Origin of the sequence: Treponema bryantii (genome assembly GCF_900113965.1) — a bacterium.
Lineage (GTDB): Bacteria > Spirochaetota > Spirochaetia > Treponematales > Treponemataceae > Treponema_D > Treponema_D bryantii_A.
This window is the reverse complement of the sequence record NZ_FORI01000002.1, coordinates 1-57,671: the sequence shown is the minus strand read 5'-3', so window position 1 is coordinate 57,671 and position 57,671 is coordinate 1. Positions and strand designations below refer to the sequence as shown.

The 57,671-nt window shown below is 39.2% G+C and carries 54 protein-coding genes, 7 tRNA genes and 1 rRNA gene (1 of these 62 running past the window's edge); 28 read left to right on the top strand and 34 right to left on the bottom strand.

Translation table 11 applies throughout. The annotated features are described in order from the left end of the window. The 4 genes from BM161_RS03010 to tsaB all read left to right on the top strand — a co-directional run. Positions 1 to 434: the 3' end of a PilZ domain-containing protein gene (locus BM161_RS03010; RefSeq protein WP_074930384.1), read on the top strand. 667 nt of this gene lie to the left of the window's left edge; only the last 434 of its 1,101 coding nucleotides appear in the window; the start codon falls outside the window, past its left edge; its stop codon occupies positions 432 to 434. A 102-nt stretch (positions 435 to 536) separates the two neighbouring features. Further along, the gene (locus BM161_RS03005; protein WP_074644814.1) at positions 537 to 800 is read left to right on the top strand and encodes a hypothetical protein; all 264 of its coding nucleotides are present in this window, start codon (positions 537 to 539) and stop codon (positions 798 to 800) included. Beyond that, a complete protein-coding gene (tsaE, locus tag BM161_RS03000; RefSeq protein WP_074930381.1) occupies positions 794 to 1,225 on the top strand; it encodes a tRNA (adenosine(37)-N6)-threonylcarbamoyltransferase complex ATPase subunit type 1 TsaE in 432 nt (143 codons plus the stop codon). Before BM161_RS03005 ends, tsaE begins: the two co-directional genes overlap by 7 nt. Next, positions 1,225 to 1,905, top strand: a complete 681-nt coding sequence (gene tsaB / locus BM161_RS02995; protein ID WP_074930379.1) for a tRNA (adenosine(37)-N6)-threonylcarbamoyltransferase complex dimerization subunit type 1 TsaB — start codon at positions 1,225 to 1,227, stop codon at positions 1,903 to 1,905. The genes tsaE and tsaB overlap by 1 nt, the downstream gene beginning before the upstream one ends. On the opposite strand, the gene csrA is transcribed toward tsaB, so the two are convergent. The 5 genes from csrA to BM161_RS02970 form a co-directional block, all read right to left on the bottom strand. Continuing rightward, positions 1,895 to 2,146, bottom strand: a complete 252-nt coding sequence (gene csrA, locus BM161_RS02990; protein ID WP_074930377.1) for a carbon storage regulator CsrA — start codon at positions 2,144 to 2,146, stop codon at positions 1,895 to 1,897. The two genes, tsaB and csrA, sit on opposite strands and share 11 nt — an antisense overlap. After that, on the bottom strand, positions 2,146 to 2,589 hold the full coding sequence (gene fliW, locus BM161_RS02985) for a flagellar assembly protein FliW (protein ID WP_074930374.1): 444 nt from the start codon (positions 2,587 to 2,589) through the stop codon (positions 2,146 to 2,148). The genes csrA and fliW overlap by 1 nt, the downstream gene beginning before the upstream one ends. Positions 2,590 to 2,617: 28 nt before the next feature. Further along, complete coding sequence (locus BM161_RS02980; RefSeq protein ID WP_074930373.1) at positions 2,618 to 3,862, bottom strand: flagellar hook-associated protein 3; 1,245 nt, start codon at positions 3,860 to 3,862, stop codon at positions 2,618 to 2,620. An 85-nt stretch (positions 3,863 to 3,947) separates the two neighbouring features. Continuing rightward, positions 3,948 to 5,822, bottom strand: coding sequence for a flagellar hook-associated protein FlgK (flgK, locus tag BM161_RS02975; RefSeq protein ID WP_074930371.1), 1,875 nt, complete (start codon positions 5,820 to 5,822; stop codon positions 3,948 to 3,950). A 3-nt stretch (positions 5,823 to 5,825) separates the two neighbouring features. Beyond that, positions 5,826 to 6,263: a hypothetical protein gene (locus BM161_RS02970; RefSeq protein ID WP_074930369.1), complete on the bottom strand. Its 438-nt coding sequence runs from the start codon at positions 6,261 to 6,263 to the stop codon at positions 5,826 to 5,828. 208 nt (positions 6,264 to 6,471) lie between these two features. Between BM161_RS02970 and BM161_RS02965 the strand changes: the two genes are divergently transcribed. The 3 genes from BM161_RS02965 (at position 6,472) to BM161_RS02955 (ending at position 6,790) form a co-directional block, all read left to right on the top strand. Then, positions 6,472 to 6,544 (top strand) — tRNA-Lys (locus tag BM161_RS02965). 42 nt (positions 6,545 to 6,586) lie between these two features. Continuing rightward, a tRNA-His gene (locus tag BM161_RS02960) sits at positions 6,587 to 6,658 on the top strand. Between the two features lie 56 nt (positions 6,659 to 6,714). Continuing rightward, positions 6,715 to 6,790: transfer RNA gene (locus BM161_RS02955), tRNA-Arg, on the top strand. A gap of 48 nt (positions 6,791 to 6,838) precedes the next feature. Here BM161_RS02955 and BM161_RS02950 read toward each other — a convergent pair. Together BM161_RS02950 and BM161_RS02945 are read right to left on the bottom strand one after the other, a co-directional pair. Next, positions 6,839 to 7,453 (bottom strand): hypothetical protein, encoded by a 615-nt coding sequence (locus BM161_RS02950; RefSeq protein WP_074930367.1) that lies wholly within the window; start codon positions 7,451 to 7,453, stop codon positions 6,839 to 6,841. Between the two features lie 23 nt (positions 7,454 to 7,476). Then, the gene (locus tag BM161_RS02945) at positions 7,477 to 7,869 is read right to left on the bottom strand and encodes a hypothetical protein (RefSeq protein WP_143090489.1); all 393 of its coding nucleotides are present in this window, start codon (positions 7,867 to 7,869) and stop codon (positions 7,477 to 7,479) included. A gap of 327 nt (positions 7,870 to 8,196) precedes the next feature. Between BM161_RS02945 and BM161_RS02940 the strand changes: the two genes are divergently transcribed. Then, positions 8,197 to 8,928 (top strand): ABC transporter ATP-binding protein, encoded by a 732-nt coding sequence (locus BM161_RS02940; RefSeq protein ID WP_074930363.1) that lies wholly within the window; start codon positions 8,197 to 8,199, stop codon positions 8,926 to 8,928. Here the strand turns inward: BM161_RS02940 and BM161_RS02935 are convergent. From BM161_RS02935 to BM161_RS02910, 6 genes are all read right to left on the bottom strand, one after another. Further along, positions 8,925 to 10,154 carry a hypothetical protein gene (locus tag BM161_RS02935; RefSeq protein ID WP_074930361.1) on the bottom strand — a complete coding sequence of 410 codons (1,230 nt, stop codon included), beginning with the start codon at positions 10,152 to 10,154 and terminating at the stop codon, positions 8,925 to 8,927. The two genes, BM161_RS02940 and BM161_RS02935, sit on opposite strands and share 4 nt — an antisense overlap. After that, positions 10,155 to 10,955 carry an outer membrane lipoprotein-sorting protein gene (locus tag BM161_RS02930; RefSeq protein ID WP_074930359.1) on the bottom strand — a complete coding sequence of 267 codons (801 nt, stop codon included), beginning with the start codon at positions 10,953 to 10,955 and terminating at the stop codon, positions 10,155 to 10,157. 21 nt (positions 10,956 to 10,976) lie between these two features. Further along, positions 10,977 to 12,254, bottom strand: coding sequence for an ABC transporter permease (locus BM161_RS02925; protein ID WP_074930357.1), 1,278 nt, complete (start codon positions 12,252 to 12,254; stop codon positions 10,977 to 10,979). Further along, positions 12,251 to 13,705, bottom strand: a complete 1,455-nt coding sequence (locus BM161_RS02920; protein ID WP_074930355.1) for an ABC transporter permease — start codon at positions 13,703 to 13,705, stop codon at positions 12,251 to 12,253. Before BM161_RS02920 ends, BM161_RS02925 begins: the two co-directional genes overlap by 4 nt. Positions 13,706 to 13,717: 12 nt before the next feature. Beyond that, the gene (locus tag BM161_RS02915) at positions 13,718 to 14,614 is read right to left on the bottom strand and encodes a Wzz/FepE/Etk N-terminal domain-containing protein (protein WP_074930353.1); all 897 of its coding nucleotides are present in this window, start codon (positions 14,612 to 14,614) and stop codon (positions 13,718 to 13,720) included. A 66-nt stretch (positions 14,615 to 14,680) separates the two neighbouring features. Further along, positions 14,681 to 16,204 carry an adenylate/guanylate cyclase domain-containing protein gene (locus BM161_RS02910; RefSeq protein ID WP_074930351.1) on the bottom strand — a complete coding sequence of 508 codons (1,524 nt, stop codon included), beginning with the start codon at positions 16,202 to 16,204 and terminating at the stop codon, positions 14,681 to 14,683. Between the two features lie 143 nt (positions 16,205 to 16,347). Between BM161_RS02910 and BM161_RS02905 the strand changes: the two genes are divergently transcribed. The 14 genes from BM161_RS02905 (at position 16,348) to BM161_RS02840 (ending at position 30,763) form a co-directional block, all read left to right on the top strand. Then, positions 16,348 to 16,427 (top strand) — tRNA-Leu (locus tag BM161_RS02905). A gap of 25 nt (positions 16,428 to 16,452) precedes the next feature. Further along, a tRNA-Gly gene (locus BM161_RS02900) sits at positions 16,453 to 16,524 on the top strand. 34 nt (positions 16,525 to 16,558) lie between these two features. Next, positions 16,559 to 16,630, top strand: a tRNA-Gly gene (locus tag BM161_RS02895). 84 nt (positions 16,631 to 16,714) lie between these two features. After that, on the top strand, positions 16,715 to 18,070 hold the full coding sequence (tig, locus tag BM161_RS02890) for a trigger factor (protein ID WP_074930350.1): 1,356 nt from the start codon (positions 16,715 to 16,717) through the stop codon (positions 18,068 to 18,070). Positions 18,071 to 18,288: 218 nt separating this feature from the next. Beyond that, the gene (clpP, locus tag BM161_RS02885) at positions 18,289 to 18,888 is read left to right on the top strand and encodes an ATP-dependent Clp endopeptidase proteolytic subunit ClpP (RefSeq protein ID WP_074930348.1); all 600 of its coding nucleotides are present in this window, start codon (positions 18,289 to 18,291) and stop codon (positions 18,886 to 18,888) included. Between the two features lie 9 nt (positions 18,889 to 18,897). Then, positions 18,898 to 20,172: an ATP-dependent Clp protease ATP-binding subunit ClpX gene (gene clpX, locus BM161_RS02880; protein WP_074930346.1), complete on the top strand. Its 1,275-nt coding sequence runs from the start codon at positions 18,898 to 18,900 to the stop codon at positions 20,170 to 20,172. A gap of 2 nt (positions 20,173 to 20,174) precedes the next feature. Continuing rightward, positions 20,175 to 21,293, top strand: coding sequence for a DEAD/DEAH box helicase (locus BM161_RS02875; protein WP_074930344.1), 1,119 nt, complete (start codon positions 20,175 to 20,177; stop codon positions 21,291 to 21,293). Next, complete coding sequence (locus BM161_RS02870; RefSeq protein ID WP_074930342.1) at positions 21,284 to 22,393, top strand: glycosyltransferase family 4 protein; 1,110 nt, start codon at positions 21,284 to 21,286, stop codon at positions 22,391 to 22,393. The genes BM161_RS02875 and BM161_RS02870 overlap by 10 nt, the downstream gene beginning before the upstream one ends. Before the next feature lie 415 nt (positions 22,394 to 22,808). Then, positions 22,809 to 25,694 (top strand): chromosome segregation SMC family protein, encoded by a 2,886-nt coding sequence (locus tag BM161_RS02865; protein WP_074930340.1) that lies wholly within the window; start codon positions 22,809 to 22,811, stop codon positions 25,692 to 25,694. A gap of 9 nt (positions 25,695 to 25,703) precedes the next feature. After that, on the top strand, positions 25,704 to 26,099 hold the full coding sequence (locus BM161_RS02860; protein ID WP_074930338.1) for a hypothetical protein: 396 nt from the start codon (positions 25,704 to 25,706) through the stop codon (positions 26,097 to 26,099). Continuing rightward, positions 26,096 to 27,535: an outer membrane protein assembly factor BamD gene (locus BM161_RS02855; RefSeq protein WP_074930336.1), complete on the top strand. Its 1,440-nt coding sequence runs from the start codon at positions 26,096 to 26,098 to the stop codon at positions 27,533 to 27,535. The genes BM161_RS02860 and BM161_RS02855 overlap by 4 nt, the downstream gene beginning before the upstream one ends. A 5-nt stretch (positions 27,536 to 27,540) precedes the next feature. Continuing rightward, positions 27,541 to 28,257 carry an SIMPL domain-containing protein gene (locus BM161_RS02850; RefSeq protein ID WP_074930335.1) on the top strand — a complete coding sequence of 239 codons (717 nt, stop codon included), beginning with the start codon at positions 27,541 to 27,543 and terminating at the stop codon, positions 28,255 to 28,257. 60 nt (positions 28,258 to 28,317) lie between these two features. After that, on the top strand, positions 28,318 to 29,595 hold the full coding sequence (gene serS / locus BM161_RS02845) for a serine--tRNA ligase (protein WP_074930333.1): 1,278 nt from the start codon (positions 28,318 to 28,320) through the stop codon (positions 29,593 to 29,595). A gap of 52 nt (positions 29,596 to 29,647) precedes the next feature. Then, positions 29,648 to 30,763 (top strand): AI-2E family transporter, encoded by a 1,116-nt coding sequence (locus tag BM161_RS02840; RefSeq protein ID WP_074930330.1) that lies wholly within the window; start codon positions 29,648 to 29,650, stop codon positions 30,761 to 30,763. On the opposite strand, the gene BM161_RS02835 is transcribed toward BM161_RS02840, so the two are convergent. The 7 genes from BM161_RS02835 to BM161_RS02805 all read right to left on the bottom strand — a co-directional run bounded on the left by BM161_RS02835 (position 30,760) and on the right by BM161_RS02805 (position 37,929). Next, positions 30,760 to 31,707 (bottom strand): hypothetical protein, encoded by a 948-nt coding sequence (locus BM161_RS02835; RefSeq protein ID WP_244882639.1) that lies wholly within the window; start codon positions 31,705 to 31,707, stop codon positions 30,760 to 30,762. The two genes, BM161_RS02840 and BM161_RS02835, sit on opposite strands and share 4 nt — an antisense overlap. After that, positions 31,704 to 32,372: a hypothetical protein gene (locus BM161_RS02830; RefSeq protein WP_074930328.1), complete on the bottom strand. Its 669-nt coding sequence runs from the start codon at positions 32,370 to 32,372 to the stop codon at positions 31,704 to 31,706. Before BM161_RS02830 ends, BM161_RS02835 begins: the two co-directional genes overlap by 4 nt. 353 nt (positions 32,373 to 32,725) lie before the next feature. After that, positions 32,726 to 32,799 (bottom strand) — tRNA-Val (locus BM161_RS02825). 89 nt (positions 32,800 to 32,888) lie between these two features. Then, complete coding sequence (rbfA, locus tag BM161_RS02820; protein WP_074930326.1) at positions 32,889 to 33,281, bottom strand: 30S ribosome-binding factor RbfA; 393 nt, start codon at positions 33,279 to 33,281, stop codon at positions 32,889 to 32,891. Next, a complete protein-coding gene (infB, locus tag BM161_RS02815) occupies positions 33,281 to 35,914 on the bottom strand; it encodes a translation initiation factor IF-2 (protein WP_074930323.1) in 2,634 nt (877 codons plus the stop codon). Before infB ends, rbfA begins: the two co-directional genes overlap by 1 nt. Before the next feature lie 18 nt (positions 35,915 to 35,932). Beyond that, on the bottom strand, positions 35,933 to 37,420 hold the full coding sequence (nusA, locus tag BM161_RS02810; protein ID WP_074930321.1) for a transcription termination factor NusA: 1,488 nt from the start codon (positions 37,418 to 37,420) through the stop codon (positions 35,933 to 35,935). Between the two features lie 47 nt (positions 37,421 to 37,467). Beyond that, positions 37,468 to 37,929 (bottom strand): LSm family protein, encoded by a 462-nt coding sequence (locus tag BM161_RS02805; RefSeq protein WP_074930319.1) that lies wholly within the window; start codon positions 37,927 to 37,929, stop codon positions 37,468 to 37,470. Positions 37,930 to 38,129: 200 nt separating this feature from the next. Between BM161_RS02805 and hisS the strand changes: the two genes are divergently transcribed. Together hisS and BM161_RS02795 are read left to right on the top strand one after the other, a co-directional pair. Continuing rightward, complete coding sequence (gene hisS, locus BM161_RS02800) at positions 38,130 to 39,377, top strand: histidine--tRNA ligase (protein WP_074930317.1); 1,248 nt, start codon at positions 38,130 to 38,132, stop codon at positions 39,375 to 39,377. Beyond that, positions 39,374 to 40,165 carry a type III pantothenate kinase gene (locus BM161_RS02795; protein ID WP_074930315.1) on the top strand — a complete coding sequence of 264 codons (792 nt, stop codon included), beginning with the start codon at positions 39,374 to 39,376 and terminating at the stop codon, positions 40,163 to 40,165. Before hisS ends, BM161_RS02795 begins: the two co-directional genes overlap by 4 nt. Here the strand turns inward: BM161_RS02795 and BM161_RS02790 are convergent. The 5 genes from BM161_RS02790 to BM161_RS02770 are packed head-to-tail and all read right to left on the bottom strand — an operon-like array spanning position 40,155 to position 43,819. After that, on the bottom strand, positions 40,155 to 41,276 hold the full coding sequence (locus BM161_RS02790; protein ID WP_074930313.1) for an N-acetylneuraminate synthase family protein: 1,122 nt from the start codon (positions 41,274 to 41,276) through the stop codon (positions 40,155 to 40,157). The genes BM161_RS02795 and BM161_RS02790 overlap by 11 nt on opposite strands. Beyond that, a complete protein-coding gene (locus tag BM161_RS02785) occupies positions 41,269 to 41,634 on the bottom strand; it encodes a hypothetical protein (RefSeq protein WP_074930311.1) in 366 nt (121 codons plus the stop codon). Before BM161_RS02785 ends, BM161_RS02790 begins: the two co-directional genes overlap by 8 nt. Beyond that, positions 41,624 to 42,043 carry a (deoxy)nucleoside triphosphate pyrophosphohydrolase gene (locus BM161_RS02780; protein WP_074930310.1) on the bottom strand — a complete coding sequence of 140 codons (420 nt, stop codon included), beginning with the start codon at positions 42,041 to 42,043 and terminating at the stop codon, positions 41,624 to 41,626. The genes BM161_RS02785 and BM161_RS02780 overlap by 11 nt, the downstream gene beginning before the upstream one ends. 3 nt (positions 42,044 to 42,046) lie before the next feature. Further along, positions 42,047 to 42,598 carry a hypothetical protein gene (locus BM161_RS02775; protein ID WP_074930308.1) on the bottom strand — a complete coding sequence of 184 codons (552 nt, stop codon included), beginning with the start codon at positions 42,596 to 42,598 and terminating at the stop codon, positions 42,047 to 42,049. Between the two features lie 3 nt (positions 42,599 to 42,601). After that, positions 42,602 to 43,819 (bottom strand): LIC_12708 family protein, encoded by a 1,218-nt coding sequence (locus BM161_RS02770; RefSeq protein WP_074930307.1) that lies wholly within the window; start codon positions 43,817 to 43,819, stop codon positions 42,602 to 42,604. Positions 43,820 to 43,921: 102 nt separating this feature from the next. Here BM161_RS02770 and secA point away from each other — a divergent pair, with 102 nt between their 5' ends. Beyond that, the gene (gene secA / locus BM161_RS02765) at positions 43,922 to 46,744 is read left to right on the top strand and encodes a preprotein translocase subunit SecA (RefSeq protein ID WP_074930306.1); all 2,823 of its coding nucleotides are present in this window, start codon (positions 43,922 to 43,924) and stop codon (positions 46,742 to 46,744) included. Between the two features lie 35 nt (positions 46,745 to 46,779). Here secA and lepB read toward each other — a convergent pair whose 3' ends face one another. Continuing rightward, a complete protein-coding gene (lepB, locus tag BM161_RS02760) occupies positions 46,780 to 48,528 on the bottom strand; it encodes a signal peptidase I (RefSeq protein WP_074930304.1) in 1,749 nt (582 codons plus the stop codon). Between the two features lie 36 nt (positions 48,529 to 48,564). Next, positions 48,565 to 49,293 (bottom strand): TatD family hydrolase, encoded by a 729-nt coding sequence (locus BM161_RS02755; protein ID WP_074930302.1) that lies wholly within the window; start codon positions 49,291 to 49,293, stop codon positions 48,565 to 48,567. 87 nt (positions 49,294 to 49,380) lie between these two features. Between BM161_RS02755 and BM161_RS02750 the strand changes: the two genes are divergently transcribed. Further along, entirely contained in the window at positions 49,381 to 49,599 is a 219-nt protein-coding gene (locus tag BM161_RS02750; protein ID WP_074930301.1) for a hypothetical protein, read from the top strand. 87 nt (positions 49,600 to 49,686) lie between these two features. Here BM161_RS02750 and miaA read toward each other — a convergent pair whose 3' ends face one another. Both miaA and BM161_RS02740 read right to left on the bottom strand, forming a co-directional pair. Further along, positions 49,687 to 50,640, bottom strand: coding sequence for a tRNA (adenosine(37)-N6)-dimethylallyltransferase MiaA (gene miaA / locus BM161_RS02745; protein WP_074930299.1), 954 nt, complete (start codon positions 50,638 to 50,640; stop codon positions 49,687 to 49,689). Further along, positions 50,630 to 51,892, bottom strand: a complete 1,263-nt coding sequence (locus BM161_RS02740) for a class I SAM-dependent rRNA methyltransferase (protein WP_342351352.1) — start codon at positions 51,890 to 51,892, stop codon at positions 50,630 to 50,632. The genes miaA and BM161_RS02740 overlap by 11 nt, the downstream gene beginning before the upstream one ends. A gap of 54 nt (positions 51,893 to 51,946) precedes the next feature. Here BM161_RS02740 and BM161_RS02735 point away from each other — a divergent pair, with 54 nt between their 5' ends. After that, positions 51,947 to 52,552, top strand: coding sequence for an HAD family hydrolase (locus BM161_RS02735; protein WP_074930295.1), 606 nt, complete (start codon positions 51,947 to 51,949; stop codon positions 52,550 to 52,552). A 4-nt stretch (positions 52,553 to 52,556) separates the two neighbouring features. Here the strand turns inward: BM161_RS02735 and BM161_RS02730 are convergent, their stop codons facing one another. Next, positions 52,557 to 53,648 (bottom strand): hypothetical protein, encoded by a 1,092-nt coding sequence (locus BM161_RS02730; RefSeq protein ID WP_074930293.1) that lies wholly within the window; start codon positions 53,646 to 53,648, stop codon positions 52,557 to 52,559. Positions 53,649 to 53,759: 111 nt separating this feature from the next. On the opposite strand from BM161_RS02730, the gene BM161_RS02725 reads away from it, so the two are divergent. Continuing rightward, on the top strand, positions 53,760 to 55,013 hold the full coding sequence (locus tag BM161_RS02725; RefSeq protein ID WP_074930292.1) for a cation:proton antiporter: 1,254 nt from the start codon (positions 53,760 to 53,762) through the stop codon (positions 55,011 to 55,013). Here the strand turns inward: BM161_RS02725 and BM161_RS02720 are convergent. The 4 genes from BM161_RS02720 to rrf all read right to left on the bottom strand — a co-directional run bounded on the left by BM161_RS02720 (position 54,970) and on the right by rrf (position 57,493). Further along, complete coding sequence (locus BM161_RS02720) at positions 54,970 to 55,605, bottom strand: HAD family hydrolase (protein WP_074930290.1); 636 nt, start codon at positions 55,603 to 55,605, stop codon at positions 54,970 to 54,972. The two genes, BM161_RS02725 and BM161_RS02720, sit on opposite strands and share 44 nt — an antisense overlap. 15 nt (positions 55,606 to 55,620) lie before the next feature. Next, the gene (locus BM161_RS02715; RefSeq protein WP_074930288.1) at positions 55,621 to 56,478 is read right to left on the bottom strand and encodes a diacylglycerol/lipid kinase family protein; all 858 of its coding nucleotides are present in this window, start codon (positions 56,476 to 56,478) and stop codon (positions 55,621 to 55,623) included. Positions 56,479 to 56,509: 31 nt separating this feature from the next. After that, the gene (locus tag BM161_RS02710; RefSeq protein ID WP_074930286.1) at positions 56,510 to 57,262 is read right to left on the bottom strand and encodes a lysophospholipid acyltransferase family protein; all 753 of its coding nucleotides are present in this window, start codon (positions 57,260 to 57,262) and stop codon (positions 56,510 to 56,512) included. Between the two features lie 119 nt (positions 57,263 to 57,381). Beyond that, positions 57,382 to 57,493: ribosomal RNA gene (gene rrf, locus BM161_RS02705) — 5S ribosomal RNA — on the bottom strand. Between the last annotated feature and the right edge of the window lie 178 nt (positions 57,494 to 57,671).

Here is a 57,671-nt window from a genome sequence, read left to right as displayed (position 1 = left end):
TTATCCGTTACAACGAAGGAAATGATGGAAAATTCTATATGGTACTCTCTCATTCAGAACAGCTTGAATGTCAGGCACAGCGTCATTACAAACGAGACTTCTTTGAAAAGGAATGCCACTTTAAGGCTGTTAAATACGATGCAAATGCAAAGAACAAAGAAGACATGTATTCCTTCTCTGAAAAATCTTACAACGGAAAAATTACAAACATCTCTGCTGGTGGTTGCTGTATTCAGACTGAACTTCCTATCAAAGAAAAGCAGTATATTGGCATAATACTTCCGGATACTGGAATTGAAGAGACTATTGTTGGAATTATACGAAGAACAAGAAGACTCCCCACAGGCCGTCTTGCCCTTCATATTCAGTTTGTACAGATTTCCCTTGCATCTAAAAACAAGATTCATACCCTTGTTTATAAATATGAACTTTAATGGTCATGCTGAACTTGTTTCAGCATCCGTTTTTGTAGACACCATAACAACCCATTAAAAAAGACTTGATAACACAACATTTTTGGAGTATTCTATAAGAATATGAGAGTCATTGAGCTACAGAATATTCAGCGTGAAGAAGGTCAAATTTTCTATCTCAGAAAATACACTTGTGATGCTGTAATGGAATTTCCTACAAGCACAGACACAGTTCAGATTTTTTTCAGCATTGAAACAAGCCCTATGGGAAAAAAGATTATTGAGCTCTCATTCCCACAGCCTATTAATTACCCGCTCATACCGGTAAAAAAGGCATTGCTTGAATATATATTTACAGAAGAGCTTGAAGGCAGACTGCCTTGTTAACATTCACAACTAAATCTCCAGAAGAAACAATTGCGCTTGGCGTAAGAATTGGAAATAAACTCAAAAAGGGCGATGTTATTGCCATGCAGGGAACTCTTGCAGCAGGTAAAACAACAATCACTAAAGGTATTGCACAGGCACTTGGAATTACAGATACCATTACAAGTCCTACCTTCTGTCTCATAAGCGAATACTACGGAAAAATGCCGCTTTATCATATGGACGTATATCGTCTTGAAGGCGGAGAAGATTTCGTAAACCTTGGTACAGATGATATGATTTATGGTGATGGTGTAAGCATTATTGAATGGTCTGAAAAGATTATGGAAGAACTTCCTAAAAGAACTATAATTCTTCGCCTTACACCACAGGACGACGGCAGCCGCCTTATTGAAATTGAAAACTGGAATAATGGGGAAATATAATGAACATTTTAGCTTTAGATTGCGCAGTAACCAGAATCTCACTTGCAGTAAAAACAGAATCAAAATTCATTTCTGCAACTTATGACATTGGAATGCGTCAGTCTGAAATTCTTGTTCCTTCTATCGATGAACTTTTAAAGAAGGCTGAAATCTCCCCTTCTGAATTAAATACTACAGCCCTTACACTTGGACCTGGAAGTTTTACAGGACTTCGTCTTGGTATTTCTGCATTAAAAGCAATTGAGCTTGCATATAATGTTCCTGTATACGGAATCTCAAGCCTTGAGGCGTATGCATACCCATATCTTGATTTTAACTATCCTGTAATCAGCTGTATTGATGCAAACAAAGATAAGTTTTACTGCCGCATTACTGATGGTGAAAAAACTGTTCTTGAAGACGGTGACTATGAAATTGAAAAGATTGTGAGTGCAGCTCAGAACTTTGATACAATGCTTATCTGCGGTCCGGACTGTAATAAACTTGCTGAACAGCTTCGTACTGCGCTTCCACAAAAAAAATTTCTGCTGCCTGCAACACCTGCAATGACAGCAGAATCTTTAATTTCTATTACTGAAAAGCTGATTGAAAAAGGGGCGGAGCCTCTTAAAGACTACGATGGCCCTGTTTACTTAAGAGCCAGCGAAGCCGAAATTAAACTCAACAGTTCTATTTCTTAAGAAGCTTACTCAAGGCGCTCATTGCACTGATTGCCTTTTCATTTCCAGAATCCTGGTCCTGTACAACAGCGGCCTTATTTTCTTTCTGGATGGCATCAAAGACTTCCTGACGGAATACCTTTACATCTTTTGGAGCTTCAACACCAATCTTTACCTGATCTCCGTGTACGTCAATCAGAGTGATTGTAATGTCTGTTCCAATTTTAATTTTCTCATCGATTTTTCTTGAAAGGATAAGCATCAGCACCCTCCTTTCATATTCATTGCCTGAACGATATCAACTTTTGTAGACCATCTGTTATCTGTGAGAATAGCCTGCATACATTCATGGTTTTTCTTGTTGATTACAAGAGGGCCCTGAAAGTTTGCAGTAATTGCAGACCCGTCATGTGGCACAGTCACAATTGTCATGATAATAATGTCTTCAGGTTTTGTAATTCCAATCTTCTTTAATGAAGCATCATCAATATCAGTTTCATAATCATTGCAGATTAAGAAAGGATCAACAATTAAAAATGCAAGATTTGGATCTTCGCAAGACTGAAGCCAGATAAACGGCTCGTAGTCTGAATCTACAAGTGCATATTTTTTAAACTGTTCAAAACCAAAAAGTCCTTCTGGAATTGTAATAAGTCTGTCATCAGATACACTAATTTTTCCACGGGCTTTAGTTATAATTTCCATCTAAATCTCCTGTTTGCTTTTATTTATCTTAGCGCATGTAGTTGAGCAAAGTTGATGAATACATTTTACCGGCCTGGCTCAAGGTTGCCTGGTTTGTATAGTCGAGCATCTTGAGGTCTGTGATAGCCTTTGTAAAATCAAGATCACCTTCGCGGCTTACCATTGATGTAACATCGAGTGCAAGCTTGCTGTTTCTTGTTGCATTGAGCTGAGCACGTTCATATTCTGCACCAGACTTTGCGATACGTGTTACAAGGCTGTCGATTCCTTTATCAAGAGCACCGAGGACGCGGCCGCCAATACTTTCCTGGTCACCGGCGAGTAATGCGTTTCTGAAAGCGATTACTGTATCGAACATACTTCCACCGCTTACTCTAGCACCATTTGCAAGATTGTATGGAGGAAGCTGAGATGAATCTTTAATGATTCCGAGTTCTTCAAGTGTACCGCCATTAATATCCTGAAGCCAGAGCTGGCGTGCATCTGTTGTTTCAAAATTAAGTGCATTACGAACAGGATCAATTGTTGCCTTTACAGCAGCACCGCTATTGTTGATTTTTGCAGCAACTGCGTAAACATTGTCGCCCTGCTTAATTTCTACCTGAACACCATCAACAGAAATTACAGAGTCTTTACTTGCCTGCCACTGAGAAGCATCACGTGAACCAAATACCTGCTGGTTTTCTGCCCAGAAAGTTTTGATTCCTGCATTATCATTTACAAGATATTTTCCTTCATCAATTTCAACACGATTTACATCAATATTTCCGTTGTAGCGGACATTCTGAATAAGAGGAACTCCACTGCCCTCTACATTGCCCATTTCAACATCAAAAGCAGTTGCCTTTGTATTTGTTCCGGCAAAAATTGAGTTACCATCTGCACTTACTGCATTGGCATTCTGAACAAGCGCCTTAAGAAGTTCATCGACTTCTGTTGCCATATTTGCCATATCTTCTTTTGTGTAAATACCGTTGGCACCTGTTACGGCAAGTTCACGAACTCTCTGCATAATATCCAGCGAATCTGTCATATATCCTTCACGAACTGTAAACTGGTCAGAAAGAGTTAAAGCATTTTTTTCAAACTGATTTACGCGTCCAAGATAAGACTGGTAGCGTACAAGGTGTCCTGCAGCAATAGGATCATCACGAAGCTGCTGGATTCTGTGCTGTGAACCAATCTGATTGTTGGCACGGTTCAGGCGGCTCTCCTGAAGGCGGAGGCTGCTCTGTGTATTGTTATTGTTCATCTGACTAGATATTCTCTGCATATTGTTCTTCCTCTCATCAATTGTGATTTCGATACGCCCTACGGGCTACTCAATCACCGGTGGTTGAGCCTGTCGAAACTACCGGTTAAACGCCTAATCTGTTGATAACTGTATCAATCAGACTATCCCAAACTGTAATGAACTTAGCCGCAGCATTATAGCCATGCTGGAACTTCATGATTTCGGCAAGTTCCTCATCAATATTTACACCACTTATTGAGTCACGAAGATTACGGAGATCATCCATAATTGCATTCTGGCTCAAAAGATTTGTTTCTGCCTGTTCACCCTTAAGACCTACATTTGTAACTGTATCAGCAAAGTAGTCATCAAAAGTCTTCATACCGCCTACCATAACACTTGTATTGCGGATAGCGGCAATTTCTACTGCGGCACGGCCATCACCTGTAGGAGCTGTTCCTGCAGCATCCATATAGCCTGCTGCAACACTCATTACATCATTTCTGATAGCCTGGTTTACTTCGATATAAGCAGATGGATTATAAACCGGAGAAACTGCAAACTGACTGCCTGCAACCAGAGCATTTACAGCATCTGCCTGAGCATAATCATAAGCACCTTCTGCTCCAGTTCCTGCTAAGATTCCAGAATAACCAGCGAGGAAGTAACCTGAATCTTCAACATGGCGGATTACAAAGTCCGGATTATTTACATTCTGTGCTGTTGTAGCCTTAAGAACAAGTTTATTATTCTTATCAAGATAAGCCTTTACTTCACTTGTAGAGTCGTTGATGCGTGCAATTACAGTTTCAACTGTATCTGTGTGGAAGTAAGGTACCTGTACATCGCCTGTAGAACCGCTGAAAGTCATTACACCTTCAATACCTACCTGCTGCTGTTTATCAAGGGCATTTGTACCTGTGAATCTGAATACATAAGATGTATCGAGTTCACCGTCTCCATTGCGGTCAAAGTTACCATTTGCATTTTCTACAAAGCTGTGCTGAACAAAGAAATCAAGACCTGTTACCTTATTTGCACCAACTGCATTACGGTGAACATCGTTTACAAGGTCTGCAAAGTTCATTGTCATTGTATTTAATGTCTGAATTTCGTTACGTACATCTACATCGCGGAGTTCTACAAGTGCACCGAGTGTACCACCGGTAAACACAGCATCATTTCCTGTATCTTTCCATACAAGCTTGCTGTAACCTGTATCATCAAAACGTGGTACAAGGTCAATTTCACGTGCAATATTTCCCTGAACAATAACGCGGCCACCAACATGAACCATAAACTCATCGCTGTCTCTCTGATCTGTTGAAATATTGATGAGCTTTGAAAGTTTATCTACAAGAAGATCGCGGCGGTCAAGAAGATCATTTGGATTGTCGCCCATAGCACGGCTGCGGACGATTTCTGCGTTACAGTCTGCAATCTGACGTGCATAGCTGTTTACCTGCTTTACAGTAGCTTCAATATCACCATCTATGAGTTTTCCAACGCCTGTGAGAGCTTCCCAGCGCTGTTTAATTGAATCTGTAAGATTTTCTGCTCTTGTTACAACTGCCTGACGTGCTGCCTTGCTTTCAGGATTAATTGAAAGCTCCTGCCATGATTCCCAGAACTTATCCATATTTGAACGTACTGAAATATCATCAGGCTCGTTATAAATCTGTTCGAGCATTGTATAATATTTTGAACGGGTATCCCAGTAAGATTCCTGGTTTGCCTGTCCTACAATTCTTTCATCAAGAAGTTCATCACGAATACGGTTGATTGACTGAACATCTACACCCTGTCCAATGAGGCCTGGGCGTTCAAGGCGTTCAAGATCCGGTTTGTACAAAGGATCAAACTCTTTAATCTGAACTCTCTGGCGGCTGTAACCTTCTGTATTTGCGTTTGAAATGTTATGACCTGCAGTTGTGATGGCATCTGTATTTGCCATGATACTGCGTTTACCTAATTCAATTCCAGAAAATGTTGAACCCATAGTTTACCCCCTCACATCCACCAGTACGCTGGCTGTCTGTGGCTGTGTGATAGTACCGTACTTCGTATAATTCTTATTGCGTGTCTGTGGAAGAGCTTTTTCCACTACTTCTGCAATGAATTCTCTAGTTACATTTACGTAGTTTGAAATGACCTGATTTTCTACCTTACACTTAAGAAGTTTTGTGCGCAGACGGCTGAGACGCTCGAAATAAGGTTTGATTTCATCTGTTTTAAGCTGTTCCTGAATTTCATCTCTTCTAACGTCGAATTTCTGAAAGCTTTCTGAAATCAGGTTTACTTCATTAATATGACCTGTAAGACTCTCCCAGTCCTTATTTGTGATTGCAAGGCGAAGCATCTTCTGCTTTTCTGCAAGGCGATCAAGAAGATTTTCTTCTTCTGCCAGAACTGTAGAATATTCTTTAATTAACTCGTCCATCTTTAAAACCTCTTATGAAATTATGGTCATTCCCTTTGAATATCGGAGTTTGAGAAAATTTGTTTAGATTTTTTTTCAGATTTTTGATTAATAATAAGAAGAAAAATATTAAAAAAAATTTAAAAAAAATGCAAAAATTCGCACTAAAGCACTTGATTAAAAAATGCGTTTGGTATATATTCATTATCACTAAGTCAGTTAAGACTTCGGGCCATTAGCTCAGCTGGTAGAGCAACAGACTCTTAATCTGTGGGTCGCAGGTTCGATCCCTGCATGGCTCATTAAAGCTTCTTGCCAAAAACAAGGAGCTTTTTTTTAATACGGTGCCTATAGTTCAGCGGTAGAGCGCCAGATTGTGGATCTGGTTGTCGTCGGTTCGATCCCGACTAGGCACCCTGGGTGCAGGAAATAAACTTCTTGCACCTTTTTTTTTGATGGCAATTTGCCAGAATGCGCCTGTAGCTCATCTGGATAGAGCAACGGACTTCGAATCCGTAGGTAGCACGTTCGAATCGTGTCAGACGCAACAAAAAAGCCGGTATTATTGAAGTGCACTTCATAATTACCGGCTCTTTTTATTTATTTACCTTTACTGATTTTATAGTTATTTCGTTATTTACCTGCTTGCCCTTTATTTCCTTAAACTCTTCTTCAGTCATATCACCTTTAAAATTTACAGAACTATAGGTTGAAGGATAGTATTTGTAAGCCCTGATACATAAAATTACGGCTTTTACATCTTTTTGAACATTAACTGTAATATCATTTTCAAACACACCACTGCTTTTTGAATAAAGAGAATATTCCTTATCTTCATCATCAGTATAATAAACTTTTACCAAAGAAAGCCCCTGAAGCTTCAGTACATCAAGGGAAGTTTCAAAAGTATCCACATTGCCGTTTACTTCAAAAGAAAGATATATCTCATTATAGGATGAATTATTGTCATCTGCAGAACTAGAACGGATTACCATAGGACTTCCATTCATAAGACCACTGATAGTACCGGTTTTATACTTTTCAATCATCTGGCCATAAACACCATACCCCTTCCCTTTAAGGGTGATTTTCATTCCGTCAATAACTTCTGTTTCTTCATAATAATAGTCATCTTCAATCTTTACGTTTTTACAGGAAACAAGAGCGATAATGCTGATAAAAATACTGATAATTCTTGTTATTTTTTTCATCCGGAACCTTCGTAGTTTATTTATTAATTTTGATAGAAGATTACACCCTGATTGTTACTTGTTGTAATCCAGTAATATTCACCGCTACAGACTTGTTTGTTGTCTACTTTAAGTGATTTTTTATTTCTTACTGCATATAAGCATTTATTTTCAGTCAGAATCTTATAATCATCTTCATTGGAAATGATATTGCCAAAATACTGTTCATATTTTTTATCAAACTCATCGCCATTCCAATGCCAGGTAGTAAACGAAGCATTAATCTTTGGAATTACAACTGCCTTCATAGTCTCATAATCCTCAAAATACAGCACCCCGTCTATTTCCATATAATTCTTATAATCCGGATAAATCCAACAGGATGTAAAAATCAGAGTTATGCAAAATAATAAAGTATAAAGGATTTTTTTAATCATATAGTGGAATTTATTATATCTCTAATATTCTGTCAAAGACAAGGGCTCTGGTATCTTAAAGAATACAACGTAAACCTTAGCTCCCAGTCGCGTATTTGCATATCAAAAACGCGCAATAATGCGCTTGACGTTGTGTGTGGTAAAGTAACTATATTACCTGCCGCTCACGCGGCAGCCACACACAAAGTCATTTTGACACGCAACTCCGCTCCTTCGCGCTAAATTATACTTAAATCTTTCTTAAATACCGTTGCCTTTTTCTTTGACAAGTTTTCAGCCGTTCTAACAATATTCCCTTTTTCAAAAAAATCCTTTATACTTTTTGACATGGCTATTGTTGAACTTAAGAATGTAAGTAAGATTTATCAGATGGATAAGGTTTCTGTAAAAGCTGTTGATGACGTTTCTTTTTCCATAGATCAGGGAAGCTTTTGTGCAATTTCTGGTCCTTCCGGCTCTGGTAAATCAACTCTTCTGAACATTATTGGACTTACAGACCTTCCTTCAGCAGGCTCAGTTATTATTAACAATATTGATATTTATAAGGGAATTGATTTAAGTAAAACACACAGAATCCCTCTTTCAATTGATTCAAAACTCACAGATTTCCGAAGAAACCTTCTTGGCTTTGTTTTTCAGACCTTTAATTTAATTCCGGTTCTTAACGTTTATGAAAACATTGTAATTCCACTTCACCTTGGAGACTCCCCTGCCTTACAGTCTATGAACAAAGCAGAACAGAATAAATGGGTTGATTATCTGATTGATACTGTAGGACTTACAAACTGGAAAAAACATAAGCCAAGCGAGCTCAGCGGCGGCCAGAGACAGCGTGTTGCAATTGCACGTGCGCTTGTTACAAAATGCCCTATAATTCTTGCAGATGAGCCTACAGCAAACCTTGACTCTACAAACGGAGATCAGATTCTTGAGCTCATGCAGAAATTAAATCGTGAATTAAAAACTACCTTTATCTTTTCCACACATGACCAGAAAATTGTTAATATGGCCACTCAGGTAATTAAGATTCGAGACGGAAAGATTTTTCAGCAGGATTAATAATCCAAAGCAAGTGAAATTGAAGAACTTACAAGGAAAGATGGAATTTCGTATTTAGAACCATAGCCAACGGCAACTTTATTAGACCAGTCTGCATATGGCAGCACTCCTGATACAATAAAATTCAAGCCTGAATAGCCATGATTTTCTGTAAAATTATAATGGCTTAATACGCCAATCTTCATGTTCTTTCTGCGTCCTATGCGTTTTAAGCCACCTTCAAAGGCAATTCTGTTGCTATGAACATCTGGAGCAGAAGGATTAAACTCATACTGATATTCGATATTAAAGCCAATATTTGGTTCAAAAGAATCAAAGAGACGGTATAAGCCTGCAGTTGCAACTACATAATCATAACCTTCGGTTTTATTAAGCTCTTTTATATTTTTTACACGAACAATTCCCTGTGCGTATGTATCAAAGCCAAGTATAGTTCTTTTGATTTCAAGACCGGCAAGATTTGTCCTTACAGGATCTGTATTTTTAGCAGGACGCTTTGCATAAAGATTAAAATTGGTATTTAAGACAGAAAACTCAAGCGAACCGTAATAATTAAAATTATTAGGATGCACATCTTTTGAAGCAGCGCCAGTTGCAGCAAAAGTTAAAGTTCCCCAAGACCATGGATATCTTATATCAAGAGCTAGAGGAACTCCGTCTTCAACAAAAATATTTGCATGACGTGGACCAGTACTGTAAAGACAGATAGAATGCTTTTCACAGCCATAATAATCAGAATTAAAGAGTCTTACATTTCCCCATGAAATAGATTTTTTTCCGGCAGAAATATAAAAACGATTCAAAAGTAAATAATTAAAATATAAAGAAGAGACATTTAATGAAAAACCGTTATCTACGCTAGTTTCAACGCTTCCACGTACAACAAAACTGTTTACGGGAGTAACAGACATGTTCAAAACATTCTTTAATGAAAAGAAGCCGCTGCCAGTGTCATCACCTTCTTCTTCATCTCTCATATGAACATAAGCCGCGCCAACTTCTCCGGTAAAACTTCCTGAGAAATGGACCATTGAAGAAAAGGCAGAAGTGAATATCTGAACTGGTGTCTCAGGCTTTGCAGGTTCAACTACAATAGCTTCTTCAACATCTTCTGCATCAGCAAAAATCAAATCAAAATCATCTGTAATATCAGTTTCATTATCCTGGGCAAAAAGAGAAAAAGTAAACAACGATAAAATAATTAATATAACAGATGTTTTTTTCATTTATTTGGCACTCATCATTTCAAGATAAGGTTTTGTATAAACTGTATCAGGAACCTTTGCAAACTCTACATTACGGATGGTAATCTGTGTCTGCTCATACTGAACCTTACCGCTTATTTTTTTACCTTTAAGATTATCCTGAATCAGCATTGAAACTGGAATTGAATAATTCTTTTCAACAGCCTTTACAAGCTGGTAGGAAGGAATTGCAGTTGTACGAAGCTTCTGTCCGCTTAAAGAATAATCTTCCTTTTTGCGGACAAGCCCATCATCCTTTGTAACCCAGAGTTTGAGCATTGGATAATCCACTGAGTCAGTTTTTGCTTTAAGAGTAAACAAAACACAGCTCATCTTACCAAGAGTAACTTCTTCTGCAGACTCAATTGAATAGTCTCGGGAATAATGCTGTGGTGCAAAGTCTGAGTTATTTGCATTTGTATTCTGAAACTTATCTTTTGCGCTTGTAAAAGTAAATCGTTTATCTGCAGGGTCAAAGAACCAGATATTGTTATCAAACTGAAGATAGCCCTTACCCTTTTCTTTAGCAGGGCCTGTTACCAAAATTGTCCAGGAACCGTTTTTATCGCGGCGGTACATTATGGCTTCTGTTACGTTCTGACCTTCTCCAGGTTTATTCTGAACTACAGTATAACTTCCCTTAAAATCAGTTTCATAAAAAGCAGTGTTATCTTCTGCTTTTTTAAGAAGATCTGCATAATTATCTGCACTCTGAGTCCATGCAGGTACGGCAAACAATACACAAATAAGAATATTTATAATACAACGTAAGCTTTTTTTCATATTAAACTCCATAAATCATTATTATTCTGTAACAGCCAGGGCTTCGCAAGGTGTTACTGAAACAGACTTCTTAACTGCAAACATAACAGCCGCAAGTGTAGTTACAAGAACAATAACAAATATTCCAATAAAATAAACAAAGGAAATAATTCCTTTGATTTTACCATTGATAAGGAAAATATCAAAGGCGGGTATGAATGAAAAGTTGAAAAGTCCAACTATACCAGTGATTAGGCATGAAAATAAAAAGCCTGCAATACAACCGCCTACAATAAGAAGAAGAGTTTCTGTCAAAAGCATTCCATAAATCTTCATTCTCTTCATTCCAATGGCTTTGTAGATACCAATCTCATTAATTCGCTTCATTGCAATTACACGGAAGGTACTGCTTACACCGGTTACAATTATGATTAAAAGCATCACAATAACAAAGGCTACAATTGCCTTCATTGCGTCTATGATAATCTGGATTTCCTGAAGATTAGCACTGAGTTTTATAAGAGCATGAGGATGATTGCTTGCATAAAGACCTTTGTTGTAAAACTCCTGTTTATCTTCAACAAGAGGATACATTTCAAACTTTTGAGAAAGAGCATTCTGATAGGCTTCAAGTTCTTTTGCGGAAGGTTTTCCTTCTGGAAGCATCAGACATATTCTATTACAGAGATTAACAGGAAAGCCATATGCCTTAGAAAGCACTTCCCTGTCCATATAAGATGTATACATTCCAAAAAGGCTTGAATCGCGGAAAATGCCTTTTACAACAAGCGGAATGGTATTAATCTGCCATCTGTTGTTACGAAGCATAAAGGTAATTTCATCACCCGCATGAACTTCGAGCATTTGTGCTATAGGCTCAGAAAGCAGAACTCCGTTTGTTCCATAAATACCATCTGCAGAACCTTCTATATAATTAAAGTTTGCAAACAGTTTCTTTTCTTTTTCAAAGTTTACGCCCTTAATAACTCTCTGACGTACGCCTGTTCCTTCATAATAAAAGGCAGCATAATCTGCATCAAAATCAAAACGTTCTGCGATAATTGTATTTTCAGGAAAGAATTCTCTGATTGCTTCAATATTTTCCAGAGGCTGATCCATTCCGCCGCTTCCGCCAATAAACTGAAGATCACCACCATAATAAATGCGGGCCTTATCTTCAAGTGCAGAAAGCATTCCGTTTACACTGTACAAACAGAATAATGAAACACCTACACCAAAAAAGCAGACAAGAAATAACGAAAGATATTGTTTTCGTCTATAAAGCAGGGAACGCAGGCCCATTTTAAGTTCGTCGGTCATTTTGCCCCCTGAATAGCATCTACAGGACTTACCTTAAGCGCATTAATTACAGGGTAAATCCAGCCTAAAAGTGCAAGTGAAATAACAAGAATAAAGAGCTTTAATACATTTCCAGAGTTTACATGTACAGAAATTGCATCTGAGCCAAATAATTGAACAAGGAAGGTATTATGTAAAACGATATGAGCTTTATTTATAAAATGAGTACAAAGCATTCCGGCCAGTACTCCAAGAACTCCGCTTGTAAGGGTAAGGATAAGATTTTCTATCATACACTGCATTGAAATAAAACGCTTTTTAGCACCAATGGCACGCAGAGTTCCAATTTCACGTGTTCGGTCAAGAATATTTATTACAAGTGAATTATTTACAATAATAAACCCCGCAGCAAGAACAATTACAATTCCAATATTGAAAATCTTTCTCATCCAGAAAAGATAAAGCGCTGTACTTCCTGCAGCGTGTCTCCAGTCTGCAACCTGTACCGGCCATCCGTTTTTTCTGAAGAGTCTGGAAACCTTTTTCATTACTTTTTTAGTATTCTGCCCTTCTTTAAGCCTTACAATTAAATAATTCCAGGTTGTACTTTCTGAAAGTGCGCTTTCTTTATTCTCAGTTGGAATATTTTGAATCTGCTCTTCTTCTGTTTCTTCTGTAAACAAAGCACCATCAAAATCTGAAGCATCTGCAAAAAGATCATCAAAATCAGAAAAATCATTATTTTCTGAAAACATATTTGTTGCTTCATCACTTAAATCATAAGAATCTGAAGAATATACTTCTGCAATACCAAGTAAAGAACGAACAGTTATAGGATCAACAATTACAAAACGACTGAAAATCTCATTATAGATTTCGTATTCAAAAACTGCGGTAACCTTTGCGGCACGGATTGAATAATTCGGACCATCAGCAACAATAAACTGAATTGTACTTCCTACATCAACACCAAGCTTTTTCGCAATCTGAGAGCAAAGCATTGCTCCTCTTTCCCCATGTTCATAAGGTTTGCCGTTGATAATGTGAATTGATTTCATGAGGGAAAGATAGTTTTCACCTTCAACACCAAAAACGTAGGCTGCGCTTCTGTTTGCACCATCTGAACGTTCTACCATAGCCGCGCCGGAGATCTGTCCTGTAGTTCCGTAAATTTCAGGCATAGATTCCAGAGACTGTGTGATTTTTTCGTAAGGAACAACTGTTTCGAGAACTGTAAGTTCACCAGTTACCGGAGTTTCATCTCCAAAAAGGCTCTGCTGAATCTTTGATTTTGGGCGGACAATAAAGTCTCCTGTAAAACTTGCTACATAATTGGTCTGAACGCCCTGCTCTGTACTGTCAAAAACAGCATTTGCAACGCAGAATAAAGTAACGGCAAAGGTTATAAATAAGATTATAACAACAGAGCTTCTTCGAGATACAACACTTTTTAATGCAAGCTTAAGGAGCAAAATATTCCAGCCTTATTTTTTTTTGGCAAGTTTTCCGCCAATCCATGCAGATTTGATTTTTTCGCTGGCTTCTGGGTCCTGCTTGATATTATCAATAGCATTTAAGAGGAAGGCTACAAAAACTAAAATAAAGAAAGCTGCAAATGTAATAATAACGAGTTTTTTAACGCGTCCGAGTGGTTCAAGAAGAATAAACGGTTCACCTGCAGAAGTAAGGAAGCCGTTATATGTTGTCTTATAGTTACGGATCTGAACCTGTGTATCTTTAAGCTTCTGAGTTGTAGCAGAATTATCACCCTCTGCAACATAAGAGAGAGTTTCGTTAACAGATTTTTCAATTGAATTGAGTTTTGGGAAAAGATAATTTTCAATTTCTGAGTTTGTATTGCCTACAATACTCTGAATCATCTGATTAGCAGCTTCAATATTTTTTTCCGGTACTGTAAGAGTAATGGAAAGTGAAGTCTGCATTGGAGAAACTTCTACATTATATTTTTTTGAATTTACAAGATTCTGAATAAACCGGTTGTACTGGTAAGAGGTCATTGATGCAAGGTCTACGCCAAACGGATTATACATTTTTACTTCGTCAGCAAGGAGTGTGAGACGAGTCACATTATAGTTAGCAAGACTAACTACAACTTTCTGCTTCTGATCATTAAAACCAAGTTCCTGTTCAAGAGAAAGTGGCATAGAGTTTATCTGATATGTATATTCAATTGTAACTTCATGCTTATCTGCAGATTTCATGCACATTGGTAAAATAAAAAGATATAAAATACCAAGTACAGCTACGGCACAAGTTCCAGCAATAATCAAAAATCTGTGCTTAATGAGTACAGAAAACAAATCAATAAGGCTGATTTCATCATCTTCAGCAATAGTTTTAGCATTTTCTAATTCGTTCATAGTAAAGAAGATTATAACATTTATAAGAGATATTTTCTACAATTAACTGAAAATCAAAATTTAAAATCAGCAGGTATAAACCTTCATTGGCTCACTCTTTCCTCGAATCTGAGCATCTGCAACAAATTTCAGATTTTCCTTATTTGCAATTTTTTCTGCAGCTGCCTCTGACAAAAGAAGGTCGGTTGAATAAGTCTTACAAAGGGACTCAAGACGGCTTGCAGTATTTACTGTATCTCCAATTACGGTATATTCCATACGGCTGGCAGCACCAATTGTTCCGGCAAAAACAGGTCCGTAATGAATACCTATTCCAAAACGTAATTGAGGAAAGCCCGACGCTTCAAATTCCTTATTTACCTCTTCCAGAGCTTTTCGCATATCAAGGGCCGCTTCAACTGCATCTTCTGCACTGTTTTCAGAATGAACCGGGGCACCAAAAATTGCCATAATTGCGTCTCCAATGTATTTATTGATTATTCCGTGATGTGCGGTAATACATTTTCCAAGGGCTGTAAAATATTTATTTAAGAGCAAAACTACATCCGAAGCTTCCATTTTTTCACTCATGGCGGTAAAGCTTCTGATATCACAGAACAAAACCGTCACATTTCTGGTTTCACCGCCAAGAGCATTTCCTAAAGATTCCTTTCCCGCCCCCGACATCAGATAATCACGGACTTCAGGATCGACAACCTTACCAAAGGTGTCGCGCATAAACTCTTTTTCTGCAAGTGAGTCTGCCATATCATTAAAGCTGTCGGCAAGGCTTCCAAGCTCGTCTGCTGTTACAATACCTACACGAGTTTTATAATCACCTTTTTGAATCCTTTTTGAAGCATCTGTAAGATTTTTCAAAGGATTTAAGATTAATCTTGAAAGACTTAATGTGATGATAAAGGCAATCACTAAAAGTAAGATTGAAACAAATATAACTCCTCGGTTTAATCTAAGCCCATTATTTACCTGAACTGAAATAAAGCTTGAAAGCAGAAGAATTACCGGAAACACAGAAGAAACCATAAAACAAAAAAGCATAAGATGTTTGAATGATGGTCTGAATGAAAATCCTTCACTTCTTAAATGACCTTCCGGAAAAACTTTTGGAAGAAGTATCGTACGATTTAAGATTTCAATACCAAGATAAGAAAGTGTCCAGGCTGTCATTCCAGAAAAAAGTGCAAATGCCCAGCTGGATATAAGGATTGCCTTTATTTGAATACCAAACTGTTCTCTTGCATAAAGCACAAATGGAATTTCAATGAAATAGTAAAGATTCCAGCCAATCACAGAAGAAAGAGAAAAAACAGAAGGGATTTCTGCGACATTTTTTACAATCTTTTCATCTGTCTTAAAGATCTTATAGGAATAAATTATACAGACAAGGGCTGGAACCAGAAAGGCAAATATCATTGCAATGAGAGAAAGATTATTATGAGCAAGGAAATCTTCCCACTTCCGGACATTTTCTTCGTCAAAAACAGGAATTGAAAGATACTGCGGAACAAGAACGGCAATTATATTTGCAAATACCACTATAAGCCCATATAAACGCGTCATCTTTGCAATAAACTTTTTGTTTAAGTCCATAAATAAATTATATCATAGATTATCCTTACTTCAAGAAAATTGACAATTCTTCTGAAAAAACAAGTTCAATATATTGACACAATTATCACTTTTCTATATTCTAAACATCCGTAGTCGTAAGACTTGAATGTGATTTTTCACTCGCGGGAGTGGTGGAATTGGCAGACACGCCAGACTTAGGATCTGGTGCTTCGGCGTGAGAGTTCAAGTCTCTCCCCCCGCAATTGGTTGACTACAAAAAGATTTATGCGGAAATAGCTCAGTGGTAGAGCGCCACCTTGCCAAGGTGGATGTCGCGGGTCCGACTCCCGTTTTCCGCTTGATTCTTGGCGTTTGCCTGTAATACAGAATAATGCGGAAATAGCTCAGTGGTAGAGCGCCACCTTGCCAAGGTGGATGTCGCGGGTCCGACTCCCGTTTTCCGCTTGAATCTTATATAGAGACGCAATTTCTTGTGTCTCTATTTTTTTATTAAACCGGCCGTACACGGCCAATCTCAGGAGTACCATTTTGAAACTTAAGAAAGAATTCAAGAGTCTTGAAAAATCGGCAGTTGAGCTTACTGTTACAATTGAAAAAGCAGAAGTAGAGAGCGCTTACAAATCAACACTTGCAAACTATGTAAAACACGCTCAGATTCCAGGTTTCCGTAAGGGTCATGTACCTCAGAATGTTTTGGAACGCAAATACGGAGATTCTATCAAGGCCGACACAATCGGAACTCTCATTGATCAGTCATTCGACGAAATCTTCAAGGAAGAAACAGACAACCGCCCTCTTCCTTACTCACAGCCTGTAATGGACAAGGCTCCAGAACTCGACATCACAAAGGATCTTACATATACAGTACACTACGATGTATTCCCAAAAGTTTCTGTAAAGGACTTCTCTGGCGTAAATGTAAAAGAGCCACAGGTAACGGTATCTGATGATGACCTCGCAGAAGAGCTTAAGAGCATGCAGGAACGCAATGCAATGGTTATCGAAAAGAAAGATGCAACGGTTGCTAAAGACGACATCGTAACAATCAACTACTCAGAACTTGGAGAAGACGGAAACGTAATCGCAGGTTCAGAACGCTCTGACTTCGTATTCACAGTTGGAAGCGGCGAAAACATCTACAAGATCGATGACGAAATCATCGGTATGAAGAAAGATGAAACTAAAGACATCACAAAGAAATACAAGAAAGATGATGCTGATCCAGAACTCGCTGGTCAGACAAAGAAAATCCGAGTAACAATCAAGGCTGTAAAGGTTCGTGACCTCCCAGCTCTCGATGATGACTTTGCTCAGGACTGCAACGAGAAGTATAAGACTCTCGCTGACATGAAAGCAGACATCAAAAAGAACATGGAACTTGCTGCAAGCCGCCGCGTAAAGGAAATGAAGAACAATTCTCTCCTCGAGCAGCTTGTTGAAAAGAACAAGTTCGATATCCCGGCTTCTATGCTTCAGGCAGAACTCGATGGCCGCTGGAGAATGATGGCTCAGCAGTTCCAGACAACTCCAGAACAGCTCGACAAGATGATCGCAGCTTCTGGCCAGACAAAGGAAGCTATGCTTGAACAGTGGACTGGCGACAGCGAAAAAATGCTTAAGTCTCGCATCATCGTAGACGCTCTTATCCGTGAAAGAAACATCAGCGTAACACCAGAAGAAATCGAAGCACAGTATGCTAAGATTGCTGAAGAAGGCGGAATGACTGTAGAAGAAGTTAAGAAGCACTACGAAGATCCACGCGCTAAGGAATACCTTATCGACGACGCTAAAGAAAACAAGCTTTACGACGAAATCTATAAGGAAGTTAAAGTTTCTAAGGGCGACAAGATGTCTTTCAAAGACCTCTTTGCTAATGCTCAGTAAATGTCATTATCCGGCTTAACCGGATAATACGACGAGTCAAGGCACGCTCACGCTTAAAGCCTTGACTTCGTCGTTTTTAGGGTTTGTAATAAACCCTAAATCAGCACAAAACGGTGGTTTTTATTACAACCACCGTTTTTTTATTTCAAAACTCTACCCTATCTTAAAAAAATTCAGTATATTTATAATGATACACTAGTTGTACTAAAGGGGATTTTATGAACGAAAGCATGAACACACTTGTTCCATATGTTGTTGAAAAAACAGGTAACGGGGAACGCAGCTACGATATTTTTTCAAGACTTCTTAAAGACAGAATCGTCTTCATCGATGGCGAAATCAACGATCAGATGGCAGACCTTGTCGTAGCACAGATTCTCTTCCTTGAATCAGAAAATCCTGAGAAAGATATAAGCATTTACATTAACTCACCTGGTGGAGCTGTTACTGCAGGCCTTGCAATTTACGATACAATGAAATATGTAAAATGCGACATTCAGACAATCTGTATGGGGCAGGCAGCAAGTATGGCTGCAATCCTTCTTGCAGGCGGAACAAAAGGTAAGCGTTATGCACTTCCTTCAAGCCGTGTTATGATTCACCAGCCACGTGGTGGTGTTGAAGGACAGGAAAGTGATATCAGTATTCTTGCAAAAGAAATCATCAGACTGAAAAAACTTTCTATTGAGTATCTTGCTAATGATACTGGAAAAACAACTGATAAAATTGCAGAAGATATTGAACGAGATTTCTTTATGTCTGCTCAGGAAGCAGCAGATTACGGTGTAATTGACCACGTAATGCCTTCTCGTAAGTAGGAGTTTTTAATGAAAAGATTTGGTAATAATAATGATGTTTTCTGTTTTTTCTGTGGAAGTACAGCAGGCAAAGACAGAAAACTTATAACAGGCCCAAGCGGAAACACTTTTATCTGTGATAAGTGTGTTGCAATCTGTCAGGGCATTCTTGATCAGCAGGAAGCAGATGTTACTCCAATTGAACTTAAAGATGTTCCTACTCCACGCGAGTTTAAAGAATACCTTGACAGTTATGTTGTAGGACAGGAAGAAGCAAAGAAAACTCTTTCTGTTGCCGTATACAACCACTACAAGAGAATGTCTGTATCTGCAAGCGCACAGGCTGCAGACGATGCTGTAAAAATCGAAAAATCAAACGTACTTCTCATTGGACCAACTGGTAGCGGTAAGACACTTCTTGCCCGCACACTCGCACAGCGTCTTAAGGTACCATTTGCAATTGCAGATGCCACTACCCTTACAGAAGCCGGCTATGTTGGCGAAGATGTAGAAAACGTTCTTCTTAAACTGATTAACGCTGCAGACGGAAACATTGAAGCTGCAGAACGCGGAATCATCTTTATTGATGAAATTGATAAGATTGCACGTAAGAGCGAAAACACTTCTATCACCCGCGATGTAAGCGGTGAAGGTGTTCAGCAGGCACTTTTGAAGATTATTGAAGGTACAGTTGCAAGCGTTCCTCCTCAGGGTGGCCGCAAACATCCTAACCAGGAAATGCTTCAGATTGATACAACAAACATTCTGTTCATTCTTGGTGGAGCCTTTGTAGGACTTGATAAGATTATTGAACAGAGAGTTGCTTCTCACGCAATGGGATTCGGTTCTTCAGTTGGTCAGATGAGCGATGAAGATAAGGTAAATCTTTTGAATCAGGTAACTCCAGATGACCTTGTAAAGTTTGGTCTTATTCCAGAACTTATCGGTCGTATGCCAATTACATGTGCCCTCAAAGAGCTTACCCGCGATGACCTTGTAAGCGTTCTCACAGAACCTAAGAATGCAATTACAAAGCAGTTCCAGGCTTCTTTCAATATTGATGATGTTAATCTGATTTTTGAAAAAGATGCAATTGAAGAAATTGCAGACGAAGCTATCCGCCAGAAAACTGGTGCACGTGGACTCCGCACAATCGTTGAAAAAATGCTGATGGACGTTATGTTCAAGATTCCTGATATTAAGGGAAAGAAAACCTTTACAGTTACAAAGAAAATTGTACAGGGTAAGGAAAAGAACATTGAAGCCCTCATTAAAACTGACGGTGCTGCAATCGAAAGTGCATAAAAATGGCAGATGTATTTGCACAGCTATCAGATAATTTAAGACAGAGCCTTACCGCTCTGTCTATTTCCACACCTACTCCTGTTCAGGCAGAAGTAATTCCCCGTATCATAAGCGGGGAAAATGTTCTCTTTGAATCAGAAACAGGAACCGGAAAAACTTTTGCATATCTTCTTCCTCTCATAAATAAACTCGAAACAATTACAGATCATCAGAAGGTTCGCATCATCGTAGTTGCACCAACCTTTGAACTTGCTTCTCAGATTAACGGAGCCTGCAAATCTGTATCAAAACATAAATCTGCACTTATGATTGGCGGCGCTCCATTAAAGCGTCAGATTGAAACTCTTAAGGAAAAGCCAGAAATCATCATTGGAACAGCAGCTCGTCTTGTTGAACTTATTAATCTTAAAAAACTTAAGATTGATGGCCTTTTGGCAGCTGTTTTTGATGAAACAGACCGCCTTGTAAAAAAAGAATCAATTGAAGATACTTCTGCTTTCCGTAATCTGCTTCCAGGCGGAACTCAGATTATTGCCTGCACAGCAACACTCAGTAAGCAGACAAAAATCTTTTTTGCAGATGCAAAGAATGTTGTTATGCCGCCAGAAGATGTTCTTAAAAAGCGTATAACACACTGGGCAATTTACGCAGAAAACCGCGACAAGATTGATACATTGAGAAAGCTTCTTGCCGCTGAAAATCCGACAAAGGCTTTGATTTTTACTTCACGCGCAGATCAGGTAGAAAACATTTACAATAAGCTTACTTATAAAAAAGTTCAGTGTGCAGCCCTTCACGCAAAAACAGATAAACAGAAGCGTAAAGCCGCAATAGACAGATTCCGCAGTGGAAAGGAAAAAATCCTGATTACAAGTGACCTTGCCGCTCGTGGATTGGATATTCCGGATATTTCACATATAATTCAAATGGATTTTCCTTCTGATGAAGATTTCTTTATTCACAGAAGCGGACGTACAGCACGTGCCGGTAAAACCGGTATAAATGTTGTAATCGGGGATGAATGGGAAATGAGACATTATGCTCAGCTTGAAAAAAAGCTTGGTATTACCGTCTATCCTAAAGAAATAAGAAATGGAAAGGTGGTTCAACCATGCGAATAGCCATTGATACTCTTGGCGGAGACCACGGACAGTCAGGTTTCGGTTCATACATCCTTTATTTTATTTCAAATCTTTCTCAGAATCCCGACATTCAAATTGAACTTTTTGGTACAGAAGAAGACCGCTACACTTTTACATCAGGAACAGATATTCCATATTCTGCAATTAAACTTCTTGAAACACCAAAAGCACTACGCCGCTGGTATAAATATCATGCAAACGGATTTATCAAAAAGCATGGATATGACGCTGTAATTTTTCCAAGTGCATGCAAAATGGTTCCTCCAAAATACAAGGGCTACACAGGAATTGCTGTAATCAACAGTATCATGTCTTCTGAAATTGCAGATAAGAGCGGTAAAGAAAAAAGACAGCTCAAAAAAGGTATTCTTAGTGCACAGAAAATCATAGCTGCTTCAAAATATATAAAAGATGATTTAGTTAAGCTTGGAGTTTCTGAGAACCGAATAAGCATTATCCATAACGGGATTGATCATAAATTATTCTTCCCTATGGCAGATCTTTTTGAAAACGAAATTGTAGATGTAAAGCCATTTGCAATCAAAAGACCTTATTTTGTTTACGGATCAACTCTCTCAAGTCCTGAAAAAAAGCATATTGAACTTATTAAAGCCTTTGAACTCTTTAAGAAAAACACAGGATTTCCACACCGCCTTGTATTAGCCGGAAACGACGGCCCTTATGCAGAAGAAATTCATAAGGCAGCTTTTAACTCACCATTTGCAAGCGATATTTTCCTTACAGGCTTTTTCCCGCACGAAAACTTTGCCCGCCTTTATGGTGGCGCCGAAGCATGCCTTTTCCCTTCAGTAAACGAAGGCATTGGCCTTCCAATTCTCGAAGCCATGGCCTGCGGTATTCCGGTTTTGTGTTCTGATAAAGGTGCCCTCAAAGAAATTGGCGGCACTGCTCCACTGTATTTTGATTCTGACGACATCGACCAGATTGCAACGAGTATGCAGAAGGTTGTTGAAGAGAAAGAATTACGTGAGAATATGATCACGGATGGTATTATGTGGGCAAAAGAGTTTAACTGGGAAGATACGGTTTCTAAAACTATTAAGAGTATTATTGAATAACAGATATCATTAAAAGATGTCAGTCTTCAGGGCTTCTGCGTTATAAAGACCTAATGACTTTTTATTGGCGCGAGGGAGCGGATTTGCGGGGCAAAATGACTTTGTGTGTGGATGCCGCGGGAGCGGCATTATAATAGTTTCTAAACCACACACAACGTCAAGCGCATTATTGCGCGTTTTTGACCTGCAAATACGCGACAGGGAGCCAAACTATACGGTTACTTCTTTATAATGCAGAAGCCATGAAGTTCATTTACTTCCTTCAATAAACTACTTTCAAATAAATCAAAAATTCACTATAATATTAAGACTATTCATAGTGGTAAAGCTAAAAAATTGCTTTCGCAATTTTTTTTAACGCTTTGCTATCTATCAAGAGCCCGCCTACCGGGCGTGCTCTCTCAGGAGTTGAATTGTGTTTTTAAAAAGTCTTGATATATTCGGATTTAAATCATTTGCAGATAAAACTCACATCGACTTTGCAGAAGGTATTACTGCCTTGCTCGGCCCTAACGGCTGTGGAAAAAGTAACGTAGTCGATGCAATTAAATGGGTACTTGCAGAACGCAATTCAAAAAATCTTCGTGCGGAAAAAATGGAAGACGTTATCTTTAATGGTACAGAACGTCGTCCTGCTCTCAATACAGCAGAGGTTACCCTTACTATCGCTAACGACAAGGGATTACTCCCTCTTGATGAAGAAGAAATTGCTATTACCCGCCGTCTCTATCGTTCAGGAGACCAGGAATATTTTATCAATAAACGCCCGGCCGGACCTACAGAAATCCGCCGTCTTTTTATGGATACTGGTGTCGGAAAGGCTGCCTACTCTGTTATGGAGCAGGGAAAAATCGACCAGATTCTTTCGAGCAAACCGGAAGACCGCCGCTATCTTTTTGAAGAGGCCGCAGGTATCAGCCGTTCAAAGGCAGAAGTTGCAGAAGCAGAGCGCGAACTTGAACGTACCCGTCAGAACATGACTCAGATTGAAATTGCCATGGGAGAAATTAAGCGTCAATACGACACTCTCAAGGTTCAGTCTGAAAAAACAATTAAATACCGAAAATTCAAAGAAGACATTTACCTTTATGAACTTGACCTTACCCTTCTCCGTCTCAAAAACTTTGTAACAGACAAGGCTCGCCACGAAGAAGAACTCAAACGTGTTCAGGAAAAACGCGACAAGGTTCGTCAGGAAATTGAAGAAATCAACAATACGATTTCTGAAAACATGGACAAAGTAAAAGCCATGCAGGACGACCTTTATAACAAGCAGGCAAGTCTTCTTGCAATTGGTCAGGAAAAGAACGGTAAACTTGAACTTATCAAACAGCAGAACCAGCAGGCTCTCTTAATGAAAGAAAAGCTCAATGCACTTGAAGGACGTGCTGCTGCAATTCAGGAACGCATTGATACAGTTCAGGAAGAAATTGATGAGAACAATGCTGTACTTCACGAAAAGAACAAGCAGCTCAATGACATCAAAGCAAACATAGAATCTTTCCAGAAGAATATTGAAACTTCAAGTAGTCAGATTACAGACAACGACCGAAAGGCAGATTCACTTCGCACACAGATTGATCAGCTCGAAGAAGAGCGTCTTGAACTTCAGAAACAGCTTGCTGCTATCACAGAAGACATTGTATCTATGCTCGATAAAAAGCTTAAGGATGCGGGCTTCAGTGAAAGTGCTATGCGTCTTGCAAAAGAAGAGCTTGATCAGAATGTTGCAAAGCTGCGTATTTATCTGGACGGCCGAAAGAACATCTTTGCAGATTACAATGGCCGCAAGCTTAATTCAGATGAAGCTGCTTCAACTATTAATGAGGCCTCAGCTGCATTTGATGAGGCAGGCCGCCAGCTTGGAGAACTCGAAGCATCTCTTAAAAAATATCAGGATGCATCTCCAGCCTTCCTTACAGAGTTCCTTTCTCCAGAAGGTATCATGACCAAGAAGCGCGGTATTGATGAAAAAATCAATGCCAATCTTTCTAAGGTTGAAGATATCAACAATCAGATTAAAGAGCTCCATTCTAAGAACAGTGAACTTACATCTAAGATTAACGAATACAAAGAAACTCTTCAGAAGCTCAAGCTTAATGAGATTCAGATGCAGGAACAGATTTCTGCAAGTCAGAATCAGATAAGCGTATTGAATCGTCAGCTTGCAAGTGAGCAGGCAACCCTTCATGAAACACAGGATGAGCTTTACGCAGAAACAAAGCGTGCTGAAGAAATCAATGAGCAGATTCAGACCTATCAGGATGAGCTTGCGGAAATTGAATACCGCGGTAAAAAGCTTGCCGACGAAATGAACAAGCTCGACGAAGAAATTGCAAAAGCTAATAAGAGCGTTTCGGGAAAGAGCGATACCCTCGACAAGAAACGCGAAGAACAGAATAAATATCAGGAACAGTACGAGCGACTTTCACTTTCGCTCAACTCTGCAGACAACGATATTCGTAACGTTAAGCAGAACTTCCAGGATCAGTACTCACGCGACCTTATGGAATTTGAAGAGCGCATGTACAAGATTACAACTCCTGCAAGTGAACTTCGCGAAAAACTTTCAGAAGCTAAAAAAGAATTTTCTTCTCTTGGAAGCGTAAACCTTATGGCTCCAGAAGAGTTCAATGAGGTTAAGGAACGCTACGAACGCCAGCGCACAAACTACGAGGATACACAGAAATCTCTTGAAAACCTTGTACGCGTAAGTGAAGAAATTAAATCTAAATCTGCTGAGATGTTCCTTGAGACATACAATCAGATTAAGAAGAACTTCCATAATATGTTCCGCCGCCTTTTCAACGGTGGACGTGCCGAGCTTAAACTTGCAGACCCTGCAAATATTTTGAGCTCAGGTATTGATATTTACGCTCAGCCGCCTGGAAAGAAGCTTGAAAACATTGCCCTGCTTTCCGGTGGTGAAAAGACAATGACTGCGGTTGCCCTGCTCTTTGCAACTTATCAGGTTCGCCCTAGTCCATTCTGTCTTCTCGATGAGATTGATGCCGCCCTTGATGATAAGAACGTATCTTCTTTTGTAACTGCGCTTGAAAGCTTTGCAAGCGTAAGCCAGTACATTGTAATTACTCATAACAAGAAAACTGTAATGGGTGCTTCTACAATGCTCGGTATTACAATGGAAGAGTCTGGTGTTAGTAAGATTATTGCACTCCGTCTTGATGAAGATATTAAGCGTGGAGCTGTAGTTGATCATAATCAGGATGATTTCAAGGATGAAGATGTTCCGGATGAGGAAGGAGTTGTTCTTCCACCACGTCCGCCAAAGCGTGTGTAGGTTTTAGCAATGGATTTTCAGGGTATTCTTGATAATATAAAAGAAAAAGCTTCCTCAATTTTTGAAAAGGTCCGCGAGTTTTATGAAGAAAACAAAATGCTTTCTTATATTATCGCAGGCCTTGTTGCGCTTCTTCTTTTGTGCATCATTCTTCTTTGTGTAATTGCAGGAAGAAAAAAAGAACCTGAAGTTATTCCAGGAACAGTTCTTGAATTAACTGAACCACTGGCAATTCCAGACGGACCGGAACTTCCAAAAGACTATACTGCTTCCCGCACTCCTAAAGACAAATGGTCTGAAGAAGATGCAGAAGAATGGTTTACCGTTCCAACTCAAAAAGAAATAGATTCGCTTTCTAAAGCAAATGATAATTTAATAAATGAAATAACAGGAGCTGCTCCATGAAAAAAATACTTATAGCAACTGCATGTATTTTTACACTATGTCTTACTTCCTGTGCATCAAAACAGACTCCAGAAGCTGAACAGCAGACTGAAGCTCCTCAGACAGAACTTTCTGAAAACACAGAAGAAAACAACGAAATTGAAAATACTGACAATTCAGAGACTTCGGAAGAAGACGCTGAGTCTGAAGAAACTGATGAATCTGATTTGTCGGACATCTCGAAGAACTCGGAAGATTATCCTGAGCCAGAAGTAATTGAAGAACCGGAAATTATTACTCTTGAACCGGAAGAAGAACAGCCGGTTTCTGAAAATGAACCTGCTGCAGAAGAAGTTGAAACAGAAGAACCTCCTCTAATCACAGAAGTTGAAACAGTTGCTTCTGAAGAAAATGATTTTGAAAATACAGAAGACACTAATGCCACAGATAACACAGAAGTTTCAAATATTTCAGAAGAAGACAAAACAGAGCCAGAAGTTACAGGTGATTCTGATTCAGATGATGATGGAATTACAGCTATAGGCGGAGGCATTGATATTACAGATGATGATTCTTCTAATGAAGAAAGCTCTTCTGAAGCACAGATTATCACTCCTTCTCGCTCAGTAACTCTTAAGAAATTTGAATATCTTGATATTACTTATCCTGGAACCGGCTGGATTTATATGGGGCTCACAGACAATTCTAAAGACCTCGCATATTTTGGCCGTAAGCTTGGAACAAAGGATACAAAGTTCTCATTGCAGGCACGTGCCGCCGGAACAAAGATTGTTCATTTCTACAGAAATGATCCTCTTACAGGTCATTATCTTGATGATTATATTGAAGTTATTATTCAACCGGAAAACGGTTCTAACAAAACTCATATTGAAGCTCCTGAATATAAACTTCCAGTTCAAAAGAAAAACGAACCTGTAAAACAGGTAGAAGAAGAATCAGAAGTTGAAGAAGAAAAACAAGAAGAAGTAAAAGAAGCTTCAGGAAAACAATCTTCAACAGCTTCAAAGTCGCAGTCACAAACCGGCGCGGCGTCTACCGCTAATACAACAACAGCCTCAGATTCTGCTAACACCTCGGCCACCACAGCCGCAGACACAGCAGACACTGCTACTGCCACAACGACAGCCACAACAACCGCTGCATCTACAACAAATCCTTCTACTCTGTTACAAGAAGCTCAACTTCTGTATAATGAAAAGGAATATGCAGCAGCACTGGCAAGGCTTAATCAGTTCTTTGAGTATTCCACAGACAATCGTGACGAAGCTCTCTATCTGAAAGGTCAGATTCTCGAAGCTAAATCAGATATCCGTGACATTAAAGGCTCAATTGATGCATATACATCGCTTACTAAAAACTACCCGGCAAGTAAATACTGGGATAGTGCTAATAAGCGTATTATATATTTAAAAAGATTCTATTTGGAGGTTAGATAGATTCTATGAAAAATCTGGTAAAATCTATTCTTGTAATCGGAGTGGGCATTGCCCTCTTATCATCCTGTGTATTAGGTCGTCCTGCAAAGGAAGAAGCTCCTGTCCGCTCAATTACTGTTTCGGGTTCAGGCAGCGTGTCCGTTAAGCCTGATATGGTTTCGATGAAGTTCATTGTAAAAAACACAGGCTGGAACTGCCCTCAGACTGCCGAGAGAAATGCAATCAATACATCGAATACAATTGCTGCTATCAAGGAAGCTGGAATTCCAGAATCAGATATTTCAACTTATGATTATTCTATTACTCAGGATAATTCTCATACTTATGCTGGTGAATATACAGTACGCAATACAATTGCTGTTTTAATCAGAAACATTGATCTTACAGGAAAGGTTATTGATGCTGCTGTAAAAAATAATACTGGTGCAAACGGTATCACTTCTTTTGAATATCTTGTTTCAGACAAGGCTACAGCTTTGCGCGAAGCACGCACTCTCGCAATTAAAAATGCACAGGACGCTGCTTCTCTCTTAGCTGGAGCAAGCGGATGTAAGGTAAACGGAGTTCTTGAAATCCGTGAAGATTACACAAGCGCTGGCCGTGGCAATGACATGATGTTTAAGGCCGTTTCAATGGAAGTTGGCGGAACACCAACACCAATCGTAGAAGGCAACGTTACAATCACTTCAAACGTGACTGTAAAATACGAGTTATCGAACTAAACAATTAATGTAGACCCCGAAACAAGTTCGGGGTGACAGAGATAAAAGAGGAACAAATATATGTTGGACTACAAATTCATTAAAGACAATCTTGATGCTGTAAAACAGAATATCATTAACCGCAATATGACAGCGGATGCAGACAAGGTTGTAGAACTTTTTGACAAGCGCACTGCCCTTGTAACAAAACTCCAGGGACTTCAGCAGAAGCGTAACGAAAACGCTCAGGCTATGAAGCAGAAGCTCGACCCTGAAAAACGCAACGAGCTCATCGCTGCCGGAAAAGCTATTAAAGACGAAATTACTTCTGTAGAAGCAGAAACAAAAGAAACAGAAGCAGCACTGGAAGAGGCTGCACGCCAGATTCCAAACATGGTTCATCCTGATGCACCAGTTGGAAAGCTCGATACAGAAAACCTTGAAGTAAAGAAAGTTGGAACTCCACGTAAGTTCGACTTCGAGCCAAAGGATCATGTTCAGCTCGGCGAATCACTCGACATCATCGACTTTGACCGTGGAACAAAAGTATCTGGTCCAAAGTTCTACTATCTTAAAAACGAAGCTGTATTCCTTGAGCAGGCTTTGATTATGTATGCTCTCAACACTCTCCGCAAGCACAACTTCCAGATGTTCATTACACCTGATGTTGCTAAAGAAGAAGTTCTTAAGGGAATCGGTTTCAACCCACGTGGTAACGAATCAAACGTATATTCAATCGAAGAAGAAGGAACTTGTCTCGTAGCTACTGCAGAAATTACTCTCGGTGGTTACCATCAGGATGAAATCCTCGACAAGGCAAGCCTTCCACGTTTCTACGGCGGTCTTTCACACTGTTTCCGTCGCGAAGCAGGTGCTGCCGGACAGTTCTCTAAGGGACTCTACCGCGTTCATCAGTTCGACAAAGTAGAAATGTTTGCTTACGCAACTCCAGAACAGAGTGATGAGATTCACGAAAAGCTTCGTCAGATTGAAGAGGAAATCTTTACAGGACTCGGTCTTCCATTCCACGTTGTAGATACCTGTACTGGAGACCTGGGTGCTCCAGCATACCGCAAGTGGGACTTGGAAGCATGGATGCCAGGCCGTAACGGTGGTGAATACGGTGAAGTAACTTCTACTTCTAACTGTACAGACTACCAGGCTCGTCGCCTCAACATCAAATATAAGGACGACGACGGAAAGAACAAGTACGTTCACACATTGAACGGAACTGCAATTGCCGTTGGACGCGCAATGCTTGCAATTCTTGAAAACTATCAGAATGCAGACGGTTCTGTTACAATCCCAGAAGTACTCGTTCCTTACTGCGGATTTGACAAAATTTTGCCAAAGAAATAATAGATGCCCGGGTCAAGCCCGAGCATGACACTTTTCGTACCGGAGGGTACTTATGGATGACACAGAAAACCTGAATCAGAAAACTACTTCAAACAGAATATTTTATCTTGTTCTATTTCTAGCTGTTGTGCTTGCAGGTTTTCTGTTCAAAACCATGTCTAATGTTCTAATCCCGGTTGTTCTTTCCTTCATGCTTTCTTTTGTATTTTTACCAATCATTAAAAAGCTGAACGTAAAAACAGGTATCCCCTGGGTTATTTCATCATTAATAATCGTCGTTCTATTTTTCGTTGTTCTTCTTGGAATTACATCACTTCTTGTAACTTCACTTACTGGTATCATTTCTGAATTTCCAAAATATGAAACACGTTTTATGTCTCTCTACCAGTTGCTGGCAGATAATCTTGGAATAGAAATTGATAATACAAAAAGCCTTTTTCAGAATCTCTGGACATCATTAAAGGTTCGTGAATATACACAAAAACTTGCAGTTTCACTTTCTTCGGGAGTTATATCTTTTTCTAAGACTCTCTTTTTGATTGCCCTTATGACTGCATTTATTCTTCTTGAAATGCGTCTTACAAAACGAAAGATGCATTATGCATTTAAAAATAACCGTGCAAAAATCTCAAGAATTTCCAATCAGATTATTAATCAGACAATGAGATATATATCTATTAAATTCTTTATCTCACTTGGAACAGGTTTACTCTGCGGTTTTGCTTCATTGATAATCGGACTGGACTTCCCTATTGTCTGGGGCTTCTTAGCCTTTATCATGAATTTTATTCCAATCTTTGGTTCTGTAATTTCAGTTGGTCTTACAACAATCTTTTCTCTATTACAATTCTATCCAAACTGGGGAAAGACTTTATTTATCTTCCTTTTCATGCTTTCGGTTAATATGGTTTTTGGTAATATTCTTGAACCTAGAATCGAAGGAAAAAATCTTGGTATTTCACCTGTAATCATTTTGATAAGCCTTTCTTTATGGGGATATATCTGGGGCTTCACAGGAATGCTGCTTGCAGTTCCTCTTATGGTAATTATAAAGATTGTTTGTGAAAATATTGATTATCTGAAAGGCCTTGCAATCTTAATTGGTAATGATCCAAGACAACAAGCCCAGGCACAGGCTCAAGAACAGAATAAAGAAGCTGCTAATTAATTAAAGAGAGTACTTGTTGCCTTTTCATAGAGGAAGCGTAAATCTTCCTCTTGAAGAGTTGTATAACGGAAATCTACACAAGAATATAATCCGTCTGCACTGCGATAAATCTTATTAACAAGGCTTGTTACAAAAATATCTCTTGTAAGAATTGGACCTCTTTTGATTGAGAAGGAAAGTTTAATTCCATATTCCTCATTTTCAAAGAAAGTACAATTAGTTGTATCCATTCCAACTACAAGTCGTTCATGGTCAACAAAAAGAATTGAGAATGGCTTTACACGTGTTTCCATAGCCTCAAGTCCTGCAGGATGAGGTTCTGAAAGATATTTACAAACTGGAATTAACTGAAGGCCATTACCGGCATTCTTTTCCTGTTTTGCCTGCTCTACAAACTGCTCCAGAAGTGCCTTAGCCTTTTTCTGATAATCAAGAGAAATGATTTTCCATACAGGACGTACAAATAATTCTACACCTTCTGCAGGAATACATTTAAGATTCAAATCTCTTCTTGATTTACAGTCAAAATAAATTACAGATGAAAAATCATAATCTGAATCTTCTTCAACATCTGCAATTCTTTCTATCTGATCTGGTATGGAAATTGTAAGTTCAGTTTTTGTGGCAGCAACTTTTGTTATAAAATAAAGACCAACATGATTAAAATAGAACTCAACTTTAACCTGTTTATTTGCAAAACTTTTTATAGATTGAGGTGGATTTTCGAGAACAATGACGCCATCTTTTTTGACGGTCATATGCTCCCCTTTTATTGCAACTGGAAAGATTTGTGATGTAAGGGAGCGGATTTCCATTTCCTTATCATCATCATTATCGGAAATAGGTTCTTCAACTGGTGTAAGGGTTACAGGTACATTTCCATCAATAAGATATTGAAGTACAAGCTCCCGTTCAATTCCGGTAAGTTTATCGTGTTCCATCATACTTTTTGCCACCTGTCTATAGTAATCTGATAAATCTCATTGTTTCCTTTTGAATTAAGAAACACCGTCATATCTATTGTACCACAGTCTGCGTAAAAACGCACAGGAATCTGTATAATATCTGAACCATTAAAAGCCTCACCGAACATCCATTTTGTAAAGGCAGGATTTTTTGATTTATCGTTCTGAAAACAGTTTTTCCAGCCGTCTTCAAAAGCCTGCAAAAAGAAAACATAATTAAATATATACTTTCTGCTGAAATATCCTTCAGCCCCTGCATGATTTTCAGAACCAAAAGCCGTGCAGAAATCATTCATTTTTCTTTTCACAGAAACTTTAAGATTGCTTGTATCAAGGCTTCCAAACTCATCAAGAAAAGGATAAACAGGTTTCTGCATATCTTTTGATATTTTATAAACCTCTTTATTGAAAACAACATCCTTTCCAAGCTCAAGAGAATTACGATTTATAGTCTGTGTAAGCCTTTCCCCTTCAAGCTCTAAAGTCCAGGTAATATCCTGTTCTTTCTCTTTCACATTTTGTTTGATGGTATTATTTTCTGTATAAACAAGTTTAGATTCAGTAGTATTCTTACAGGAATTGAAGACGAGAAGACTTGTTATAAAAGAGAAAAGTATAACTGAACCGACAAAAACTTTCTTCAATTAAGACTCCTAAATAAGAATACTAAATAATATCATACTTTATAAATATCGTCATCTATCTCCAATATATATCAAAAACATTGGCGTGAGCGAGCCCAGCGAGCGCCGCCTATAACGTAAAAGATATAACCTCACGGTGGGCAGTGAGAGGATCGAACTCCCGACACCCTAAAATCGGAAATCCGTAAAAAAAAATTGTGCGACAGCACAATTTTTTAGGATTCTCCGATATATAGGGAGGAGCGAACGGCAGTGAGCGACGTCTGACAGAATGTCGGGAGAAATGAGATCCGACAAAAGACAAAGATCGTTAAACAAAAAAAAGACTTGGCTAAAAACCAAGTCTTCCTCAATGGGCAGTGAGAGGATCGAACTCCCGACATTCTGGGTGTAAACCAGACGCTCGTACCAGCTGAGCTAACTGCCCGTCAAATTATGTTTTATTTATATCATTTTTAGTAAAAAGTGTCAATATAGATGCTCTTAATACTGACACTTTTTACTATATTATTACTCTTATTCAGAGTCCTTTTCAGTAGACTGAGCTTCAGCAGCCTTTGATTCCTTTTCCAGTTCGTTGAGCTTCTGTACCATATCAAAGCCGGCTTTCATACCTGCATCAACATGGAACTGAAGTTTTGGGAACTGACGAATTCTAAGCTTCTTTGCAATTTCGCGCTGAAGGAAACCTGCGGCTGCATTCAGTCCGTCTACTCCCTTGCTTACCTGATTATCTGGAAGGAAGGAAGAAACGTAAACCTTTGCATAACTTAAATCGCTGGTAACTTCCACGCGGTTGATGCTCAAAAAGGTTGAAACGCGCGGATCTTTTACTTCTCCACGCAGAATCAATTGGGAAATCTCGTCGCGGAGCTGGTCATTCAGTCTCTGAATACGATACTGTCCCATTATTGAGCTCCTTCTGAACCACCAGCAGTTACATTGCGCTTAGCAGCCTCTGCTTCTTCTTCGGCAATTGTCTTACCAAGTTTCTTTGCAACTTCAACAATTTCGAATACTTCAAGCTTATCACCAACCTGGATATCCTGCCAGTTCTCTAAGCCGATACCACATTCGTAACCTGTAGAAACTTCCTTGGCATCATCCTTAAAGCGCTTGAGGGAAGAAATCTTTCCAGTGAAGATTACGATACCGTCACGAACAAGGTTTACACTTGAAGTGCGGCGTACAATACCTTCTGATACAGAACAACCGGCAATTACGCCAACCTTTGGTACCTTGAATGTATTGCGTACTTCCACCTGACCGATAACTTCTTCTTTTGTGTCCGGCTGGAGCATACCTTCCATAGCCTGCTGAATCTCTTCAACACACTTATAGATGATATTGTATTTTCTGATTTCAACCTGTTCCTGTTCTGCAAGAGTTTTTGCTTTTGGTGTAGGACGTACATTGAAACCAATGATAATTGCATTTGAGTCAGCTGCAGCAAGTGTAACGTCTGATTCGTTGATAGCACCCGCACTTGAGTGAATAACTGAAAGACGGATTTCGCGAGTTGAAAGCTTTTCAAGAGAAGCTTTGAGGGCTTCTGCAGATCCCTGAAGGTCTGCCTTAATGATAACCTTAAGCTCTTTAACTTCGCTGTCTTTAATATCACTGAAGAGAGTATCAAGAGTTGTCTTCTTAACAGCCTTAGCAGCTTCGAATCTCTTGAGTTCCTGACGCTTGCTTGAAATAGCACGTGCATCCTTTTCGCTTTCTGTTACCTGGAATGGATCACCAGCGTTTGGCATTTCTTCCATACCAAGAACTTCAACAGGAGTTGAAGGACCTGCTTCTGTAATGCGGCGTCCTCTGTCATCAAACATAGCACGAACGCGTCCAGAGTAAATACCGGCAACAAAAGGATCCCCCTGCTTGAGAGTACCGCGCTGTACAACTACAGTTGATACAACACCGCGACCCTGGTCTACGCGAGACTCAAGAATCTTACCTTCTGCACGGCATTCATAGTTAGCCTTAAGCTCAAGCATTTCTGCCTGAAGAAGAATTGCATCGAGAAGATCATCAATACCTTCTTTCTTAAGAGCAGAGATGTGTACATACTGAGTATCTCCACCCCATTCTTCTGGAGTAAGGCCCTGCTCAGAAAGCTGAGTCTTAACACGGTCTGGGTTAGCTTCTGGTTTATCAACCTTGTTTACAGCAACGATGATAGGAACCTTAGCGTCCTTAGCGTGAGCAATAGCTTCCATTGTCTGAGGCATTACACCATCATCAGCAGCTACTACAAGAACTACGATATCTGTTACCTGAGCACCACGTGCACGCATCATAGTAAATGCTTCGTGACCTGGTGTATCAAGGAATGTAATTTTTCCCTTAGGAGTTGAAACTGAGTAAGCACCGATAGACTGTGTAATACCACCGGCTTCTCCTTCTGCAACGTGTGAATGGCGGATAGCATCCAAAGTCTTTGTCTTACCGTGGTCTACGTGTCCCATTACAGTTACGATTGGAGGGCGTGGAAGAAGTTCTACACCATCATCCTTTTCGCTTTCAATTACAGTTTCATCATAAAGGCTTACGAGGTGAACCTCACAACCATATTCAGCAGCAAGAAGAGTTGCAGTATCAGAATCGATAGACTGGGTAATTGTAACCATCATACCCATGCCCATAAGCTTTCCGATTACTTCGCTTGCCTTAAGGTTCATCTTACGAGCAAGATCAGAAACCGAAATAGTTTCCATGATATCGATTGACTTTGGTACTACAGAAGCTGGAGTTTCAACCTTCTTCTTCTGTCCAAAGAGATTATCATCGTACTGCTCTTCGTCCTTGCGGTTATATATCTGTTTTTTGCCTTTAAATGCTTTCTTAGCTGGCTGGCGAGACTGGTCAACAGGAGGTACGGGAGCTGCTCCGCCCATTCCGCCTGTACGAGGTCTAAAGCCTCCCTGTCCGCCCTGGCCGCCACGGTTAAAGCCACCCTGGCCTCCCTGACCACCGCGGTTGAAGCCGCCCTGGCCACCTTGTCCGCCACGGTTGAAGCCTGGACGTCCGCCCTGGCCATTATTATCTCGGTCGCGGTTCTGGTAATTCTGGCGAGCCTGTGAGCCGCTGAATCCACCTCCCTGACCATTTCTATCTCTATTGTAACCGCCCTGGCCACCCTGACCACGGTTGAAGCCGCCCTGACCGTTTCCATTTCTATCACGGTTAAAGCCACCCTGACGAGGTCTGTCAGAAAGATTTCCTGCCTTTACATTTGGACGTGCTGAATTAAGTTCAAATGTACGGGTCTTTGCGCCTTCTGGCTTAGCACCAGCAGGCTTTGGTTCGCTCTTGTGCTGAACAGCAGCAGCTGGTTCTGCCTTCTTTACAACGACATGCTTCTGGGCATTAGAATTAGCCTGACCAGACTGTCCCTGAGGTTGAGTATTTGTTTGTGGAGCTGCAGGTGCCTTCTTCTTTACAACAACTACCTTTTTCTTTTCAGGAGCTGCGGCAGGAGCAGAATCCTGCTGTTTTTTATGCACTACAAATCCGGGCTTTTTTTCGTTTTCTTCAGCCATTATTATCTTTTACCTTCCTTATTCCTCTTCAAACTCAAATTCAACCCCACACTTAGGGCAGTGAGTCATATCAAGAGTAATCTTTGCACCACATTCTGGGCAGAAATACTCTTCTTCTTCCTCTTCTGCAGCAGGCTCTTCTGCCTTTTCTGCAGGAGCAGCTTCTTCTTCAGCACCAGCAGCTTCTGTATCTGCTTCATCCTCATCAACGAACTCTACATTTTCATTAATCAATTCGTTAATCTTATCAAGTGCTTCTTTAGAAACTCCTTCAACATTAATTGTTCCGTTATCATAAGCTTCTACGAAGTCCTGGAACTCTTCAATTCCAGCAGCCTTAAGAAGTTCTGCAACCTCAGTATCAACTCCAGGGAGTTCTGAAATCTTAGAAATCTCTTCAACTTCATCATTGAAGAGGTTACGTGCATTCTGAACAGTATTGAATGAAGAAAGATCAAGTTCTTCAGCCTGTTCAATTGTCTTAACGTCAATGTTCCAGTCACAAAGTCTGTTTGCAAGGCGAACATTCTGTCCCTGACGGCCGATTGCAAGTGAGAACTGTGAATCTTCTACAATTGCAAGTGCCTGTTTTTTATCAGCATCTGTAATGATTACGCGTTCAACCTGTGCTGGTGAAAGTGCGTTTTTGATAAATACTGCTGGATCTGCATCCCACTTAAGAACATCGATTTTTTCGTTCATAAGCTCGCGGATAACATTCTGAATACGAACACCACGAAGACCAACACAAGCTCCTACAGGATCTACTTCTTCACGTGCAGAAGAAACAGCAATCTTTGTTCTGTAACCAGCATCACGAACGATTCTGTTGATTTCTACGGTACCGTCTGCAATTTCTGGAACTTCTTTTTCAAGAATTGAGCTAACAAGCTTTGTATCGCTTCTTGAAAGAACAAGCTGAATACCAGTGTTTGTTGGCTTTACGTCTACGATGAGAGCCTTAATTCTGTCTCCCTTTTCGTAAATCTCAAGCTTAGACTGGAACTTTGTAGGAAGGAAACCTTCGATGCGGCCTGCATTTCCAAGGTCAACAAAGATGTTTCCATTGCGTTCACGCTGGTGATATCCGATAATCATTTCACCAATCTTGTCTTTATATTCATTCATCAGTGATGTCTTATATGTTTCATTCAATCCCTGGTGAGCAGTCTGCTTTCCAACAGTTACAGCCGAACGATCAAAAGTTTTTGGGTCTTCAAGAATATCAATCTCGTCACCCTCTTCTACTTCATCACCTGCAAGCTTTCTTGCATCTTCAAGTTCAATTTCCTTTACAGGATCATAAACACCGTCTACAACTACCTTACGTGAGTAGATTGAAACGTCCGACATATCATCATTGAATTTTACAATTGCATTCTCATCGTCACCATATGTGCGTTTATAAGCAGCCTTCAGAGCCTTTTCAATTGTCTGTTTTACAGAATCCTCTGAATAACCTTTTTCCGAAATCAACGCTCGGATTGCTTCTGCCATTTCTGACATCGTTAAACTCCTCGCAGAACCGCCGTGCAGCCTGCTAAATAAAATGCTTAGTTATAATTGAATTTTGCTTTCGCAATATTTTCATAAGAAACAGAGAAAGAATTTCCATCTTCTGCTTCCAAAGTAACCTGTTTATCATCAGCAGAAATTATCTTTCCGCCAACCCAGTCAGTTAAAGTCTTATCCCAGACACGAACTGAACGGCCTGTAAAAACAGCAAACTCTGCTGCATTTTTAATATTGTGCTCAATTCCAGGGCTTGTAAGTTCCATCATTGTGTCTTCTGTTCCGAGCAGGGCCTCAAGACGAGTAAGAAGAACACGGTGAACCTTTGCACAATCAACTACTCCAATATTTACTTCCGGATCAACAGAAGAAATCATTGCAGAAATTTTTGTGGTTGTCTTTGAAGGAACGATTTTAAGTTCTACAAGTTTGAATCCCATTCCCTCTACAAGAGCTGCACACTCATCATAATACTTAATGCTTTTATAAGATGTGTATTCCATAAATCCTTAATTAATTCATGGCTCATGAGAACCATTTTCTGGCAACAAAAAAGACCCGTGGGTCTCACGAGTCTTTTTAATAATTATATTAAACTGACTATTACAATATAGAAGAAATAAGATGTTTTGTCAATTAAAGAATGACACTAATTGTCTTAAACGTCGTTTTTCACTATTATACTACTTCAAAGAGGAATTATATGAAAACAAACGCACTTAAAGGCATGAAAGATATTTTACCGGCAGAACAGAAGCTGCGCGATTATGTACAGGGAAAGATTTTAGAGACTTACCGCGCCAGTGGCTTTGAACGTATTTCTACCCCTATGCTCGAAGATGCGGAGAATCTTGATAAATCTGATGGTGGCGACAACCTCAACCTGATTTTTAAGGTACTCAAGCGAGGTGACAAACTTGATGCAGCCCTGGCCGCTTCTCCTGTTGATGAAAAATCTCTTTCTGATATGGGACTTCGCTACGACCTTACCCTTCCTCTAACCCGCTTTTTTGCAGCTAACCGCAACGAGCTTCAGTTTCCTTTTAAGGTAATCCAGACAGACCGCGTTTACCGCGCCGAGCGTCCTCAGAAAGGCCGTAGCCGCGAGTTTGTTCAGTGCGATATTGATATTCTTGGGGATAGCTCATGTAACGCTGAAGTTGAACTGATTGACGTTACCGCCCGCGCCCTTCTGAACATCGGATTCAATAATTTTGTAATCAATATTAATGACCGCCGTATTCTCCGCAATATGCTCGAGAATATGGGCTTTGCTCCAGAAACACTCGATTCAGTTTGTATTACTTTTGATAAGATGGATAAGATTGGAGCTGAAGGTGTTGAAGCAGAACTCCGCGAAAAGCAGATGCCAGACGGAGCAATAAAAGCTCTCGTTGAATTTATTTCTACGACAAGTGGTTCTTCAATTTCTGTTGATGATGTTGCAGCCCGCTGTGCAGATCCTTCTATTGCAAATGATCTTAAATACATTATTTCTACAGCAGAAAAAGTTTCAGGCGGAAAATATAAAATCAATTATACTCCAAGCCTCGTTCGAGGCCAGGGCTATTACACCGGCGTTGTTTTTGAAATCGGCAGTCCAGACTTTAGCGGTGCAGTTGGTGGCGGCGGACGCTATGATAACCTGATTGGTAAGTTTATTGGTCAGCAGGTTCCAGCTGTTGGATTCTCAATCGGCTTCGAACGTATCTGTAGCATTCTTCTTGATCAGAAATATCAGATTCCAGGTGCAAAAGAAAAGTGCGCACTTCTTTATGATGATTCAATTGAGTTTGCAAAGGTTATTTCTACAGCAGAAAAACTCCGCGCTGACTATGCAGTAACAATTCTCAAAAAAGCAAAAAAGCCAGGTCCTCAGTATGATATGCTGGAAAAACAAGGCTACACTAAGTTCGCTACATTTAAAGATGGCGAGGTTGCCGTAAAATGACACTAATTTTTGACATCGGAAACACAAACATAAAAACTGCGGTTTTTGAAGGTGACAAACTTCTCTATACCTGGCGCATTTCAACTGATTTAAAGCGTACAGGAGATGAATATTTTTCTCTTCTCCGCCCTCTTTTCCGCGATGTCGAAATTGATTTTTCAAAAATCCAGACTGTAGTTTTGAGCACAGTGGTGCCGGCGCTTATCGGACCTTTTGTAATTGTTTCACAGCATTTTTCAGGAAAAAAGCCGGTAATCATTGGTCCAGAAATCTACACTAAGCTTCCGGTAAAAGTTCCTGAAACTGCAATTCATGAAATTGGTACAGACCTTTACTGTGATGCCCTTGAAGCATGGTGCCGCTATAAGTGTCCTTGTATTATTACTGATTTTGGAACTGCACTCTCCTTTACCGCAATTGACGCAAACGCAAATATTGCTGGTGTTGCAATTGCACCTGGTATCCGCACAGCATTTAATTCTCTTTTTTCTAATACAGCACAAATTCCTGCTATTCCTCTGGACATTCCTCCAACAAGTCTTGGAAAGAACACTGTAGTTTCTGTACAAAGCGGAATTGTACTTGGTTACAAAGGCCTTGTTGAAGGACTTATCAAACAAATGAAGGAAGATTTAGTAAAAGAAACAGGCTGTAAACTTGAAGACATAAAGGTAATTGCAACAGGAGGCTTAAACAGCATGCTTTCTCCTATTACAGATGCCTTTGATTGTGTTGATAAAGATTTTACACTCTGCGCAATGAAACGCATTGCAGATCTTATTGGATAAAATCCTCTTTCTGAACACCTGCGCCTGAAGTTATATCTCTAAGCAGTTTTTTACCCACTACCTTATCCAGCCAGTCTGGAGTGAGGCCTGGAGTTAATACTTTTTCTGTACGTAAAACTGCAACATCTTCCGCGCCAATAACATCCCCTTCTTTCATATCATGCATAAAGTGAAGGCTTCGGTTTGTTCTGCCGTAATTAGCTTCTTCGGCAGGAGCAAGTTTTTTTATTCCATCCCCAAGAACACTCTGAACTTTTTCATTACCAAACTGTTCACCCAGCTGCTGTAAGATTCTTTCGTAACCAAGTTCTTTGCCATAGTGGCGTAAACTTGCTTCAGTCTGGTGTACTGTATGAACCATAAGAGCAAACTGTTCAGGTTCAAGAGCTACAGGATCATCAAGTCCCATTGTTTTACGGCTTAGGGTAATATGCTTTTCTATTACAGTAGCTCCACAGGCAACAGAAAGACATGGAACTAAAACAGGATCAAGGCTGTGATCGCTTACCCCGCATTCAATTCCAAACTGCTCAGACAAAGTTGTAATTACTTTCAGATTATATTCGCTCTCTGGAGCGGGATAACTTGTTATACAGTGAAGAAGAGAAACATTATCTGTTCCCACAATATCAATTGCATTTTTAATATCTTCAAGCTTACTAACTCCGCTCGAAAGAATTACAGGAACCTTTTCCGCGCCAACACGTGCTCTGTATTCTGCCAGTACCTTAAGCATAGGAAAATGATTTAATTCGGGAGAAGCAATCTTTACATAATCTGGATTAAGTTCAAGGAGTTCCGAAAGGCTTTTCAAACCAAAGGGTGAACAGCAGAACTTACAACCTTTTGAATGTACATAATCAACCATTTCTTTATAAAAAGATGGTGGACATTCAAGCTGCTTAAAGCGGTCATAAAGACGGATATTACCTGTAGGAAGTTTTACATAGCCTGTATCCGGATGAAGAATTTCATCTGCGTAAACCCACTGGAATTTTACAGTATCTGCACCTGAATCTGCTGCAGCATCAACAAGAGCACGGGCTTTTTCTATTGAACCTTCATGAGAAGTTCCTATTTCTGCTATAATGTTTATATTCGTTTTATTCATTTGTCAAATTATTCGAAACTGTCTGAGCCTTATATCGGTTACTGAAAATTGAAACACAGTTCTGTGGAAGCCAGCCGCCTTCAAAGAAATACCAGGTTTCTCTGGCAGCATCTACAGACTTTCCTTTTACCTGAAGAATCTCTCCCTTACGGCAGTGGCCTGTAGTAGCAGCACCCCATTCATCACTTTCCTTGAAAACCGCATACGGTTCAATTACAACTGCCCACTCAACATCTGGAGCAAGCGCAAGCGGATGAGTTTTATCAAAAACAATTGTTTCTGTTCCTTTTTTCTCACAGGAAACAAATAGGAATGAAAGGATTAAAACTAAAACTGCAAGGATTAATTTATTTTTCATTTTTGTACTCTTTTAAACACCATTTTTTTACATCATTATAAATTGAAAGATCTGAATCTACAAAATTCAACTGAGGAATCTCATCGATATCAGCCCATTTATAATCAGTATGTTCAGTCAATTCAAACTTTTTTTCAATTCCATCATGAGGAAAACTTACTTCAAGAACATCAAGGGTACAAGGCTTTCCTTTATGAGTAAAGGAGCCGGAAGTGATTTTACGGCCTACAGTAACTGTAACTCCGAATTCTTCCTGCATTTCGCGGACAACGGCAGTCTGAAGATCTTCCCCTTCTTCTATTTTTCCACCAGGAAATTCCCAGCGGCCCCCCATATCACCAACCATCTGACGCTTTGCAATAAATATTTTTCCCTTTCTGTAATCAATACAGGCAATCGAACGACTCATCTCCTACCTCTTTACCATAGCAGAAAGCTCTTTTTCAGAGCCATCTGCGTTTAAGATAACGTCTACTCTTATTATATCATAATCAGTAAATTTTGTACGAATATACTGCTCTCCATCTTCATAAACAAGCTGACCATTTCTTTTATCTCCAATCTGATTATTCGGGTCAATTGCAAAAAAATCTGCTTTTACAGAAACCGGAGCTTTTGATTTTGCTTTTTTACTGCGTTTCATCTGCAAAGAAACATACACTTCTTCTTCATAGGAAAATGCTGTTACTTCAAAGTTTATTCCTTCAAGCGTAGTCCCGGCTCTTGTTCTGTTTAAGCCTGTATAAATCCATGTAGCTCCAATAAAGAAAATCAGGGCAAAGAAGATGTAGCGGTTTTGTTTTGTAAAGAAAATTTTTATTCCACGAACCGGGCGAAGTTTACCGTTATAATAATCCTGTACAATCTGAGGAGCTTTTGCTATGCGTTCTTCACGGTTATAGCGGAAAACAAGAGATTTATCAGTTTCATTATCTGCTACAAATTCTTCTTTATCTTCAAACATAGATTAGTTTTTCAAGATTGCATCAATCAGATTATCTGTTCTATACCAAACAACCCGGGCTTTTTCTTTTTCAAGATAAAGGGCTGTAAGAATACCATCCTGTGAAAGGCTCATTGTATCATAAACAATATTTGAGTGAGATGCATTAAAATGACGTCTGAGAATTCTCTGGCTTTCACTCTGAATCATTTCAATATTAAAGCCGTCTTCTGTTTTTACAATAAAGAATTTCCAGCCGCTTTTTGTAACTCCAAGAAAATCATATGGAATACGATATGTAAGCTTACTGTAATCAGAAACTACAGATTCTTCGTAAGGCGGAACAGAAACAGGATCTTCATAAGTTCCGTTTTCAATATTCAGCGGATAAAGCAAAGTCTGAACATAGTTTATACCAGACTGTACTTTAGAATCTTCATCAACATAGGTTGTATAATAATCTATCTGAACATAAAGCTTATAGGTAACCGGATCTGGAATAACATTCTGTATTGTAAGGAAATAATCTGAATAATCTTCCTTGTCTGTTCCAGAAGGAGCATCTCTTGTAGTAACCGGAATCATATACTTTAAAAAGCCGTCGCTGGCAAACCAGTACACAAGCATACCTTCTGAAGATGAGGCAACTACTACAAGTTCATCTTTTGCTGTTGTATAAATGTTTTTGATATAAGGAAATGGAGTTCCGCCAGGTCCCTGCTGACCGATATAATCTACAGAAGATCCGTCGCGCGCAAAACGAAGAACGGTATGACTATAAAGTGTTGTACCGTCATCACTTTTTTCCTGTCTGTCCCATGGAATTGAACAAACGGTATAGATATTTTTATTTGAATCTGCGGCTACCATACCAGGATAATCAAAAGGATATGAGATTTCATGATGAATACTTTTGTCCGGACGGTTTGAGTTTTCCAGAAGACGGGCTGTTTCTGAATCTTCATTATAAAAAAGGGTCAGCAGGTCGCCGTAAGAATTAAGTTCAAGGATTTTTTTTGATTCACCGTTTACGATATAGAAAAATCCATCCTGCATTGCAATTCCAAAACGAACTCCGCCAACATCATTAAGGTCTGTTACGCTCAATTGTTCTTCAAAATTGCCATAAGGAAGCGAAAACAATTCAGTTTCACTAATAGACTGCACAGACTCATTCTTTGAGCAGGAAGTAATCAAAGCAATAGAGATAAACGTAGTTGCAAGTAAAAGGATTTTTCTCATACTATTATATTACTTTTTTCCTTGCCCTAATGCAACATAATATAGTAAATTTAAATAATATAAGATATAATAGAATATCAAAAATAAAATTAAGGAAAAACTATGTTTATTGATAAAGTTCTTACCGCGATTTTCGGTACACAGAATGACCGTGATGTAAAAGCCCTTATGCCAATTCTGGCTGCTGTTAATGCAAAAGAAGAATGGGCAAAATCCTTAAAACCAGAAGAATTCCCGGAACAGACTAAAAAATTCAAGGAGCGTCTTGCCGCTGGCGAAACTCTCGATGATATTCTTCCAGAAGCATTTGCGCTTTGTCGTGAAGCTTCATGGCGTGTAATTGGAGAACGTCCTTTTGATGTTCAGATTATGGGTTCTATCAATCTTCATCAGGGAAAAATCACTGAAATGAAGACTGGTGAAGGTAAAACTCTTGTTGCCGTTGCCCCAGCTTATCTTAATGCACTTACAGGAAAAGGCGTTCACGTTGTAACAGTAAACGATTACCTTGCAGAACGCGATGCTAATTCCCGCCGCCCTATTTTCTCTTACCTTGGTCTTACTGTAGGTTCAATCCTTTCAAGCATGGATAATGATGCCCGTAAAGCAGCCTATGCCTGCGATGTAACTTACGGTACAAACAACGAGTTTGGTTTTGACTACCTCCGCGATAACATGAAGGTAGACCTTAAAGATAAGGTTCAGCGCGGCTTTAATTACTGTATCGTCGACGAAATTGACTCTATTTTGATTGATGAGGCCCGTACACCTCTTATTATTTCTGGTGCTGGCGAAGATGATACTTACAAATATCATGAAGTTGATAAATATGTTGGTGAACTTAAGGAAGTTGAAAAGGATCCTAAAACTGGTGAATATCCAGATGAAAGCTTTATGACTCCTGAAGAGCGTGCCGCAATTGAAGGAGACTACACAATTGATGAAAAGTCTAAGCGTGTTTCTTTCACAGACAAGGGTATGCTCCACATCAACGACATTCTCCACAAGCATAATCTGATTACAGGTTCTCTTGAAGATGAAGAGAACTTTGAATACACACACTACTTTACACAGGCACTGCGTGCTCACCTTCTTTTCCATAATGATGTTGATTACCTTGTTCGTGACGGAAAAGTTGAAATCATTGATGAGTTTACAGGTCGTGTACTTGAAGGCCGCCGCTATTCAGACGGACTTCACCAGGCTATTGAAGCAAAGGAACACATCCGCATTGCTCAGCGCAACCGCACAATGGCTACAGTTACCTTCCAGAACTTCTTCCGTATGTACGACAAGCTTTCTGGTATGACTGGTACAGCCGCTACAGAAGCAGTTGAATTCAACAAGATTTACGGACTCGATGTAGTAGCTATTCCTACTAACCTTCCTGTTGCCCGTAAAGATGAAAATGATGAAGTTTACCTTAACGAAGCAGATAAATGGGAAGCAATTGCAAATGAGATTAAGGCTGCACATGAAAAAGGACAGCCTGTTCTCGTTGGTACAGTTTCCGTAGAAAAATCAGAACACCTTTCTGCCCTTCTTACACGTAAAGGAATCCGCCATGAAGTATTGAACGCAAAGAACCATGCACGCGAAGCTATGATTATTGCAGAAGCCGGTGCTAAGGGTGCAGTTACAATCGCTACAAACATGGCTGGTCGTGGTACTGATATTAAGCTTGGCGGTAACCCGGAATTCCGCGCTCAGAAAAGAGCCGGCACAAATGCTACTGAAGAACAGTACAAGGCAGCACTTGCTATTGAAAAAGAAAACTGGAAAAAAGATTACGAAGAAGTAAAGGCTCTCGGTGGTCTTTATGTAATTGGTACAGAGCGTCATGAATCACGCCGTATTGATAACCAGCTCCGCGGACGTTCTGGACGTCAGGGTGATCCTGGACGTTCTAAGTTCTACATCTCTATGGATGATGACCTTATGCGCCTCTTTGGTGGTGAACGCATGAAGGCTATGATGAGCCGTATCGGTATGCAGCCTGGAGAACCAATTGATCACCCATGGCTCAACAAAGGTATTGAAAAGGCTCAGCAGAAGGTAGAAGACCGCAACTTTGAAATCCGTAAGCATTTGCTTGATTATGATGATGTTCTCAACGAACAGAGAACTGTAATTTACAGTCAGCGAGATGCTATTCTTGGAGATGACAAGCTTTCAGAGCGCGTAATGAACAACGCTAAAGAAGAAGTTGAAAATCTCTTTGATAATTACGAATACGAAGCAAAGCACAACAAGAACTCAAATGCACCGCTTCTTGAACTGCAGGAAAAAATCCGCAACACATTTGCAATTCAGCTTCCTTCAGACGGTTATACTCGTGAAGCAGTTATTGCTGCCCTTCAGAACGATATTACTGAAAAAGAAACTCTTGCAGGTAGAGAAAACTTCAATATGTTTATCCGCTATCAGTACATTACAATGATTGATAAAAAATGGCTTGATCAGCTGGAAACTCTTGAAGGACTCCGCGAAGCAGTTGCTCTCCGTTCTTACGGTTCAAAGAACCCTCTTACAGAATATAAGATTGACGGCTTTAATATCTTTGATGAAATGCTGGATACAATCCGTAACTCAGTTATGTCACGTGTATTCCGTGTTCGAGTACAGCTTTCTCCAGAGGCCGCTGAACAGCGCCGCCGCATGATGGAAGCGCAGCAGCAGGGTATGAACGCTCAGCACAGTGATGCAGGAAACACAGCCGCACAGATGGCTCAGAATACTGCAGAACGCAGCGCACACAGCTCATTCAACGGTGATCAGGCTCGCCGCCAGGCTGTAGGCAGTGCAATGAACCAGCGCTCTCAGGGCGACAATGTTACTGTACGCCGCACAATGCCAAAGGTTGGAAGAAACGATCCATGTCCTTGTGGAAGCGGTAAGAAATACAAACAGTGCTGTGGTAGATAATCCTGAAAAAGATGGTCTTTAAAGACCATCTTTTTTTATACCTTTCCGAATCTATTAAGCGGCCAGAATCTCAATACAGGCTTACCAATAATGTACTTCTTATTGATGTACTGAGGTGCCATAAAGGAATAATAAGTTACAGACAAAGGATCTGATTTAGTAAGGGCTGTTTCTTTTTGTGAAGAAGAATGTCTTAAATCAAGAGAATTAAAACGGTTATCTCCCATCATAAAATAACAGTTTTCAGGAATATATTTAGGATTTCCGTTTGCGTCATTAGCAGGGAAAACCGGCATATTTCGTTCATCAAGTAAGCCCTGAATATACCAGTCTAAATGCCCTGCGTGCTCATACAATTCTTCGATTGCTGAATTATCAAAAAGACTTGTCTCTGTATTTGCAGCATAAATCTTTGCATATTCTACTACAAGCTTACCAAAGGTAATTTTTGTCATTACGTTCAAACGGTAATTTGCTTCTGCATAAAAATCACGTACTTCATTTTTTGAAGGAATCCATGAAGTCATAAACTTTTCAAACCACTCCAAACCGCCTTCCTGAATCAGAAGGCCTTTTGTAATGTTTGCGAAATTAGAAAAAAGGCTGTATTCAGACATCTGAGGTGTTGTAAAACTTCCGGCATCCTTATTCAAAGCTGCAAACTTTTTCAGCTGTCTTACAATTTCATAAGCCTGAAACTCTGCAGAAGAAAGATCGTAATTGCGTCTTTCTTCTTCAAGATCAAGCATTTTCTGATATTCTTCTGAATTAAACGGAAACTGCAGAATATAAGGTTTGATTTTTGAACTAACCGCATTAAGATTCCATGCAGCATATTTATTATCAAGTGCAACAGGTTCAAAAACATCACTTTCCTTAGTTCGTCTGTATAAGGTTCCATCCTGCATTACAAGCTGTTCACCAGGAAGACCTGTAATTCTTTTTACAAGCGGATCAGCCTTAAGCTCTCCGTCTGCATCTTTATTCAGATTAATCTGCATAAGAGAGAGCATATAGATAAGCTGTGAAGAAACAGTTTTTACTTCTGATTTTCTGTCCATGCTGTAATGAGGGTTTCTTAAAACAATAGTATCTCCCCTTTTATATTTTCTGAAATCTGGAAGACCAACATCTGTAAGAGGGAACTTTGGCCCACAGTCAATTTTAGAAACAAAAACCTTATCTTTTACAAGGAAGGTTGGAACCATAGATTCAGAAGGAATCTCATAAAGTTGCATAAGGAAAATCTGGAAAATGAGCACAGTAAAAATTGCCCAGAAGAAAGCATCTATCCAGTCTATTACTTCAAAGATAACCTTAGTTCCGCCTTTATACTGTTTTGCAACGGGTGCAACTTTCCAGCCCTGTATAATTTTGCTTGTTGTATTTGCTGTATTTTTTGCAGGGTACAATGGTTTTGAATTAATAAACGAAAATACAAAAACAATAAACCAGCAGAGTACTGCAAACAAATCTACAACAAACGGAGTTCCATGCTCGCCTGCTCTTCTTATAATGAAAGTAATAAAAAGAAAATATGGAAGATATTCAATAAGTTTAATTGCTGCGAATACATGTGTTCCATCTGTATCAATAACAATCTTTTTTACAACAAACCAGCAGATGAATGCCATGTAGATAAGTGCAAGAGGAAATGCAAGAAGTGAAATATCTGCGTGAAAACTGAGATTTAAGAGTGTTACTACTGCGGCTGCGGCGATTTCTATAAGTAAAAAAATACGTAATTTTTTAAATTCAGGTGAAAGTTCTTTTTTGTTGTTCATACTCTAAATATAATGTATTTAATGATTAAAATAAAGTTATAATATCTCCCGACATCTCAATATTTCATCTAAAATAATTGTTATATCATTCAAATCCGTATATTCCTCACCTTTCAGAAACTGGAACGGAGCATCTGTTTCTGAGAGGATTCTTTCAAACGGCAATTCTTTTACACACGCAATAACTTTTTTATTTCCATTAAACACCTGTTTTCCAAAACTGAAATAGGCGTTAATTCCGTGATTAAGAAGAGACTGGGCTTCTACGGGCGGCCCCATAAAGGAATGAAATAATACTTCTGGCAGCTGGCTTAATTTTTTGGAATATTCAAAAAGTTTATGATTGGCTTTACGGCAGTGAACTACCAGCGGAATATTATATTTTAAGGCCAGGTCTAACTGTATATTCCAGATTTCTTCCTGTTGGTTTTCGGCTTCGCGGAATTCAGAAGTAAAATAATCAAAACCCGCTTCTCCTATAAAACTGATTTTTTTACCTTCCAAAAGATTTTCAAGAAAATCTGAACTCTCTTTAATGTTTTCATTTGCAGCATTCTGAGGATGCATTCCATATGACTGAATTACATTTTGAGGTGCCTTACTTTGTATCTCGAATTCAGCTTTTGAATGAGCACAGGAGATTCCACTCCAGGTTATGCCATCTTGGAAATCTGGTAAATCAATTCCATTTTCCTTACAGACTGCATAATGAAAATGTGCATCAAAGAGATTTTTTTTATCTTTTTTTGAAAATTTTTCTAACATTATTTTTATTATAACCGAAAATAAGAGTAATGAGACAGTTTTGCGTGACACTTTAAATCATTTTTTATATATGGGAGTAAAAAGAAAATGAAAAAATACACACTCAAAAGCATTGGTAAAAACACAGATTACATGACAATCCTTCGCGAAATGGAAGATGGTTTCGTTGTAAAAATCGTTCGCGATATGGATGGTTACGAAGACGTAAAAACTGACTATATTTCAAAGGAACTCTTTGACAGCTGTCTTCGCACAGGTTATCTTACAGAAATTACTGAAACTGTTAAGATGGCAGTAAACGCATAAAATATTGAATTAAATAAGTAGTCCTCTTGTTAATAAGCTGCCGGATTGGGTCCCCGGCAGTTTTTGTTTAACAATCCTAATGCATGCTTAAACAAGTTCGGGATGGTTGTGAATAATTTCACAAGCTTCTTTAATTCTATCTTCCTTACTACCAGGCTCCAGCCACTGGATTTCAACACCTTTCTTCTCCATCATGCGGAACCAGGTTTCCTGACGTTTTGCAAACTGACGGATGGCAATAAAAAGACCTTCATATAATTTTTCTTTTGTTTCGATTTTTCCCTGAAGGAATTCAGAACAGAAGCGGTACTCAAGGCCAAGTTTTTCGAGTCTCTCCCAGGTAATGCCGCTGTCGTGAATTGACTGAACTTCATCGAGCATTCCACCTTCAAGACGCTCCTTCAAACGAATGCTGATGTTTTCCCACATCTGAGGTCGCGGCAATGTTGTTCCAATTATAAGAGGATTAATTTCCGGGCGCTGAACAGAAGTTGAATCTACACCACTCTTTTTTGCTTCAATAATTTCCAGGGCCTTTATTACGCGGTCTTTTTCAAGAAGGTCGCCTTTTGTGTGAAGGTCTGGCTGTAGCTCCATAAGGCGGGCTGCAAGAACTTCAAGTGGAGTTGCTTCAAGCTCTTCGTGAAGCTTTTTATTTTCCGGCAGAATCACAAGCTGATAGTCGCGGACAATCGCATCCAGATACATACCGGTTCCGCCGACAATCACCGGAAGCTTCCCCCGCCCCGTAATATCCTTAAACGCTTTGTAAAAATCCTGCTGGTAGTTATATACGTTATATTCAGCAGGCAGTTCAGTTATATCAATAAGATGATATGGAACTGCAGGACCAGCTTCACTTTCTGCATAATCGGCAAGATCCTTACCGGAACCAATGTCGAGGTGGCGGTAAGTTTGTCTTGAGTCAGCAGAAATGATTTCACCATTAAAGGCACGGGCTACGGCAACACCGATTGCAGTTTTACCGACAGCGGTTGGCCCCAGGATTATTACGCAGTTATAAGGCTTACTAGAGGACACGGCACACCACACACTTAAGGTATTCGGATTTTGGATAGCCTAAGAGCACCGGATGGTCTGGACCAGCCCCTCGCTTTTCAAGAATCTGAAGGCGCTTGTGGCTGTCCATTGCGGCGTGCATAAGCATATCGCAGAACATATTTGTTTCCATAAAATGAGAGCAGGAACAGGTAACAAGAATACCGCCCTCATTCAAAAGTCTGAGCGCTCTCAGGTTGATTTCTTTGTAGCCACCGTACGCTTTTTCAATCATCTTTGCAGACTTTGTGAAAGCCGGAGGGTCAAGAATGATTACATCAAACTTACGACCGTCAGTTTCGTACTGTTTAAGCAGATCAAAAACATCAGCACAAACAGCCTTCATAACTTTACCAGCCCCGTTGAGTTCAATATTATGATTAACCATATCAACTGCTTCTGGAGAAATATCTACAGAAGTAACTTCGCGCGCTCCGTTCTTAAATGCGTTGAGACCGAATGCACCTGTATGTGTAAAGGTGTCGAGAACTGTCTTTCCCTTACAGAAAGCGGCTGCGGCAGTTCGGTTGAACTTCTGATCAAGGAAGTAACCGGTCTTCTGGCCGTTTGCAATATCAACACCAAGTTTAATTCCGTTTTCTACAATTGTAAAAGTTGTATCGCCTGAGCCATAAATCCAGCCGGCAGTCTGAGGAAGTCCTTCCTTATCGCGAACGCTGGCATCACTTCTCTCGTAAATTGCATCTGGTTTACAAACCTTTTTAAGAGCTGCAACAATATCGTTACGGAAAACTTCACATGAAAGGGAAAGGAACTGTGCAACAATAATTACACGTCCCTTTTCATCGCAGAAACGTTCACAGATGAGGCCCGGAATAAAATCTGCTTCGCCAAAAACAAGACGATAAGAATCGCTGTCGCTGTAGAACATGCGGCGCATATTGTAAGCGTCCAGAATCTTCTTTTCATAATAAGCTGCAGTATCAGCCATGATAACATCTGCATGCTCGCTGCCAATAAGTCTTACGGTAATCTTTGATTTTTTGTTGATGATACCGGTTCCAAGAAAGCCGCCGGCCTTTGTGTAAACTTCAACTGTGGCACCATCTTCTACAGTGCACTCTTTAAGGCCTTCATTCTTCCATTCAGATTTTTCGTCGGCTCTGTGTTTTACATGGGAAATCTCATTATCAAATGCCCATGGGAATCCCTGCTGGATTTCCTTTTCTTCTTTACTGTTCAGAAAAACTCTCGGAAAATTATTCATACTCATAGCCGCCATTATATCAAACTTGATTATTCATCACAATTACACCATAATCGGAATATGCTTTTTATTTTTGATATGGGTGGTGTTGTTACAAACACATTTCTGCTTACCCAGCTTTACAATAAATTAAATATTACAACTGAAGATTTTTATAAGATTTGCGCTTCAGGGCAAAAAGATATCTGGAATCTTTTTCAAACCGGCAAAATTAATCCACAGCAGTTCTGGACTCAATTCAATGATCGCATTGCTGCTGCTAAAGACGAAAAATACAGTAAGGTTCCCGTTGTAGAAAATGACCTCTTCCGCTTGTATTTCCATCCATCAAAAAATCTGGAAACAGTTTCGCTCATTCAGCAGCTCAAAAAAAAGCACCGAGTTGTATGCGGTACAAATACTATAGACAGTCACTGGGAAAATCATATGGAGCGCGGAGATTACGCCTTTTTTAATCAGACTTACGCATCTAACAAGATAGGCTGTGCAAAACCCGACCCGCACTTTTTTGAACTGATTCTTGAAGCAGAGCAGACCGCCCCGGAAGATGCTTTCTTTACGGATGATAGGGCGGATAACGTAGCAGCTGCAGCAAGTCTCGGCATTCACGCAGAATTATTTACCAGTGCAGCCGAACTTACTGCAAAGTGGCAGCAATACTTCTAAAAAGTTAAAAATCTAGATCTCCTAAATCTTCCGAATCCTCATCAAAATCATCAAGATCACCAGAAGCTTCAGTAGCATCTATCTGCTTTTTCAGTTTATTTGCCATTTTAATTTCATACTGAATATCAGAAAGACCTTTTGCTACTCTGTTATCAGGATACTCATTATAAAGAGCTGTCATCATCTGCTCAGCCTTTGAAAGATTACCAAGAGCTTCCTGAAGAATTGCAGCATTATATCCAGCTTCCAGAAGACCAGTTTCCTCGTAGATTTTTGAAAACTCTGCAGAAGCCTTTTCAATCTGAGAGTTTTCAGCCATTTCATCTACAATCTTCATACGTTCTTTAAGAGCTTTATCTTTTGTCTTTGGCTCAAGAAGTTTAATTGTTTTAGTTACAGTATATGGCTGAAGTTCCTGAAGAATCTTTCTTGCAGCTTTTCTGATATCAGAATCAAGCAGAGAATAAGCGCTAGGCAGGGCTTTTCTTGATTCATAAGAGGAAGAAGTTGTATTACAGCGATAGTCTCCTGTAGCAATAATTGTATCAGTTGAGCTGTCTACTATCTGATATCTGAAAACAAAAGATACTTCTCTTTTCCAGTAAGCAACAATTGCATACTCAGCCTTCTGATTTCCATTTGCTGCTTTAATCAATTTTCTCTCTTCTATGCGTCTGTCATCTACATCAAAATATGAAACTCCTCCAGTAAGATAAACATCTGCAGGATTCAGAGTTCCTTTTCTTAAAGCACGTTCAACAGAATCTGAACTGACAAGTTTGATATATGGAGAATCCATTAATCCACGTTCAATCTGAGTTCTAAGACTATCAAGGGCAAGCTGCTCATCAGGATCACGAATATCAAAAATCTGATAGAAGGTATTTATAATAATCTGTCTGCCAATATTTACATCATATTCACGGTAATAGGAATAAGGCTTAAAAGGAAGAACTGCAACAGTGCGCGCACCATTTAAGTCTAACTGAGCAGGTCTGGTTAGTTTTACATTCACACTTGTAGCACAAGAAGCCATCAAAAAAATAATACATAAAGCACATAAAACTGCAAAAAACTTAAATTTCTTAAATATCATATAAACTCCATTTATCTGAGTATTATAACACTTATATTGCATAAATTCAGTTCTAAATATATAATAATTCAATTTTTTACATATTTCCTTCTATTTATAGAGGTATTTTATATGAATGCATCTCTTCCGAACACAGAAATTGTTCTCCACGTACTTCTTTCTGTAGGTATTATTGTAATCGTTGCAAAGTATTTTGGTGTACTTGCAAAGAAGATTGGTATTCCTCAGGTTGCAGGTATGATTGTTGCTGGTCTTTTACTTCGCTTTATTCCTTTCTTTCAGAATTACGGTAAAACAGATCCAAATGTAATTTACAATGAAACAAACCAGTTTATCTCATATATGTCAGAAATTGGCGTTATTCTCATTATGTTCTCTGCGGGGCTTGGAACTAACCTTAAATCTCTCGTTAAGTCTGGTTTTAAAGCAACCCTTGTTGCTATCTGCGGAGTATTTGTTCCACTCATCATGGGAACAATTATGGCAATGTTCTTCTTTGGTTCTGATGGATGGGGTTCTCAAAGTTTCTTTAAATGTGTATTTATTGGAACAATTCTCACAGCCACTTCTGTAAGTATTACTGTTGCAGTTCTCAAAGAACTTGGCAAAATCAAAACTGATGTTGGTCAGACTATTGTAAGTGCAGCAATTATTGATGATGTAATTGGTATTATCGTTTTGACTATTGTTCTTGGTGTAAGCTCTGGAAAAGGCGGATACCTTGGAATCATTCTTAAAACCCTTGCCTTCTTTGCATGTGCTATTATTGCAGGCTTTATTGTATACAGACTTTTCCGCTGGTATGATAAACGCCATCCTCGTTCACGCCGTATTCCGATTTATGCTCTTGGAATTGCATTGATTTTTGCTTTCTGTGCAGAGCACTTCTTTGGCATTGCAGATATCACTGGTGCATATATTGCAGGTATCGTATTCTGCAGCTTGAGTGATGCTTCTTACATGGAATCAAAAATTGATATTAATGCCTATATGATTTTCAGCCCTATCTTCTTTGCAGGCATTGGTCTTAAAACAGATCTTTCTGGAATGAACCTAAATCTTTTGTGGTTCTCTATTGCCTTTGTAATTGTTGGATGTATTTCCAAGATTATCGGATGTGGTGGAATTGCAAAGCTTCTTGGTTATAACTGGAAGGAATGCCTTCAGATTGGAGAAGGAATGATGGTTCGTGGAGAAGTTGCACTTATCGTTGCAACCAAAGGACTTTCAGCAGGACTCGTAGATTCAAAATATTTTACCTCTGTGATCCTGCTGATTATTGTTTCTTCAATGGTAGTTCCTGTTTTGCTTAAAGCTTCGTTTAAGGGAGAAGTTCCTCCAGCTGAGCAAACTCCTCAAGCTTAGCAAAATATTTGTCATCATTCGGGCAGCCAAATCCATAAGCTGCCCAGACAAATGGAACTCCCGCTTTTATGCAGGCTTCATAATCTCCCTGAGTATCTCCTACATAAACCGGATTTTCCAGCCCATTTCTTTTTACAATTAGACGGATATTTTCATCCTTTGAATTTCCATTATTTCCAAAGCATTCAAAATCCTTAATCAAATCTGTTATTCCATTCTTTTCAATTACAAGTTCGATATATCCTTTCTGACAATTGCTTACAATAAAAAGCGGAACTCTTTTAGAAAGCTTCTGCAAAGTTTTAATAACACCTTTATAAGTGATATTTTCTGTATTTGAAAGAAGAGCTTTCTGTTCTTCAATACAGCACTTTTCCATAAGCAGTTTCTTTTCTTCTGTAGATAAAACTCCAAAAAGATTATCTGCAATTACATCCATAGTTTTTCCAAACTGTCCTTTTAGAATATCTGCCGTTACATGAGAAACCTGTGGAAAGTTTTCATCAATTACTTTATTCCATGCTGAAGCAACAATACCAGTTGTATTCCAGATGGTACCATCCACATCGAGAATTATAGAATCAATTTTCATTTTTACCTTCTGTATTTACTTATAGCTTACAGAATATCTGGTAATATTGGAATAGGTTTCTCCATCAATCTGAAGTGCGCAAGGCTTATCAAATTCAACGGTAACTTCATGACCTGTCTTGATTTCAATTATATCCTTATGAGAAACATGTTCACCTTTGAAGATTGAAGGAAATACAATCAGAGTTTTAAGCATTCCAGAGTCATGGAAAACACAATTTGAAACTACGTGCTCTTTATTAAGTCTGTCCTGATCAGGAGTGATTTTCATTCCACCGCCAAAATAACGGCCTATCATAGTTGGAGCAAGCCAGATCTTTTTATAACGGGTTGTAACTCCATCAACAGTTACAGTTCCTCCGCAAGGCTTAAACTTTCCAAGCATACCTTTAATTGCAATTTCTGCGTAGTTTACAGGCTTGTCTGAAACTGCACGAAGTTTATCTCCTTCTTCACAGCAGTAGCCGTCAATTCCGTATCCAATTCCATTAATAAAATAATGCTTTTTGTCATTTACAGTTACAACTGGAAGAGATTCGATAAACTGATTTAATGGAATAAGTCCGTTCTTAATCTCACACTTCTCTTTTACATCATTAAGAAAATCATTTCCTGTTCCGCAGGTATATAAATAAATCTCATTCTTCAAGTGAAGTTCATAAATATCATTTACAAAGCGGCTTAAAGTTCCGTCTCCACCAGCAATAATAATTTTATCCTCAGCATTGAGATTACTGCACTTTTCTGCTGCGTTCTGTACAGAAGTAACATCAATTACATTCAACTGTTCATTATTAAAAAGTTTTTCAAGTTCACTCTGAGCCTGAGCTGCTTTACCATTATTAGAAGATTTGTTTATAAATAAGTAAATCATAGCGGTTATTGCCTCCTAAATTGAACCGTTTTTAATTATATTTATTAAGATTGTTGAGTATGAGACTATGTGCATAATCAGATACTTCAACTGTTTTTTTTTCTTTCCATATTGATGGATCTATTACCTCAAGAATATCCATATAGACATGAGATCTCTTCCAAGGCCAGTTCTTATGAATATCAAATGTACCTTTCATAGAACAGATAATAAGAGGACAAGCTGCTTTTTCTGCAATCTTGAATGCACCAGGCTTAAAATCCAACATGTTTCCGTCTTTACTTCTTGTTCCTTCAGGGAAGATTCCAATAGAAACCTTATCATCTTTAATATATTCAATAGCCTTCATGACTGTTTTAACTTCTTCACGAGGATTATTCTTTGGCATTGCAAGATAAAGTCCTCGTCTCATAAAACGGCCGCCAATTGGGATTTTGAAATTTTCAGGCTTAGAGATAAATGCAATTTGAGTTTTTCTTAAAACCTGGCATTGAACAAAGTTATCAAATTTTGAACAGTGATTTGAAACAAGTAAGAATCTTTTGTCGAATGGAACTTTTTCATAACCGGTTACATGAACTTTAAGACGACCGGCAATCATCATATATCTGTACCACAAAACAAAAGCCCAGTTATAAAATTTAGAAGTGGTTGTATATTCTTTTTTCTTATTAATTGTAAGATTTACACAAATCCAGAAAAGCCATAACACTAATTGCCAGGAAATCCAGATACCAATAATACATCCCAGAATAATCAAAGTCAGAAAAATTGGATTAATCATATTTATTAATTATAACAGAGTATTTATATTTTTGCGATTAAAATTTGGCGAGTTAAATAAAAAAAGCCGGCAGCTTGGAAAGCACAGCTTTCCTGACCCATTAGTACGTTAAATAAAAAAGCCGGCAGCTATCTACTTTCCCGGAACGAATCCAGTATCATCGACGTAAGAGAGCTTGACTTCCGTGTTCGGAATGGGAACGGGTATTACCTCTCCACTATGGCCACCGGCATTATTAACAATGCAAGTTACGAAGAGTGTTGGTCTGATTACTCAGAGCACACAGGACGGATTATTTAGATTGCTTCGCTTCGCTCGCAATGACGAGCGGGGAACGGAAACGATGATATGGCCAAGTCTCACGACTTATTAGTAATGCTCGGCTGAACGTCTCGCGGCGCTTACACCT

Excerpts from the sequence above, each read along its gene's own strand:
- BM161_RS03005 (WP_074644814.1), top strand. The coding sequence starts at position 537 with ATGAGAGTCATTGAGCTACAGAATATTCAGCGTGAAGAAGGTCAAATT.
- tsaB (WP_074930379.1), top strand. The coding sequence starts at position 1,225 with ATGAACATTTTAGCTTTAGATTGCGCAGTAACCAGAATCTCACTTGCA.
- csrA (WP_074930377.1), bottom strand. The coding sequence starts at position 2,146 with ATGCTTATCCTTTCAAGAAAAATCGATGAGAAAATTAAAATTGGAACA.
- fliW (WP_074930374.1), bottom strand. The coding sequence starts at position 2,589 with ATGGAAATTATAACTAAAGCCCGTGGAAAAATTAGTGTATCTGATGAC.
- BM161_RS02980 (WP_074930373.1), bottom strand. The coding sequence starts at position 3,862 with ATGCAGAGAATATCTAGTCAGATGAACAATAACAATACACAGAGCAGC.
- flgK (WP_074930371.1), bottom strand. The coding sequence starts at position 5,822 with ATGGGTTCAACATTTTCTGGAATTGAATTAGGTAAACGCAGTATCATG.
- BM161_RS02970 (WP_074930369.1), bottom strand. The coding sequence starts at position 6,263 with ATGGACGAGTTAATTAAAGAATATTCTACAGTTCTGGCAGAAGAAGAA.
- BM161_RS02950 (WP_074930367.1), bottom strand. The coding sequence starts at position 7,453 with ATGAAAAAAATAACAAGAATTATCAGTATTTTTATCAGCATTATCGCT.
- BM161_RS02945 (WP_143090489.1), bottom strand. The coding sequence starts at position 7,869 with ATGATTAAAAAAATCCTTTATACTTTATTATTTTGCATAACTCTGATT.
- BM161_RS02940 (WP_074930363.1), top strand. The coding sequence starts at position 8,197 with ATGGCTATTGTTGAACTTAAGAATGTAAGTAAGATTTATCAGATGGAT.
- BM161_RS02935 (WP_074930361.1), bottom strand. The coding sequence starts at position 10,154 with ATGAAAAAAACATCTGTTATATTAATTATTTTATCGTTGTTTACTTTT.
- BM161_RS02930 (WP_074930359.1), bottom strand. The coding sequence starts at position 10,955 with ATGAAAAAAAGCTTACGTTGTATTATAAATATTCTTATTTGTGTATTG.
- BM161_RS02925 (WP_074930357.1), bottom strand. The coding sequence starts at position 12,254 with ATGACCGACGAACTTAAAATGGGCCTGCGTTCCCTGCTTTATAGACGA.
- BM161_RS02915 (WP_074930353.1), bottom strand. The coding sequence starts at position 14,614 with ATGAACGAATTAGAAAATGCTAAAACTATTGCTGAAGATGATGAAATC.
- BM161_RS02910 (WP_074930351.1), bottom strand. The coding sequence starts at position 16,204 with ATGGACTTAAACAAAAAGTTTATTGCAAAGATGACGCGTTTATATGGG.
- clpP (WP_074930348.1), top strand. The coding sequence starts at position 18,289 with ATGAACGAAAGCATGAACACACTTGTTCCATATGTTGTTGAAAAAACA.
- clpX (WP_074930346.1), top strand. The coding sequence starts at position 18,898 with ATGAAAAGATTTGGTAATAATAATGATGTTTTCTGTTTTTTCTGTGGA.
- BM161_RS02875 (WP_074930344.1), top strand. The coding sequence starts at position 20,175 with ATGGCAGATGTATTTGCACAGCTATCAGATAATTTAAGACAGAGCCTT.
- BM161_RS02870 (WP_074930342.1), top strand. The coding sequence starts at position 21,284 with ATGCGAATAGCCATTGATACTCTTGGCGGAGACCACGGACAGTCAGGT.
- BM161_RS02860 (WP_074930338.1), top strand. The coding sequence starts at position 25,704 with ATGGATTTTCAGGGTATTCTTGATAATATAAAAGAAAAAGCTTCCTCA.
- BM161_RS02855 (WP_074930336.1), top strand. The coding sequence starts at position 26,096 with ATGAAAAAAATACTTATAGCAACTGCATGTATTTTTACACTATGTCTT.
- BM161_RS02850 (WP_074930335.1), top strand. The coding sequence starts at position 27,541 with ATGAAAAATCTGGTAAAATCTATTCTTGTAATCGGAGTGGGCATTGCC.
- serS (WP_074930333.1), top strand. The coding sequence starts at position 28,318 with ATGTTGGACTACAAATTCATTAAAGACAATCTTGATGCTGTAAAACAG.
- BM161_RS02840 (WP_074930330.1), top strand. The coding sequence starts at position 29,648 with ATGGATGACACAGAAAACCTGAATCAGAAAACTACTTCAAACAGAATA.
- BM161_RS02835 (WP_244882639.1), bottom strand. The coding sequence starts at position 31,707 with ATGATGGAACACGATAAACTTACCGGAATTGAACGGGAGCTTGTACTT.
- rbfA (WP_074930326.1), bottom strand. The coding sequence starts at position 33,281 with ATGGGACAGTATCGTATTCAGAGACTGAATGACCAGCTCCGCGACGAG.
- infB (WP_074930323.1), bottom strand. The coding sequence starts at position 35,914 with ATGGCTGAAGAAAACGAAAAAAAGCCCGGATTTGTAGTGCATAAAAAA.
- nusA (WP_074930321.1), bottom strand. The coding sequence starts at position 37,420 with ATGTCAGAAATGGCAGAAGCAATCCGAGCGTTGATTTCGGAAAAAGGT.
- BM161_RS02805 (WP_074930319.1), bottom strand. The coding sequence starts at position 37,929 with ATGGAATACACATCTTATAAAAGCATTAAGTATTATGATGAGTGTGCA.
- hisS (WP_074930317.1), top strand. The coding sequence starts at position 38,130 with ATGAAAACAAACGCACTTAAAGGCATGAAAGATATTTTACCGGCAGAA.
- BM161_RS02795 (WP_074930315.1), top strand. The coding sequence starts at position 39,374 with ATGACACTAATTTTTGACATCGGAAACACAAACATAAAAACTGCGGTT.
- BM161_RS02790 (WP_074930313.1), bottom strand. The coding sequence starts at position 41,276 with ATGAATAAAACGAATATAAACATTATAGCAGAAATAGGAACTTCTCAT.
- BM161_RS02785 (WP_074930311.1), bottom strand. The coding sequence starts at position 41,634 with ATGAAAAATAAATTAATCCTTGCAGTTTTAGTTTTAATCCTTTCATTC.
- BM161_RS02780 (WP_074930310.1), bottom strand. The coding sequence starts at position 42,043 with ATGAGTCGTTCGATTGCCTGTATTGATTACAGAAAGGGAAAAATATTT.
- BM161_RS02775 (WP_074930308.1), bottom strand. The coding sequence starts at position 42,598 with ATGTTTGAAGATAAAGAAGAATTTGTAGCAGATAATGAAACTGATAAA.
- BM161_RS02770 (WP_074930307.1), bottom strand. The coding sequence starts at position 43,819 with ATGAGAAAAATCCTTTTACTTGCAACTACGTTTATCTCTATTGCTTTG.
- secA (WP_074930306.1), top strand. The coding sequence starts at position 43,922 with ATGTTTATTGATAAAGTTCTTACCGCGATTTTCGGTACACAGAATGAC.
- lepB (WP_074930304.1), bottom strand. The coding sequence starts at position 48,528 with ATGAACAACAAAAAAGAACTTTCACCTGAATTTAAAAAATTACGTATT.
- BM161_RS02755 (WP_074930302.1), bottom strand. The coding sequence starts at position 49,293 with ATGTTAGAAAAATTTTCAAAAAAAGATAAAAAAAATCTCTTTGATGCA.
- BM161_RS02750 (WP_074930301.1), top strand. The coding sequence starts at position 49,381 with ATGAAAAAATACACACTCAAAAGCATTGGTAAAAACACAGATTACATG.
- BM161_RS02740 (WP_342351352.1), bottom strand. The coding sequence starts at position 51,892 with ATGAGTATGAATAATTTTCCGAGAGTTTTTCTGAACAGTAAAGAAGAA.
- BM161_RS02735 (WP_074930295.1), top strand. The coding sequence starts at position 51,947 with ATGCTTTTTATTTTTGATATGGGTGGTGTTGTTACAAACACATTTCTG.
- BM161_RS02730 (WP_074930293.1), bottom strand. The coding sequence starts at position 53,648 with ATGATATTTAAGAAATTTAAGTTTTTTGCAGTTTTATGTGCTTTATGT.
- BM161_RS02725 (WP_074930292.1), top strand. The coding sequence starts at position 53,760 with ATGAATGCATCTCTTCCGAACACAGAAATTGTTCTCCACGTACTTCTT.
- BM161_RS02720 (WP_074930290.1), bottom strand. The coding sequence starts at position 55,605 with ATGAAAATTGATTCTATAATTCTCGATGTGGATGGTACCATCTGGAAT.
- BM161_RS02715 (WP_074930288.1), bottom strand. The coding sequence starts at position 56,478 with ATGATTTACTTATTTATAAACAAATCTTCTAATAATGGTAAAGCAGCT.
- BM161_RS02710 (WP_074930286.1), bottom strand. The coding sequence starts at position 57,262 with ATGATTAATCCAATTTTTCTGACTTTGATTATTCTGGGATGTATTATT.